We start from the raw sequence: 56,523 nt of genomic DNA on the forward strand, positions 1-56,523 counted from the left end.
GGCCTTGGCTTTGATCAGGTCGTGATGAATGCCCAGGTCTTTTAAATCAGGCGGTTTTAATGAAGTGTTGGTTAACGGAACAGTCGGCATGAGTAATATCCGCAGTAGGGAAAGTCATGCCAGTCTAGAAACAATGTTGTGGCTATTAATAGGTTAAATAACTGATGGTGAGGGCAGTCAGTTAAACAAGTATTCAAGTTTTGTTGTTAACTATGTAATGCCTTATTGCTTTGCCGTTGTGTTGGGGCTTTTCCCGAACATCAAAACGGATGATGTTCGGGAAGAGGCTTATGCTCACGCAGCGGCGATCACGTCAGGTTCAAAACTGTCCGCTCGGGCCATTTGCCACATGCGCGAGTAAAACTCGCCATTGGCCTCGCCGGTCAGCAGTTCGCCGGGTTTGAGGAACACGTGCAACTGTGAGAACAGCTTGATTTCTGTGCGCGAGATGCGTCGTACCAAATGCTTGGCATTCAGTTGTGCGGGGTGCTCAAGGCCCGCCGCCGCAAGCATTTCGGCCAGCGCTTTGAGGGTGTTGGTGTGGAACTGGAACACCCGCTGAGCTTTGTCGGGCACCACCAGGGCGCGCTGGCGCAGCGGGTCTTGAGTGGCAACGCCAGTCGGGCATTTGTTGGTGTGGCAGCTCTGCGACTGGATGCAGCCAATCGCGAACATAAAGCCCCGTGCCGAGTTGGCCCAGTCCGCGCCAATGGCCAGCACGCTGGCAATATCGTAGGCGCTAACGATTTTGCCGCTGGCCCCGAGCTTGATCTTGTCGCGCAAGTTGAGGCCGACCAGGGTGTTGTGCACAAACAGCAGGCCTTCGCGCATCGGTGCGCCGATGTGGTCGGTGAACTCTACGGGGGCGGCGCCGGTACCGCCTTCCTTGCCGTCAATCACGATGAAGTCAGGCAGGATGCCGGTTTCGAGCATGGCCTTGCAGATCCCCATGAACTCCCACGGGTGGCCCAGGCAGAACTTGAAGCCCACCGGTTTGCCGCCCGACAACTCACGCAGTTGCGCGATGAAGTGCATCATTTCGATGGGCGTTGAAAAAGCGCTGTGGCGTGACGGCGAGATGCAGTCTTCGCCCATGGGCACGCCACGGGTTTCGGCAATTTCCGGGGTGACCTTGTGCTTGGGCAAAATGCCGCCGTGGCCCGGTTTGGCGCCTTGACTCATTTTGATTTCGATCATGCGCACTTGCGGGGTTTGCGCCTGGGCGGCAAAGCGCTCCGGGTCGAAGCGGCCATCCGAAGTGCGGCAGCCAAAGTAGCCGCTGCCCAGTTCCCAAGTCAGGTCGCCGCCGTTTTCGCGGTGGTAAGCGCTGATGCTGCCTTCGCCGGTGTCATGGGCAAAGTTGCCGAGTTTGGCGCCTTTGTTCAGGGCGCGAATCGCATTGGCGCTCAACGAGCCAAAGCTCATGGCCGAGATATTAAAAATCGAGGCTGAATACGGCTGGGTGCACTGCGGGCCGCCGATGGTGATGCGAAAGCTGCTGGGGTCGGTCAATGGCGCGGGGCGCATGGAGTGGCCGATAAATTCAAAGCCCGGTTCGTACACATCAATCAGCGTGCCGAACGGTTTGTCAGCCGTTTCATTCTTGGCCCGCGAATACACCAACGAGCGCTGCGCCCGTGAAAAGGGCAGCGCGTCACTGTCGGACTCCAGCAGGTACTGACGGATTTCCGGGCGAATGGCTTCAACCAGATAACGAATATTGCCCAGAATCGGGTAGTTGCGGCGCACCGCGTGGGGCCCCTGGAGCAAATCGAAAATGCCCAGCAGGCTCAGGGCCAACGTCACCGCAGTGAAGGGCCACAGCCATTCGTGATGCATAAAAGGAAGGCTGGCGAGGGTGAAAATGACACAGAAGGCAAAGAAGGCGTAACGGCTTAGTAACGACAGGCTCATACGGTTTTCCTTGGATTTGACGCTCAGGTCGGTCAGGCATTCTGCGCCTGTCGGTAAAGCCCGGACAAGGACTAAGGGCTCTGCGGCCGGGCTGAAGAGCCCTGAGCTTAGTCTGTCCGGGGTGTGCCATGCGCCTGTTGTGCCAGCGAAAAAATCGTAAACAGCCTCTGGATTGCCTCAACGTGCCGCCCATGACAACTGCCCTGCGCGTCCGGGTTGCTGCATGCAAGGGTCAGATCGGCTTGAAGCCTAGCGCCGCACGAAAGCGATTTTTGATGTAGTGGCCATCACGCGGTGGCAGCACGCGTGGCGGGTTTTCAGCTTTGATCTTGATGGTCGCCAGTTTGATGCCGTCGCGCGTGGCGACACGCTCGCGCAGGTTGTGCACGCCTTGCATGTCACGGATTTCATTGGTCCAGCTGAAGCCGCAGGTCTTCGCGACCTGGTCCAGGGCAATACCAAAACCCGCATGACTGACCTGCATGCCGGTTTCGCCAAAGTGGCCGTTATCGAGCACCGCAATGGTCAAGTTGGCGGGTTTCTGAAGGGCGGCGGTGGCCAGGGCGCCGAAGCCCATCAGCAATTCACCATCACCCGTGACGACCACCACCGACTTGTCAGGCTGAGCATTGGCCAGGCCCAGGCCAACGGTGATGGCACTGCCCATCGCCGCCCACAGGTAATAATTCAGATCATGGTCGCCTGCGGCCATGACGTCATAAGCCGCTGAGCCCAGGCCGGTGACGACCAAAAGGTCCTTGCGGTCGGCCAACAGGTTTTTAACGACCTCGCGGCGGCACAGCGTGTGGTTTGCGCTTACTTGACCCATTTCTTTTCTCCAATCAGGCGTTGACCAAGCAGCAGAGCCGTCGCGCTATCACCGTTGAATGCCATGGTTGCGGCACCGTGAAGCAGTGGCGCGACGTCTTGCGGGACGTCCGCGCGCCAGGTCATGACGTTCATCAGCTTCAGCGAAGCTTCGGTGGCCTGGCCCATAGGGTTCTGCCACGCGTTGAATTCAGCCCAGTCGCCGCGCAGGGTGACGACCATCAACAGCGGGAAACCGGCGCACACTTGAAGCGCCAGTGTATTGATGCAGTTTCCGACGCCACTGGACTGCATCAAGAGCGCGCCGCGCTCCCCTCCCAGCCAGGCGCCAGCGAGGTAGCCGATGCCTTCTTCTTCAGTAGTAAGCACGACGGCCTTGATGTCGGGGTCTGCATAAGCCATGCGGATGGCGGCTGAATGCCCCGCATCCGGGACGAAGACCACGTGTTTGACGTTGTGGGCCTTGAGCACGCGAAAGACTTCTTCCTGCCACTCTTGCCCCACGGTGTGTTCTGCTTCTGTTGACATACCCATCTCCCGAGCAGTGCTGTTTTTGTGTTTTCAGCCATTCTGGGAGTGCTGGAACCTAACGGCGACTACCGTTTTTGTCTTTGAGATATGCCCGTTTTGTATCGTTGGTCGCCGTCTGTGTGGTTTGCCGGGCCCACACGGTAGTCTCCACAGGCGCAAGGTCTAACTGATAGGCCGAAATGCTATAGCTTGCCCTCAGCCCCCTGAGAGCCTTGGTTCAGAGCCTGCCCGCACGTCTTGAGGGCCAATGCACCGGCGGCCTGGCGCCTTCCCCCTGGCAGCATTGCGGGTACACTGAGGCGTCTTCGCCGCATGTCGCGCCGAGCCTGAATTTGACTGGCCTGGTAATGGATGTCGTTCAACTCAAGACCCTGATTCATGTTGCCGAGCTGGGTAGCCTTAGCAAGGCCTCTGACCGGCTTCACATCGCACAGCCGGCGCTCAGCCGACAAATTCGGTTGCTGGAAAAAGAACTCGGCACTTATTTGTTTGATCGGCACGGGCGGGGAATGGAAATCACCGATGCTGGCCGCGAAGTGTTGGCGCATGCCACTCGAATCATGGAGGAAATGGAGTCAATACGAAGTTCGGTTGCCGGTGGGAAGTCTTCTTTTCGGGGCACCGTCATCATCGGCACTACGCCGACGGTCGCGGAAATTGCCACGGTCCCGTTGGTTCGAAAAGTCAAAGAACAACATCCAGATCTCGGTATCAGGTTTTCGTCTGCCTACAGCGGTCACCTGCTCGATTGGGTGCAACGTGGGGAGTTGGAACTGGCGATTTCTTATGACCCGCAACCCCTGCATACGCTGCGGATCATGCCGGTGATGATGGAAAACCTGCTATTGGTGGGCCCCGCCAGCGCCAATCTGCGCATGGATACGCCTGTGTCATTCCAGACTCTGGGAGGGCAACCATTGGTGTTGCCCAGCGCCCGGCACAGTCTTCGCGTCATTCTGGACACCTGTGCGCGTGAAGTCGGCATCAAGCTAAAAACGAGCGTTGAAGCTGACTCGTTTGGCGCGATGATCGATCTGGTCCGCCATGGCTTTGGTTTGACCGCTTTGCCATTAGCTTCGATTCACGCACAGATCGAGTCTGGCGTGCTCAGTGCCGCACCTTTGGTTGACCCTGTCCCCATGCGTAAATTGGTCCAGGTCTTCCCCGCAGACAGGCGCGTCAGCCCGGCTGCAAAATGGGTAGGCGATACGTTTATCGAGATTGCCGCCGACCTGGTAAGCCGCAACATATGGGCAGGGCACATGCTCTGAACCACTTGATTGGCTGATCCCGTCATTCAAGAGACGGGATGGGGAGCGCCCTGGTCCTTTTGAGCCTGCAAAAAGATCGAGAACAGCTCTGATTGCGACTTGATGCCCAGCTTGCGGTAGATGTGTTTCTTGTGAACTTTGACGGTTTCTACCGAGATATCCAGCTTGCGGGCGATCTCTTTGCTGGAGCAGCCGCTGAGCATCAAGCGGCCTACGTCCAGTTCGCGGGCGGTCAGGTGCGTGCCCCATTCGTCGTTGAGCTCTGGCGGCTCGGGAGTACTCACTTGCTTGAGTTCGTAGGGCAGACGCTGGCGCAGCAGGCTCAGCACCCAGGGCTGGATCAGCGACAGCAGGGCGATCTGTTCGCGGTCAAAACGCTGACGCGAGCCCAATGACAGGCACAAGGTACGGCCGTCGGGCTGGTGGCTGTTGAACTGGATTTCATCGGCCACCACGTTCAGGCGAAAGTAGCGCTGGTAGTACTCGGTGAGTTCGAAATGCTCCGGCGCCACTTCGGCCAGGCGCAGCAGGCCGGTGCGCGAGTGTTCGCGGCTGGCAATATAGAACGGGTCAAGCAGGTACAGGCCGTTGAGGTAGTCCTGAAACAACTGGTCCGGGCTGCCGTCCTGCCCCGGACACTCGGCGAACACCAGCGGTTTGTGCTCACTGCTGAACAGCAGCACCACCCAACTGTCAAACGGCACATAGTGCTCCAGCAGACGTACGAGTTGAGTCCAAAAGTTGGTCTGGTCCAGAGCGTCTATCATTTGCCCAACTGAACGGTGCCAGGCGATGTCTTCAAGTGACATGGTCATCAATCTACCCCTATCGGGTTACCCCCGCCGCGTGATTCCCTGGCAGGTTGTGGCTAAGCATACTGCGCCAACGAGAACACTTACAAAAGAACGGGAATACCCATGAAGGTCGAATTTGCTCAATTGGCAGGCCGTGACAACGGCACCGCCTACAACCTTGAACGGGCCCTTGCGTCCATTGCAGCGTGCGCGGCTGACACACAGTTGATCGTGTTCCCGGAAACGCACCTGATGGGTTTCCCCTCTGCCGAAACAGTTGCAGCGGTTGCCGAATCGATCGACGGCCCGACTGTGCAGGCCATTATTCAGGCCGCCAAAGCGCGCAATATTGCCGTGGTCATCGGCATGGCCGAAAACGACGACGGCAAATTCTACAACACCACGCTGATGATCACCCCCGAAGGCGTGGCCTTGCGTTATCGCAAGACCCACCTGTGGGCTTCGGACCGTGGCGTATTCAACGCTGGCGACCGCTACAGCACCTGCGTGTGGAACGGCGTGCGCGTCGGCCTGCTGATCTGCTACGACATCGAGTTCCCGGAGAGCGCCCGTGCACTGGCGCAACTGGGCACCGAACTGCTCATCGTCACCAACGGCAACATGGACCCGTACGGTCCGACGCACCGCACCTCAATCATGGCCCGCGCCCAGGAAAACCAGGCGTTCGCGCTGATGGTCAACCGGGTGGAAGAGGGCGATGGCGGGCTGCTGTTTGCGGGCGGCAGCGCCTTGGTGGACCCATTCGGCACGCTGCTGTTTGAAGCAGGGCGTGAAGAAGGCCAATTCCGCGTAGAGCTGGATCTGGCGCAATTGAAAGCGGCTCGCAAGGACTACCGCTACCTGGACGACCAGCGCTTGAAATTACCGGGTGAGGTAATCGAGCGCGCTGACGGGACACGGGAGCTGTTGATCCCTGCGTAATTGGGACGCGGAGCGTCCAAGGCGACATTCCTGCGCTGTGCGCGGGAATGCTCGACCATAAAAAAAATCAGCTTCACCGACTTTCAGTTCTGCCATAAAACCAATAATCGCGCGGAGATTCACCCATGGCTCGTTTGCAACGCACCCTGTCGCTAGGGTCGGTGGTGCTGTTTGGCATCGCCTATATGACACCGATCATCGTGCTCGGCACGTTCGGCATTCTGGCGCAATCCACCGGCGGCATGGTGCCGGCCGCGTACCTGGCCGCCCTGGTGGCGATGTTCTTCACCGCCATGAGTTACGGGCGTATGGCTTCGGCCTTTCCGGTGGCCGGTTCCGCTTACACCTTCGTGCGCAAGGCCATCAGCCCCAAGCTCGGCTTTATCGCCGGTTGGGCGGTGCTGCTCGACTACCTGTTCTTGCCCATGGCCATCTGGCTGATTGGTGCTGCGTACCTGCACTCGGCGTTCCCTGCGGTGCCGCAGTGGATTTGGGTCTTGGCCTTTATTGGCATCACCAGCCTGATCAACATCGTCGGCCTCAAGCTGGCCAACGGTGTCAACGCCTTGTTGATGCTGGTGCAAGCACTGGTGCTGATCGCGTTTGTGGCGTTGTGTGTGCATTACATCGGCGGTGACGCCAGCAAGCCGTTGTGGACCATCGAACCGTTCTTCAATGGCCAGATGCAAATGCCGTTGATCATGAGCGGTGCAGCCATCGCCTGCTATTCGTTCCTGGGCTTTGATGCGGTGAGTACCCTCACTGAAGAAACCCGCGACGCACGTCGCACCATTCCACGGGCAATCATGCTGATCACCTTGATCGGCGGGCTGATCTTTGTTGGCGTGTCGTACTTCGTGCAGATCGCTCACCCGTCGTTCCAGTTCGCGGACGTCGATTCGGCGGCCTACGAGATCGCCCGCAACATTGGTGGTGACCTGTTTGTGTCGGTCTTCATGATTGGTTTGATCGTCGGCCAATTTGCCTCGGGCCTGTCGGCTCAGGCCAGTGGCTCGCGCCTGCTGTTTGCGATGGGCCGTGACGGTGTATTGCCCAAGTCGTTCTTCGGCACCCTGCACGCCAAATACGGCACGCCGGTAAACAGCATTCTGCTGTGTGCTGTGGTTGCTTTGCTGGCGCTGAAACTGGACGTGACCACCTCGACGTCGTTCATCAACTTCGGCGCGTTCCTGGCGTTCACCCTGGTGAACCTGTCGGTGATCTTCCACTACTGGATCGGCGGAAAAAACCGTGGCCTGCGTGAAGTTGTGCTGTTTCTGGTGTTCCCGACCATCGGCCTGCTGGCAGACCTGTGGCTGATGATCAGCCTTGACCACCTGGCCATCTACCTGGGCCTGACCTGGCTGGTGATTGGCTGTATCTACCTGGGCTTCCTGACCCGTGGCTTCACCAAACAACCGCCGGAAATGGACTTCCAGGAAGCGTCCTGATAAGCCTTGGGTCTAACCTTATTGCAATCGGTTCTCGTTTGGGTGTTTTTCTTGTGTTACTGTATAACACATCAAAAACACCCAGACGCCCCGGAGGCTTTATGAGACCTGGTATCCATCCCGACTACCGCACCGTACTGTTTCACGACACCGCCGCTGACGTTTTCTTTCTGATTGGCTCTACGGTCGACACCGATCGCAGCCACACCCACAGCGACGGCAACACCTACCCTTACGTAGCCCTTGACGTGTCCAGCGCTTCCCACCCGGTATACACCGGCCAGCAGCGCAAGACCCAGTCCGAAGGCCGGATCGCCGGGTTCAACAAACGCTTCGCCACCTTTGGCTCAGGCAAAAAAGCCGAAGCGTAATCAGGCCAGCTGATTGACCTCAGGGCCGCTTCAGATAATGAGGCGGCCCTTTTTTATGGCTGCTATTTATGTGGGCCGTCTGTCGCTGGTCGACTTTTCGTACATCGGGTGTTGAGGGATTAAGAGTACAGTGATTATTAACGAATAACGTTAAGCGTTAAATTATGATAAAAAGCTTCAGATGCGCAGACACCAGAATCTTTTTTGAGACCGGCCGAACCCGACGGTGGGTCGCAATAGCTTCGGTGGTTGAGCGAAAACTGACCATGCTGGACGCTGCCCTTGAACTCGCCGATTTGCGCTCGCCACCTGGAAACAGGTTAGAGCCACTGTATGGGGATAGAGAAGGCCAATACAGTATTCGAATCAACGGTCAGTATCGGATCTGTTTTTTTTGGGGCCCCAACGGCGCGGAAAATGTCGAAATTGTGGACTACCACTGAGGTGAATCATGTTTAAAAACGGCATGCGGCCCATACATCCCGGAGAGATTCTCAAGGAGGAGTATCTGGATCCGCTTGGCCTGACAGCCGCTGCACTGGCACGAGCCTTACGGGTTTCTGCACCGACAGTGAATGAAATTGTATTGATGCGTCGTGGCATTAGCGCGGATGTGGCGTTGCGCTTGGCTATCGCCTTGGACACGTCGGCGCAATTTTGGCTGAATCTGCAAACAGCTTACGACCTGCGCACCGCTGAAATTGCAAAAGGAGCGCAGATTGAAAGAGAGGTCGAGAAAGTAGTCCATTGCGCCTGACGAAAACAACACTGCAATCATTCAGGGAGCGGTCCAGTGTGTTGACTACAGCGCTCGACAATGCATTGGTTGTGGTCGACTTGAGACTCGTGTGATCCTTGCCGCCTTTGTGTTCAAGGCGTCTTTTTTCATGTCCAAAACCATCCGTATTGCTGCTGCTTTGTTGATCGAGCCCAATGGCCAGACCCTGCTCGTACGCAAGCGTGGCACACAGGCTTTCATGCAACCCGGCGGCAAGATTGATGCAGGCGAGCAGCCTGCCGAGGCCTTGGCCCGTGAGCTGCACGAGGAGCTTGGCCTGATCATTGAGCCCTCGGACGCCGTGTACCTGGGTAACTTTTCGGCGCCTGCGGTCAACGAGCCGGGATATACCGTGGAGGCCGATTTGTTCCAGGTCACCATCGACGAGCCGGTCAGCCCGGCCGCCGAGATTGAAGAGGTGCGCTGGATTGATCCGGCAACCGATGGCGACCTGATTCTGGCACCCTTGACACGTGACTTGATCCTGCCGTTTTATCGCCAATCGATGGCCTGATATCACACCCAAGGACTGCCCATGATTCCTGCTCATGACCTGCTGATTTTTGCTGCGGCCTGTTTGCTGATGGTGCTGACGCCAGGGCCGAACATGATTTACCTGATTTCACGTTCGATCTGTCAGGGGCGTAAAGCAGGGATCACTTCTCTGGTCGGGGTAGTGGCCGGTTTCTTCGTGCATATGTTTGCTGCGGCAGCGGGGCTGACAGCCGTTTTTCTGGCCGTGCCGATGGCTTATGAAGCGTTGAAATGGGCAGGCGCGCTGTACCTGTTGTGGATGGCCTGGCAAGCCTTGAAACCTGGTGCGCGCTCGCCGTTCGAAGCGCGTGACCTGGCGCCGGACTCAACACCAAAGCTGATGCTGATGGGGTTTATGACCAGTGTGCTGAACCCCAAGGTGGCGATGTTTTACCTCTCGATATTCCCGCAATTCATCACCCCTGAGCATGGCTCTGTGTTTATCCAGAGCCTGGTGCTGGGCTTTACTCAAATCACGGTCAGCTTCAGCGTTAACCTGCTGATCGCTTTGTTCGCTTCCGGTATCGCCGTGTGGTTTGCGCGCAACCCCACGTGGCTGATCGCGCAACGTTTTGTGATGGGTTTTGTATTGGCGGGGCTGGCGATCAGGCTGCTGTTGGAACAACGTAAAACCGTTTGATTGGGACCCACCGTAATGGCTATTGAACTGCTTGATCCCTCCTACGCCAAGGCTTATCGCCAGTTGATGCTGGAGGCGTACTCGCTGCACCCAGAGGCCTTTGTGTCTGGTATTGCTGACCGTGAGAAATTGCCGCTGAGCTGGTGGGAAGGGCAATTGGATGACGAGTTAAGCGCCCTGTTTGGTGCTTTTATTGACGCGCAACTGGTGGGTATTGTCGGGTTGGCATTTGAGCCCTGGGAAGATGCGCAGCACAAGGCCACGTTGTTTGGTCTGTACGTACCCCACGCCTTTCGCGGCCAGGGGGTGGGCGAGCAACTGGTGCAGGCCGTGCTGTCGCTGGCCGAACAAGAACCAGATATCAAAGTGGTTGAACTGACCGTGAGTGCCAACAGCGCGGCGGCGCTGGCGCTGTATCGGCGTTGCGGGTTTGAGCAATCGGGGCTGGAAGACAGCGCGATTCGGGTTGGCGAAGACTATTACGACCGCGTGCATATGCGGCGTCTGACGACGCCGGAGGAATAACGGCAGGAGCGGTGCTTTATTTCACCGCGCTTACGCCATCCAGCGTTGAGAACGACGTGTCTTTTGCGGTCAGCAAGAAGTCGCGCATGTAGGGCGCATCCAGCATGTCGGTGCGCACGGCGGCATACAGCGTGGCGAACAAGCCTTTCTCACCCAGGCGCTTGGCCTGCACATAGCCCCGTGAGCTGTATTCATGCAGCGCCCAATGCGGCATCCCGCACACGCCACGGCCACTGGCCACCAATTGCATCATCATCACCGTCAGTTCAGAAGTCCGTACGTGTGCCGGTTCAATATCCGCAGGCTCCAGGAAGCGGGTGAAGATGTCGAGGCGGTCACGCTCCACCGGGTAGGTGATGAGGATTTCTGTGCTCAGGTCTTCAGGCACGATAAACGGTTTGCTGGCCAGCGGATGTTGGTTGGCCACCGCCAACATGGCTTCGTAGGTAAACAGCGGCACGTAAGTCAGCCCGGCGATTTCTTGCGGGTCTGACGTCACCACCAGGTCCAGATCACCCCTTGCCAACGCTGGCAGAGGCGCGAAAGCAAAGCCCGACGCCAGGTCGAGTTCAACTTCAGGCCAGGCATCGCGGAACTGGTCGATGGTGGGCATCAGCCACTGGAAGCAACTGTGGCATTCAATCGCCATGTGCAAGCGCCCGGCGGTGCCGCCCACCAGCCGCGTGATATCGCGTTCAGCCGCACGCAGCAATGGCAGCATGGCGTCAGCCAGTTGCAGCAGGCGCAACCCGCCGCTGGTGAACCGCACGGGTTTGGTCTTGCGCACAAAGAGCGGCATGCCCATGCGCTCTTCCAATTCTTTGAATTGATGAGACAGCGCAGATTGAGTCAGGTGCAAGCGCTCGGCCGCTTCAACCAGGCTGTCGGACTCGCGTAAAGCGTGCAGGGTTTTAAGGTGACGAATTTCCAGCACGGTGACTCCATGAGTAAACTTGATGATCAACACGAAAGCGTTGAGTTTGTCTCATGTTGCCGTGGGTGTCGATAAGACGCATGACTGACGGGGTGGAGCGGCATGCCGATCGGGTCCCCACTAGCGCTCGTTCACCTTCCCCATGGTTTCTGATAAGTGGTAGGCCGGACTGTCATTTCTTACAGTAGGCAAGCCCCTTTGTGCATTGCTTAATCACTCTCAGCAGAGCCTGTCTCCGATTTATGTGCTGCCACCTCCACGAACAGCAGAGGTAAAGCCTACGGGGGTTAATTAAGCCGCCAATTGGGAATGTTAGTGATGGTTGGGAAAAAGTCGTCCGAAAAGCCCACTACAAAAAAAGACACAGACAAACAGTCAGCTAACAAGGCAAAGAAGGCCACAAGCACGCCGCAAAAGTCTAAAAAAATTAAGACAAACGACACTGTCCAAGCGGCGCCCATTCCGGAACGCAGTGCTGTGGCTCGTGACGCGTTGCAAGCGTTCAACCAACAACTCACCCGGCTAGGTTTTACCTCCGTGTTTGAGGTGGTTCGTCGTGGTCGCACCCAGGTTGTTGCTCACTTGCTGCAACAACCCGCGCTGGGGTTGCAACATCACCAAGCAGTAGATTTTTATGAGCAAGCGCAAACCCGGGCGGCCTCTCTGACGCGGCTCTATGCTCAATTGTGCGCGCGGAGCGAGCCTGCCATGCGAGGCTTGAGCAAGTTGGGAGTGCATTACAACCGTACCTTGATGCAGCGTTCACTCGGTGGTGGCGGCAATTATGAAGATTGGTTCAAGCCGGCCAATGGCACTGAGTTTGCTCACCCTGACTCGGTAGGTTCGTTGTTTTCCCCGGCCAGTTATCTGACCGATCTGTATCGTGCCGCCAAGCCGCTGCACCCTGTTGCGCATGGCCTGCAGTTAGATAATCGGCGCCCTGATCTGGGCTCGCTGACCCTGAACGACGCCAATTTGCATGAAGAAATCTCGACGCTGGCTCTGACCCTGGAAGTGCTCGATGCCGGTGTCGAAGGTGATGCTGACGAATTACTGCGTACGACGGTTTATCCGATGAATCTGCCTTATAACCATACCAGCGAAAGAATTTTTCAGGGGCTGGCAGCCCGTAAAAATAGCCCCGTGGATATTTGGTCGGTATTGGGGGATTTCGAGGGCGCGGCGTTAAACCGGGATCTTGAACTGTTGAGCTGGGCAACGAGAATGCCTGTTGCTTATGCGCGTGATGCGTTGGGAATGTCCCCGGAGTTAGTCAACATACTGACTGAACAGCGCAATACATCTGACGCAAGTGTGGCCAGATACTTTGGTCACTCTAGTCTTACCAAAATGAATTTGGCACCGGTTTTTCAAAAGGCTCTCAAACTGCCTGAAGACACTATTTTAGAGGTATTAGGGGCGGGGCCTTATTATGAGAATGAGACCACGCTGCTCTTGGAAAGTGACCTTGAACAACGATGTGACCCGATAACGATCATGGTGAGTAAGCAGGTCGTTATTGTCCCACCTCAAACCTACGGTGCACGCTATATCAATGGCTGGGACGACGGTGATCGGGACGCAGCCAAACCCTTCTATTGGTACGTCGGCGCAGCGCTCGGTCAGGAAGTACCAGCGCCAATAAACAGCCCCTTAAACAGTGGTTTGTACAACCGTAATGGCCGTGCTTTCGAACGTCTCAATCGCCTGATTCGGCTGCAGCAACATGTGAAGGTATTGTCGTTCGCAGAACTGGACTGGCTGATCAGTCAGGCCAACGAAGATATAACGGCTCACCCACTGACGCAGACGCTGCAGGCACTGGCAGTCTATATGCCACTGCGCAAGCGGTATGGCATGACGGTTAATGGCTTTGCCGCCTGCCTGGGTGTGATCAACACCTTCCATGCCACGGGCACGTTATCGTTTTATCGTTCCCTGTTTGGTCAGGCTGACTTGATCGGGAAAATCAATATTTCCTTCAGTGGTACGTCTAAAACGCCAGACGCCACCTCTATGAAGGTGCGCGCAGCGCTGTGCCAAGGCCTGCAGATTGATGACGGTACGCTTGTTTTGCTGGCGGGTTACTTGCCAGGTATTACCGGGGCGGTATTACCAGTGCTGCAGTTAGAACACATCTCAGCGCTGTATCGGCTGGTTGCGATTCCACGACTATTTGGTCTGAGTGTGCTCGAGGCTTTGTATCTTTGGGACTTAATGGGCAGCCCCAATGCTATTGCTAAAGCGCTGGCTCAACCAAGGCCTGGCGCCGTTGCTCTCGGTGTCTTGATCCGCACGGGTTATTTGGTCGATTGGATGAGTGCGGAGCAATTGGAGCCCGCGTCATTGGTCGCGATGACAAGTAATCGCTATCCGGTGCAGCTCACTCATGAACTGAAATCCTTTATCGATAATATTTACAGCACGCTGACTGGTCGTGAAGTGGTCACTCCTGAGCGACGGTTTACAGAGGACGCGTCAATAAAGGCTCAACTGGCGCGCCATTTCGCAGCAGAGTTTGGCTTGAAGCCCAATGTCACAGCGACCCTGCTGATGTGGGTCGACGCCGTCGCCGGGATGATGAACCCAAATTTGTTGGAATATGACCTATTAAGTTTTTGGGCTGATATCCAGGCATTTTGCCAAGACAGTAAATTCAGTACTGACAAAATAGTTCAGTACGCCTGTTTGGCGAGGCAGTTCGCCCAAGTCTGCTATTGGGCTCAGTTGGGCGAGCAGGACTTGGCGCTGCTGATGCCCAGCGTTGAGCCGGTCAGGCCTTCGGTGCTGACAGGCCAAGACACGATGCCCACGTTAACGCTGAGTTTTCTGCTGCTGTTGTCGCGCTATCGTCGCTGGCAACTGCAATTGATTCGTCCGGTGGCCGAAGCGCGTGAATTCCTGAAGCGCGCGGCCGAGAGGGACCCGGATTTAACGGTCGACGGCGCCGCGCAATTGCTCAGTGACCTGCACGGTTGGCAACTGGCACAAACCAGGGCTCTGATGGGCGAACACATTCCGCGCAGTTTTGCAGCGTTATTGCCCTTGCTGCGTCGTATGCAATTGAGCACAAAACTCAATGTATCGCCCACCAATCTTTCCCTGATTGAGACATTGACTGGCTCAGGCACATCACAGCCAACCCTTGAACACATTGCCGACTTGATCATCGCTGCAGCGCATGGTTAACACGGGAGAAACAGCATGAACGAGACATTGTTAGCTGGCCTGAACGAATCCCGGCGCGATGCTTTGGTGGCGTATTACATCCAGCGTGTGATGCCTGATCGTGGTCTTGGTGAGTTGGCTGAAAAAATAGTCAGCGCAGATGATCTTTATGAGTACCTGCTGCTGGATACGCAAGTGTCCGGTCTTATCAAGACCAGTCGTATTGCCGAAGCGGTGGCCAGTGTTCAGTTGTATTTACACCGTTGCCAGGAACAGTTAGAGCCTGATACTGACGCGCAGGCCATGCAAGAGGCTTCACGCCACAACGGCTATTTCAGCCGTTGGAACGTCTATAACAAACGCTACGCCAACTGGGCCGGATTACAGCGGTTATTACATTATCCCGCCAGCTATATTGACCCTGAATTGCGTTACAACAAAACCCAGTTGTTTGTGGAGTTGGAGTCAGCGATCAATCAGGGCCGTATTACCGAAGAGCGCGTTGAACAGGCCTTTACGCAATACGTGAGCGGCCTGCGCAATGTGCTGGATATTCGTTATGACAGTGGGTATCAGGTAGATCCGTCCGGCGAGCAGGGCGCCGCGTATTTTTGCGGCAGCATACCCGGTACGACCGGGGAGTATTACTGGCGACGTGTTGATGCAACCGACTTCGGCACCGACTCGACAGTGCGCAATGCCGGGGCGTGGAGCGAATGGTTGAAGATTGATGCGCCGATACAACCGATGGAGGGCGCCACACCGTCCATTGTGTACTTTGCCAATCGTTTGCATGTGCTGTGCGTGCATGAATACGCCAGTGGTGCCAAAGTCATCGATGAGCTTGGAACTACGCAACCGGTCATGGAATGGGAACTCCAGATCGCAACCTTGCGGTCCAGTGGCCAGTGGAGCCTTCGCAGTTGGCCTCTAGACAACAAACCGAACAGGGTTTTTGCAGCCGAGATACGGGACTCTGAGCTTAAAACTGAGCCAATGCTGGGTGTATTCTTTCAGATGCCTGACGGATTGAGCGTGTATTATTTCAGTAAAATTTTGCAGAGGATTACATCACCTAGCATTGGCATGAAATTCGATTTTCAATATGAAAATAAAATGTTCGATAAGTATTACGAAATTCTAATGTTTCAGCCGTTTAAGTACATGGCATCTTTGGTTCCTAATAAGCCTACAGTTACTAGCGATTATGTATTTCGCTTTGGTACTCCCGATCTAGATATTTTTTTAATTTTTTCTAATTTTAAATTTTCGGAGACTACTAATAAAACGCTGGAGATGTCTGTTGATGCCTCTATAAAGGGTTTTGCAGACCTGAATCTAAAGTTTTTAATTAAAAGAGAGGGGGTTTTGGTTTTTGAGTTTAAAGACATTCCAGGTCGGATCGGTGAGGTCGAAACTATTACTCGTGATACGGGTATTTTCTATGGGGACTTTGCAATAAATGATCTTTACACTATAGGCTTTCAATTTGTCGGACTTCATAATGTTCCTTTACTGAGATCTACTACCAGCGATCCCGCAATACTCAGCAATTTTGATCAGAATAAACATATGTGGATTGTTACGGCCCACGACAGCGTGGGCCGGCCTCAAATGCTGTGCTGGTCCTCTGGACATAATAAAGAACTCGTACTGACCACCCAGGCCGGGCCATTACTTGAACAAAATATGCTTCAGGGTGTTGATGCGTTGCTATCTTGGGATATACAGCAACTATTGATCGACCCAGATCAATTCAATGGCAGCAATATTAGTCGCAAACTCCCTTTCGAAGGGGGCGTGGGGCTGTATACATGGGAGTTGTTCTTTCATGCCCCGCTGTTGATTGCCAACCGCTTGCTGGCAGAGCAGCGTTTTGATGAGGCCGAGCGTTGGTTTAAGCGCATCTTCGATCCAGCAGGTTATCGCGATGCTGATGGCAACTTGCAGATGAACGGTCCGCAGCCGCGCTACTGGAATGTGCGCCCGTTGCAGGAAGACACCGCCTGGAATCCTTCGTCCCCAGTTGACACCGATGACCCTGATGTCATCGCTGCCGCCGACCCCATGCACTACAAATTGGCGGTGTACCTGCGCACGCTGGAACTGCTGTCTGCACGTGGCGACCAGTTGTATCGCCAGCAAACCCGCGACAGCCTCAGTGAGGCCCGCATGTGGTACGTGCAAGCCCTGCAAATGCTCGGCCCGCGCCCGACGCTGCCGTTAGCTCTGGCGTGGGACGCACCTACACTGAACGAGGCCAGCAGTACCGATAACCTTCGGCTACTGGAGCTGGAGCAGTTGGTCGAACAGCAGCTACCGCATCTGGCCCCTGCATCCGTGCCGCAGATTACAGTGGTCAACGGGCCGTTTCGGGCCCCGGTTGATGCAGCCGTGCTGGCTTACTGGGATCGTTTTGAAGGGCGGCTTTACAACCTGCGCCGTTACCTGTCCATCGACGGGCACCCGCTGTCACTGGGAGTGTTCGAATCGCCCTCCGACCCGCGTGCACTGCAAATGGCACGTCTGGCGGGCGACGGAGCAGGAGGCATTGAGGTGCAAGCTACACCAGGACTGTGGCCGCAACGCTTTCCAGTAATACTGGAGCGGGCTCGTGCTGCTGTGCAACAGGTCATCCAGTTCGGTGCCAACCTGCAGAGTGTGCTGGAACGCCGCGACGTCGATGCGTTAAGCGTTTTGCAACAAACACATCAGGGCGGGCTGCTGTCCATTATGCGTGAAATACATAGTGCCAATCTGGGCTCGCTCGATCACACCCTGGAGGGGATGAAAAAAAGCCAAGCCACCCATTTGGCCCGTCAGCAGCACTACGAGGCTTTGTCTCACGAAAATATCTCCGAGCGAGAGCAGCATGCGATGGATTTACGCAGCGACGCTGCTTTTACTGAGCAAACTGCGGGTGTCTTGCGGGTAGTTGCCGGTGGGTTGAACCTTCTGCCAAATGTGGCGGGCTTTGCATTTGGCTGGGGAGAGGTGGGTGGTCTTGTCAGTGCTTTCAGCGATGCATTGACGATTGATGCAAATATGATGCAAGCCGAAGCCGTCAAGGTGGATGTGTCTGAGCAATACCGCCGCAGACGTCAAGACTGGGATTTGCAGCGTGATCAGGCGCGGCGTGAAGTGGAACAACTCACGGACCAGATCGCGGCCTTGAACCAACAAAAAAGCATGACCCTTAAACAGCAACAGCAGATTGAACTGGAACAGGCCTACAGTGCTGTGGTGCTGGAAGTAATGACCACCCGCTTCACCGGTCAAGCTCTGTTTAATTGGCAGGCTGCGCGGTTGGCCACGCTTTACTACCAGCTTTACGACTCGGTATCTGCACTGTGTACTCAGGCGCAAGCCAGCCTGCGCTGGGAAACGAGTGATTTGCGCAACTATCTGCGCCCAGGTAACTGGAACGATCTGTATCAGGGGTTGCTGGCCGGGGAGAGTCTTCTTCTGAGTTTGCAACAGATGGAGAACGCGTACCTGCAGTGGGATCGTCGGGCATTGGAGGTGCGCAAAACGGTCTCGTTGCTGTCGCTGTCCCCGAGTCTGATTACAGACATTCAAACAGCATTGACGCAAAAGGCCTCTACGCTCGCACGCCGTGATGAAGAACCGTCCAAGGTGACTGTGACGTTGAAAGATGAGGGGCTGATCCTGACCTTTGATCTCAAAGACATGAATATCGCGAACGATTATCCGGACAGGCTGGGGGCGAAGCGTTTGCTCAAGGCGTTGAGTGTCTCGCTACCCGCACTTCTGGGGCCGTATCAAGACGTGCAAGCTTTATTGAGTTACTCGGGCAATGAACCGATAGCGGACGGTTGTACGGCGGTGGCGATTTCCCATGGTCTGAATGACAACGGCCTGTTCCAGTTGGATTTCAACGATGGTAAGTATTTGCCGTTTGAAGGCATACCGGTGAAAGACTCAGCGTTTTCTCTGATGTTTCCGAACGCTGCTGAGCAGGCCAATACCCCCAACCAGCAGGCCATGTTAATGAGCTTGAATGACATTATTTTGCATATCAATTACACCATTCGCTAAACGTGCCCCGAGAGGCCAGGTGAGTATCACCTGGCAATCTTGTCGACATGTATATCGAGTTTTTTCAGGCGATACCAAAAGCTGCGCTCTGAAATCCCGATCAATTGTGCGGCCGCCGCCTGAACGCCTTGGGCCTGTTGCAAGGCGGCCAGGATGTAGGCCTTTTCAACCTCGGCCAGGGCGGCTTCCAGATCAGGCGGGACGCAGACTTCAGGGGTCAGCAAACTGCTGCTCTGCAGCGGCTGGGCACTGAACAGGTAAGGCGGTAAATCGCTGTCTTCGATGGTGCTGCTCTGGGCCACGATGGTGGCGCGCTCCACGCAGTTTTGCAGTTCGCGAATGTTCCCCGGCCAGTTGTATTCGGTCATTGCTTGCAGGGCGCTCGGGCTAAAACCGGTAATTCGTTTACCTGCGGTAGCGCCCAGGTTGTGGGCAAAGTGCCGCGCCAGCGGGCCGATGTCTTCAACGCGTTCGCGCAAGGCGGGCAGCGGGATCGGGAAGACGTTCAGGCGGTAGTACAAGTCTTCGCGAAACTCTTTGTTGGCCACGGCTTCCAGCAGGTTTTTGTTGGTGGCGGCAATCACCCGCACGTCTACTTTACGTTCCCGCGGGTCGCCTACGGGTTCAATCACCCGTTCTTGCAACGCGCGCAAAATCTTGGCCTGCAAAGCCAGCGGCATGTCGCCTACTTCGTCGAGAAACAACGTGCCTTTGTCGGCCTGCATAAAGCGCCCGACGCGATCGGCCACCGCGCCCGTAAAAGCGCCTTTGCGATGGCCAAACATCTCGCTTTCCAGCAGCCCTTCAGGAATGGCCGCACAGTTGACCGCGACAAAGGGTTTGTCTGCCCGGCTGCCATGCCGATGGATGGCGCGGGCGACCATTTCTTTGCCGGTGCCGCTTTCGCCGGTCAGCAAGATGGTGGCGCTGCTGTCGCGCACCGAGTCGATGGCTTGCAGGACTCGACGAAAACTCGGGCTCTCACCCACCAGGCTGTCTATGTGCTGGTGTTCGTCGAGTTCGGCGCGCATGCGCGCGTTGTCGCGCACGATGTCGCGAAACTGCAGGGCTTTGCTGACGGTGATGTCGAGCTCGTCGATGTCGAAGGGTTTAGCGATGTAGTCGTAGGCACCGTTACGCATCGACTGTACGGCGTTTTTCACCGTGCTGTAGGCGGTCATCACGATCACCGGCAGTTGCGGGTAGCGCACTTTGACCTCGGCCAGTAACTGCGGGCCGTCCATGCCGGGCATGCGCCAGTCGCTGATCACCAGGTCAATGTCTTCCTGCTCAAGAATGGCCAGGGCTTGCAGGCCGTTGCCAGCGGTGAACACGTGAACATCGTTCTGGGTCAGCGCCGAGCTGAGCAGGTCACAGAGTTTTGGCTCATCGTCGACTACCAGTACGTTATGGCTCATGACTCATCCCCTCCGTGGGCCGGAATATACAAGTTGAAGGTGGTGCCAGCGTCTTTTTCGCTGAGGCATTCAACACGGCCGTCATGGTTTTCCAGGATCGAAAAGACTTTGGGCAAGCCCAAGCCGGTGCCCGAAGCTTTGGTGGTAACAAATGGGGTGAAAATGCGTTCGATCATGTCAGCTTCAATGCCTTGGCCCGTATCGATAATGCTCAATACGGTATCGCCGTTGTCATCCTGCGCAATGCGCAAGGTCAGGTAGCCACCGTCAGGCATGGCGTCGATGGCATTGATGATCAAATTCAGGCACGCCTGCTTCAACTGCCGGGCGTCGGCATACAGGGTCGCACCGGGGGCCTGATCGTCGATCTGGGCCTTGATGCTGTGGCTTTTCAGCTCGGGCTCGCAAAAGCCCAGGATATCTTCGACCAATGGCCGCGCCAGTTGCTGCGAGCGCACCGGCGCGCTGGGTTTGGCGAAGTCGAGGAACTCGGTGATCAGTTCGTTGATGCGCGTGACTTCACTGACCACGTATTCCAGATGGCGTTTGTCGGTCTCGCCCAGGTCGGCCCGGCGGTGCAGCAACTGGGTGGCGGTTTTAATGATGCCCAGCGGGTTGCGGATTTCGTGTGCCAGGCCCATGGCCACTTCGCCCAGGGCATGCAGGCGGTCGCGCCGACGCAGTTGGCCTTCGAGGTGTTGTAACTCGCCCAGGCGCGCAGTCATGTGGTTGAAGGTGCTGCTCAACTCGGCCAGTTCATCGTGCCCCGACACGGCGACGCGCTGGTTGTAATCCCCCGCCGTCACTGCGCGTACGCCTTCGGACAAGGCCCGTAGCGGGCGTGTCAGGCGTTCTGACACCAGCCAGCCGACGGTCAGTGACAGCAGCGAGCCGAGCAGAAAAATCAGCGTAAACAGGTTGGTCTGATTGACCAGCCCGACGAGGCTGGAATGGCGCAGCAGGCCGCTGTAGATCACCCCTTGCAACTCGCCGTTGTCGTTAAGGATGGGCCAGTACAGACCGCTGTAGCGGCTGGTGAATTGCTCGCTGGGGAGCTTGGTCTCGCGCAGCGTCTTCTCGATGCTGTGGGAGAGCATGGGTTTGTGTTCATCAAAATGCTGGCTGGAGAAAATCTCGGCGAAGCCATTGGCATTGGACAGGTACAGACGCAGGTCGAGGGAATGCACATCGGCCACGCTGGTCAGGAAGCTGCTGTCCATGAAGGTCGCCACCAGCAACTGGAAGTCCTCACCGTCTTGGGAGGTCGGAAACGTCGACACCACCGTGCCGGTCGGCACGCCGCCGACATTGATGGTCTGCAAGACGGCGTTGGGGGCCAGGCTGATCTGGTCGACGATGTTGTCGCTAGCGGTGCTGAACACCACTTTATGGTCGCTGGTGCGAATCAGTGCCACAACATCAATGCCCATCGCGTCAGCAATGTCGGCGGTGAGTTTGTCGTGGCGAATGGCTTTGTTGGAGGACGGCGGGTGGGTGTATTGCTGGAACAGCTTGGCGACGCGGGCGTTGTCCTGAAGGATCTCGCTGATTTCGTCTTTGACGATTTTGGTCGATTCCTGCAGCCAGACCCGCACGTTACTGTCGAAAATCTGCGACAGGGTGGTGGCGGCCAATTCTGCCGCGATCATGGTCGGCACAACGCTGACCAGCCAAAAAGCCAGGACCAATTTGCGCTGCACCGTCCAGCGCGACACTTTGAATGGCTGGGGTTTGCGCGAAGATTCAGGCGTGATGGGCATTATGTCTCGCTTATCGCGGCAGCCAGAGCGGGGTCGTGGCGGTCAGGGCGGATGAACAGTTTGACCAGTTTGAGCACGCCATTGATCAAGCGGTTGCGATGGCGAAAAAACAGCGTGTTGTTCTGAAACGTGCAACCCAGACGAATCTTGCTGGCATAGCCTGCCTGACCACATTCGTATAAGGCAATGTTGTTGCGAATACAGTAGTCGACATTCACCACCCAACTCCTGAAATACAAGTTGTACTCGCGGCTAAGCGTAAGGTCATGACCAAAAAACTTGTCGATCAACCGATGCTCGTCAATCAGCACCAGGTTGAAGGCGACCAGATGTTCGTCGACCCAATACAGCACGCACAGCGCCCGGTCACCCAGTTGCTCGAGAATACCGGTGAAATAGGCGGGCGGTAAGCGTTCAAATTGCAAATCGCTGCGTTCGAGGGTGGCTTCGTACAAGCGCATGACCTCGGGCAAGACGTCGTCGATATTGTTGCGCCATTCCACCCGTGGTTCTGGCGCTCGCAGCTTGCGGCGCATGTCTTTGCGCGTCGATTTACCCAGAGAGCCGAGGTAGCTGTCGACCGAACCATAGGGCACCGGGAGCATGGCGCTGGGCAGGCTGGGCATGGATTGAAAGCCCGCGGCCTTGCAGCTGTGCGCCCAGTCATTGTCGTGGCTGGGTACGTCTTTAACAGCAATCAGACCGATGCCCAGTTGGGCGGCGTCGCTGTGGGCCAGCTTAAGGAGTCGGGCGAGCAGGGCGGGGCGTTCTGAGGCGGCAATGTGGCTGGCCGTGCCCGCGCTGCATTGTTCTGTCACCGGCGAGCCGATGGCGTACAGGTGTAAGTGCATCAACCCGGGCATCACGCGATTCAATTGCTCGGTAAAGCGTTTACCGATGCCTTGAACCGTGGTGTCGAGCCGATAGCTGGTGGTGAATGCGGTGGCCGCTGCAATCAAGGTCGAGCCTTCGAACAGCGTCAGGTAACGCCATTCGAAGCCCTCGATGCCGGCTTTTTCGACCGCCATGATGTAGTCCCAATCCTCCAGAGCACCTGGGAAACAGTCATTCCAGGCCTCGCGCTCGATGGCCTGGAGTGATGAAAAGGCGTGGGCAGTAATCATGAGACGTCCTTGGGTCAGGCTTGTTGCAAATACTCAATCGGTTGCGTTGTCACGTTGCTGTTCTTTTTTACGAAGGCGGCACTCAACTCGATCACGCGGCGGTATTGCAGGTCGACGGTGATCATGTGGTAGCAGTTGTCGAGCAGCACTTTGGTCACCTGGCCGCCCAAGTGGCGCTCCACGTAATCGGCGTTCCAGCGGCTGGTGATGTCGTCTTCGATGGAGTGCAGCACCAGTGCAGGCGTGGTGATCGACGGCATGCGTTTTTTCACCACAGCGTTCATCCGGTGCAGTTCGCGCACGGTCACGCCTTCCATCGTCAACAACCCGGCATTGCTGCTTTCGCCGGCTTTCATCTGGCGCTCGACAATCGCCCGCAAGCGCTCGTTCTTGATGCCGTAAGGCGGCTTTTCTTCAAAGCTGCACAGGTGCACACCGCCCGGAATGGCCATCAACAGCGGGGTCAAAAACGCCAGCTTGTTGATGCTCCAGCCGTCGTAACGCAAGGTGGTGGAATACATCAGCAAACCGGCGACCTGGCCGGGGTGCTCGGAGGCCACGTACATCGACATTACGGCGCCCATCGACAAGCCGCCGACGAACACCTGCTGGTGACGTTGGCGAATGCCGGCGAAGGTTTTGCGCACGCCTTCGTACCAGTCTTGCCAGCCGGTGGCTTGCAGGTCGCTGTTGTCACCGCAGTGCCCGGCCAGGGTCGGTACGTACACGGTGCACGTACCGTCTTTGGCCAGGCCCTGGGCCACCCGACGGAGTTCCGTCGGGGTGCCGGTGAGGCCGTGGATCAACAGGATCCCGACCTCACCTGTGCCGAGAACGAAACCGGCGTCGCCTTCGCCCAGATCGATCTCTGACGCGTTCACCGTTGCATCGCCCGGTGCAGCAGGCGGTCGAGCAGGGCCAGGCCCAGGTCGATTTCTTCGTAGCTGATTTCCAGCGACGGGGCCAGGGTGATGACGTTTTTGTAGTAGCCGCCCACGTCCAGAATCAGACCCAGACGCTTGCCGTCGATTTCGATGTCGCCCTTCATGCCTTCTTCAACCATGTAGTCCAGGGTTGCCTTGTCTGGCGTGAAGCCGTCCGGGCCGCAGATTTCGCAGCGCAGGGCCAGGCCCAGACCGTCGACGTCGCCGATGATCGGGTAGCGTTTTTGCAGCTCTTGCAGGCCTTCCAGGAAGTATTTGCCTTTGGCCATGACCATCGCGCCGTAGTCGACTTCGCTGGTCATTTTGAACATTTCCAGGCCCACGGCGGTGCCCAGCGGGTTGGAGGCGAAGGTGGAGTGAGTCGAACCTGGCGGGAATACCTTCGGGTTGATCAGCTCTTCACGGGCCCAGATGCCGCCCAGCGGGTTGAGGCCGTTGGTCAGCGCTTTGCCGAAGACGATCACGTCAGGTTTGACGTCGAAGTGTTCGATCGACCACAGCTTGCCGGTACGCCAGAAGCCCATCTGGATTTCGTCGACCACCATCAAGATGCCGTGCTGATCGAGCACTTGCTTGAGTTCGCTATAGAAGTTCATCGGCGGAATCACGTAGCCGCCGGTGCCCTGGATCGGCTCGACGTAGAACGCTGCGTATTCGCTTTGACCGACTTTCGGGTCCCACACGCCGTTGTATTCAGTTTCGAACAGACGGGCGAATTGCTGCACGCAGTGGCTGCCGTATTCTTCTTTGGTCATGCCTTTAGGGCCTCGGAAGTGGTACGGGAACGGGATAAAGTTGGCACGCTCACCGAAGTGACCGTAGCGGCGACGGTAGCGGTAGCTCGAGGTGATCGAGGACGCGCCCAGGGTACGGCCGTGGTAGCCGCCTTCGAAGGCGAACATCAGGCTTTTGCCGTTGCTGGCGTTACGCACCACTTTGAGGGAGTCTTCGATGGACTGCGAACCGCCGACGTTGAAGTGCACGCGACCGTCGAGGCCGAACTTGTTTTTGGCGTCGACTGCGATGCGTTCCGACAGCTCGATCTTGCCTTTGTGCAGGTATTGGCTGGCGATCTGCGGCAGGGTGTCGATCTGTTGTTTCAGCGCGTTGTTCAGGCGTGGGTTGGCGTAACCGAAGTTAACCGCCGAGTACCACATTTGCAGGTCGAGGTAGGCCTGGTCTTCGGTGTCCCAAACGTAGGAGCCTTCGCAACGGCTGAAAATACGCGGTGGTTCGATATAGTGGACGGTATCGCCGTACGAGCAGTACTTGGCTTCTTTTTCCAGAAGAATCTGGTCTTCAGCGGTAGCGATTCGAATATCAGACATGATTGAAGAGTTCCTGCTGGTCACGAGAATAATGAGGGGCGTTAGCGGCGTTGCTTGGCAATTTGGCCAGCAAGCCCGGGAGTTCAGCGAAAGAGTCGAAGCGTGCGTACGGGATGCCGTTGCGCTCGCAGTGGTCGGCCAGGCTGTCTTTGGCAAACACGAAGTCGGCGGACGAGGCCACGCACATGTCGGAACGGCCATCGCCAATCACCAGCACGCGTTTGCCGCTGGGCGTGGACTTGCATTTGCAGTTGCCCGAGGCGGCGCGGCAGGCGTCGCTGGAGTAAGGGAAGTCAATGCGCCAGCTGTTCTGATCAACCTGACGCAAGCGGTTGGCGAGGATCGGCAGCAGGGTCACGTAATTGCGTGCCAGGATGCGCGCGATGCCTTGCTCGATGCCGTCGCTGACCACTTCCAGGGTCGCGCCGAGGCCGATGACGTGATCGACGAAGTCCGGGAAGTCCGGGTCAATCTCTACAGTATCGAAGTAAGCCAGCAATTCGGCTGGCGAGGCTTTGACCAGCGACAGCTGGCGGCTCAAGCATTCACGCGAACCGATCTCACCTTGCACCCATTGTTCTTCGATCGTCTCCCAGCTAGGGTCAGCGAAGCGTTGAAGAATGTTGTCGATGACGTCGGTACGGGTAATGGTCCCGTCGAAATCACACACGATATGCCATTGCATCATCTGCATTGTCCTGTTGAGGAGAGGCGCTGTTTGCGCATAAACAGGCAATTGCATCGACTGTGCCAACTTGCCAAAGCCCAGCGGGCGCGGGCCTTGGCGGCGGGTGCGAGCCAATTGGCGTTGTGGAGCTACAATTTTTGTAGCTCGCTACAAACAACATCAGTGCTTGCGTCGATCGGCCAAAAAAGCGATTGATGCGCGCATGAATTTCTATGGAACCCGTTTTATGAAAACGCCTTTGTCTGCTTTTGTGCTGTTCACTCTGCTAAGCGCCGGTGCGCACGCGGCCGATGGCCCGAGTGGTGAAGCAGGCGTAGGGGTGGGCTATCAGCCCTACGACCCGAGTGGCAGCCGCTACCAGACAGTGCCGTTGCCGTATTTCGATGTGGACTGGGGCGATTTCAGCCTGGACACCGACGACGGCCTGACCTGGAACGCGCTCAACGCCAATGGCTGGACGGCGGGGCCATTTATCAACTATTTGCCGGGGCGTAATGCCAACGGCTCGCTGCGCGGCTTGCGCGATGTGTCAGACATGGCGCAACTGGGCGGCTTTGTGCAATACAGCCCGGCTGACTTTTGGCGTCTATATGTGCAAGTGGGCCAAGCGGTAGGCGCCGCTGGCGGGCAGGGCGGCGTATTGGGCCAGGTGGGTGGCGAGTTGGGTTATCCGTTGGGCTTCGGGATTATTGGCAGCAGCCAATTGTCAGCGCATTTTGCCGATGGCCGGCAAATGTCGACCTTCTTTGGGGTCAACGCCAGTGAGGCCCAGGCGTCGGGCATTGCGCGATACAACGCCAGCGGCGGTTTTCAGAACGTCACCCTGACTCAGAACTTTGAATTCCCGCTGGCGCAGCATTGGTCGCTGGTGGCCAGCGCGAGCTGGATACGCCTGGTCGGCTCGGCGGCCGACAGCAGCATCGTCAAAGAAATAGGCGATGTGAACCAGGGCACGGTACAAACAGCGGTGAGCTACAAGTTCTAAACACCTGTAGTCGCTGACGAGGCACGAGGCTGCGATGCGGGCCGCAGGACCGCCGTCTGGAGGTCGATTCGCAACCTGTCGCAGCCCATCGCAGCCTTCGTGCCTCGGCAGCGACTACAGTCAGTGTTCTGGCTCACCATCGGCAAGTAAGGCAATGCCGACGATAATCACCGCCACGCCCGCCCAGTGCAGCAGGCTGATGTGCTCTCCCAGCCCCAGCCACGACCCCAGCAAAACCCCCACAAACACCAGCGAACTCAGCGGGAAGGCCAGCGACAGGCTGCTGCGCCGCAGAATCAGCATCCACACAAAAAAGGCCCCGATGTAGCAGGCTATCGCCACCCAAACACCCGGGTTGGTCATGACCGCTTGCAACCATTGCAGGGTGAAATCCATCTGCCCGAGTTGGTCGCCGCCGACTTTGGTTGCGATTTGCCCGCCGCTTTCGAGGATGATCAGCAGCGCCCACAGCACCACGGTGCCCAAGCGGCCATGCAGCCAGCCGTCGGCTGTTGTGTTCATCGGTTCAGTCTTTTCCACGCATTAGCTCCTTAAGCTCCGGCGATGCAGACCAGCATCACGCCAAGGGTGATCACCAGGGTTCCCATCCAGCGCCGACGGCTGACGTGTTCACCCAAAAACACTTTGCCGGCGAACACCACGCCGCAATACGCCAGCGCAGCGGCGGGGAACAACAGGCTTAACGGTGCGCGTGACAGCGCTTCGAGCCAGACAAAAAATTCGATCACATAGGCGCCAATCCCGGCCCACAGCAGGGGCGCGTTAAACACCTGGCCCCAGAACGCATTGAGGCGAAAACCGCCTTCGAGCTCAGGCAAACGGTCGAGGCCGACCTTGAAACACAATTGGCCGATGACATCGAGGACGATCGAAAACGCCACCAGCAAAATCACAATCAGCGTCACGGGAACAACTCCTCAAACAGCGCAATCAGCGCGTCGTTAGTGGTTGAGTTGCGCAAGAGGTCAGTGTCACTCCAGCGCTCCGGCGGCGGTTGATCGGACTTGGCCTCCCAGCGTTTGAGCACGTTGCTGTGCGGGGCTTTGGCAAACTCGCCGCACACATCAATGCCCAGCACACGCTTGCTCGCAGCGAGGGCGCGGATGGCATGCAATAAGTGGCTCAAGCGCATGCCGCCCTGATCCCAATTGGTGGCCGCGTCTTCACTGGCCAGCACGTCTTTGTCGATGGTGATCCATATGGCGTCTGTCGGCAGGCCCTGAATCAGTTGCTCGATAAAGGTCGGCCAGTCCTGATCGGCCAGGTTGCGCCAGTGCAGGAGGTTTTCCCGTTGTTCATGGCCTGCGGCATCACCGATCCGCCCCCAGACTTTGGTGGGCGCGTGTTGCCAGGGGAAGAGCTGCAAGTCGCCCCGTTGTACAGCACCGAGGTTACCGCCCTTGAACTGCGGGTTCTCCAGATCATCGCTGCACGGGCCGAGGGTGACGATACGTTTGATATTCGGCAGTTTCAGTGCGCGATTGACCCACGACCCGCAATGGCGGCGGGGCGCAAAGCGGACCCAGTCGGGGTGGTTATCGAAGTGGATCAGCGTCACCGGCTCGCTCAGATCAGCCAGCAGGGCCGGGGTGAGATGGTGATAGTCACCGGAGCCGACAAAGAAGAGTTCCGGCGTGTTCGCACGGGGTTTCGGGCGTTGTTGCAGCTGTTTGACGAAGCGCTGGTAATTGCGCTCGGTTGACCAGAGACGCAATTTTGGGCCCAAGGCCAGTAAATCGAGGCGCGTTGCGCGGCCATCGGCTAATCGCTGCGCAATAGGCGCTTGAGCGGTCAGGCTGTGATCGAGATCGAGAATGTTCAATGTGTGATTTACCCCATTCAATCGCCGCCGGACCACGCCGGGCGGGCTTTTCAGGGTAAATGCAAGGTACGTGCCCGCTTTACAAATCTGCCGTCTGTAGGAGCGAGCTTGTCTCGCGATCTTTTGATCTTGATCTAAGAGCCCCCCCCCTCACCCTAGCCCTCTCCCGAAGGAGAGGGAACCGATTGGGGAATGCTGAAGATATTCGCTGGCCTGTTTGCTGCGCGACAGCGCGGCGTCGAAGACGGGGTGGCCCTTCCTACAGGTAATGTGTGTCAGTGCAACCGTACCCAAACGCTCACCAGCACAGTGGCAGCCATCAGCCAGGCCACTGCTGCCAATGCCAGCGAAGCTTCAAGGCGCAATCGGTCGACCAGCACGTACAACGCGACCAGGTAAACGAAGTACGGGATGATCGACCACATGCCGAACACAATGGTGGTCTTCAGGTCGTCTACCGAGCGCCCTTTGCCGACGATGTAATGGGCGATCAAGGCGAAGGTCGGGAACAGCGGCACCAGCCCTGCAATGTAGTAGTTTTTGGTTTTGGCCAGGATCGCCAGGATGATGACGACCGCTGCCCCCAACGCCGCTTTTAGAATCAGATCCATCAGTGTGCGAGCCCGTACTTTTTAACTTTGTCGAATAACGTGGTTTTGGCCATGCCCAGTTCCTGGCTGGCTTGCGTCAAGTTGCCACCGCTGCGTTGCAAGGCATCACTGAGCAAGGTCCGTTCGAAGGCTTCGACGGCCTCGGAAAAGCCCAACCCTTGCGAGGCATTGCTGCCGGGCTTTTTAAACGCGGGCAAGCCCAGGGCAAAGCGCTCGGCCACGTTGCGCAGTTCGCGCACGTTACCCGGCCAGTCATGGCTCATGAGGTTGGACAAAGTTTGATTGTCCAGCTCTGGCGCGGTGCGGTCGAAACGCAGGGACGATTGCTGGAGGAAATATTCGAACAGTTGCAGGATGTCTTCGCGGCGCTCACGCAAGGGCGGCAGTTCGAGGGTGACCACGTTCAAGCGGTAATACAGGTCGCTGCGAAACTGGCCAGCTTTGCCCAGTTGATCAAGGTCGGACTTGGTCGCGGCGATGACCCGGCAATCGACGTCGATGCTCTGGTTCGAGCCCAGACGTTCCAGGGTCCGCTCCTGCAACACCCGCAGCAATTTGATTTGCAGGTTGAGCGGCATGCTTTCAACTTCGTCGAGAAACAGTGTGCCGCCATTAGCGTGTTCGATTTTGCCAATCCGGCGTTTACCGGCGCCGGTAAAGGCATTGGCTTCGTGACCGAAGATTTCGCTTTCAAACAGGTTTTCCGGGAGCCCGCCGCAGTTGAGCGCGACAAATTGCTGGGGCTGGCGGCGGCTGAAGTCATGCAGGCAACGGGCGACCAGTTCTTTGCCGGTGCCGGTTTCACCCTCAATCAACACGTTGGCCGACGTATCGGCGACGTTGGCGATCAATTCGCGCAATTGCTGCATGGCCGGGGAGCGGCCAATGATGCGCCCCTCAAGCGAGTCGCGCTCGGCCAACTGCCGACGCAGCGACCACACTTCACGAGCCAGGCTGCGTTGCTCTAGCGCTCTGCGTGCAACGTCAACCAGCCGTTCCGGGGAGAACGGCTTCTCCATAAAGTCATACGCGCCGTCACGCATCGCGCCCACGGCAATAGAGATATCGCCGTGCCCGGTAATCAACACCACCGGCAGGCTGCGGTCGCGGGTCTTGAGCCGTTTGAGCAGCTCCAGGCCATCGATGCCCGGTAATCGAATGTCACTGATGACGATGCCGGGGAAGTTATCACCCACCCGTTCCAGCGCCTGTTCGGCGCTGCTGACGCCTTCGCTGTGAATGTCTTCCAGCGCGAGCGCCTGTTGGCATCCCAAGAGTACGTGAGGGTCGTCTTCAACAATCAGGACGGTCAGCTCGTGGTTCATATCGGCTCGGCCTTAGCGGGTTGCACCAGCGGTAAAAGGAGGACAAACGCAACACCACCGGCCTGCGGAAACTCAACACTGAGGTTGCCGCCCGCCGCTGCGGCGAGGCTGGCAGACAGCGTCAAGCCAAGGCCTAAGCCTTGTTCGCCGGGTTTGGTGGTGAAAAACGGTTCAAACAGATGCTTACGGTTTTCCAGGTCAATACCCGGGCCGTTGTCGCGCACGCGCAGGCGGTATTTGCCGTCGAGGTGCTCGCCCTCAAGCCACAGCTGCGGGGCTGTTGGCTGTTCTTGCAGGGCGTCGAGGGCGTTGCCGATCAAGTTGAGCAGGATCTGCTCAAGCCGGGTTTGATCGATCTTGAGGTCGGCATCGCTGAAGTGTCGTTGCAGTTCAATACCGGAGCCTTCAAGACGGCTGGCGAGCAGTTGCAGCACGGCTTCGACCGCTTTGTTCAGGTTGGCCTGGCCATGATCGTCGCCGCGTCGGGCAAACGATCGCAGGTTGGCAGTGATGCGGCCCATGCGGTCAACCAGGTTATTAATGGTGCTGAGGTTGTTGGTCGCAACGGTCAGGTCGCCACGCTCCAAAAAGCGCACGGTATTGCCGGACAGGGTGCGCAGGGCCGCCAGAGGCTGATTCAGTTCGTGGGCAATGCTGGTGGACATTTGCCCGATGGCCGCCAGTTTTCCGGCCTGCACCAGTTCGTCCTGGGCACGGCGCAGGGTTTCTTCGGCCTGGCGCCGCTCGCGAATCTGGCCTTTGAGGCGTTCGTTGCTGGCGCGCAAGTGGGCGGTGCGCTCAGTGATTTTGCGCTCCAGTTGGCTATTGGCCTCTTGCAGGGCCTCGCGGGCCGCCAACCGCGTGGCGATGACTTTGCGCCGTTCATTCCAGGCAATCAGCAGAAAGGCCAGCAGCGCAAACGCACCTGCCAGCAGCATGCCCTGGTTGGCAGCTTCGCGGCGCAGGTCCTGCAAGGGTGTCAGCAGGGTGATGTCCCACGGCGTGTCGTTAAGCCTGCGGGTTTGTGCCAGATAGCTGACTTCTTTGTCGTCGGTCACCACTTCGCTGTTGGCGGTAAAGGTGACTTTTTCAATGCCGTCGCCCAGTTGCTCGCGCTCAAGAGGTTCGAGTTCGATCAGCGGCCACCAGTAGTACTGCAGGCTGCGGGCTAATTTTTCTTTGATGTCTGCAGTCAGCGGGCGTACCGACTTGAGCCGCCGGCTTGGATCGCTGGACAGGATAATGATGCCGTTTTCATCGCTCACGTAGGCTTCGAGGCGCGCGCGTTGCCAGCGTTCTTCAAGCGCTTCGAGGCGCACTTTGATCACCGCGACGCCAATGATCTTGCCTTGTTCTTCCAGGCCATGGGCCAGGTAATAACCCGGCTCGCCCGTGGTGCTGCCAATGCCATAGAAACGCCCGGGCTGGCCGCGTACCGCGTCCTGAAAATAGGCGCGGAAAGACAAGTCCTCGCCCAGGTAACTGTCGACATCCCGCCAGTTACTGGTGGCAACGACCCGGCCGGTGGTGTCGAGCACGTAAATGGCCCGGCTGCGGCTGCGGCGGTTCAAGCCTTCGAGGTATTGATTGACGGCGACCCGGTTTTGCACGCTCGGGTCAGCCAGTAATGAGGACACACTGGACTCCAGCTCTAGCAGGCTGGGCAGGTAAGTGTATTTGCTGAGTTCGCTTTCGACCGTGCGCGCGTGCAGTTCAAGCTGACGCTCGCCGCTTTCGCTCAGGGTGGTAATGCCAAAATGTTCACTGATGCGGTAACCCGCATAACCTAACCCGATCATCATCAGGATAATCAGCGGCGGCAGCAGCAAGTGACGAAGCAGACGTGGTTTCACGGCAAGTGAGGGCGGGGCACCGCGATAAAGGTTGGGGTCGCATTTCATCACAGATGCCTTGGGTCAACCACTGCGCAATGGCAGCTGATTAACTGATATCACCTGTAGGAGCGAGCTTGTCTCGCGATCTTTTAGAAGATCAAAAGATCGCGAGACAAGCTCGCTCCTACGAGGTGTGGTGCTATTTAGTGCTGCAGGATTTTGGCGAGGAAGTGCTGGGCACGCTCGGAACGGGCGCTTACATCACCGAAGAACTCTTCTTTCTCACAGTCTTCGACGATCTTGCCCTGGTCCATAAAGATCACCCGGTTGGCCACCTTGCGTGCAAAACCCATTTCGTGGGTCACGCACATCATGGTCATGCCTTCGTGGGCCAGTTGCACCATCACGTCGAGTACTTCGTTCACCATTTCCGGGTCGAGTGCCGAGGTCGGTTCGTCGAACAGCATGACGATCGGGTCCATGGCCAAGGCGCGGGCAATCGCTACACGCTGCTGCTGACCACCAGACAACTGGCCAGGGTGCTTGTGGGCATGGGCCGACAAACCTACGCGCTCCAGCAGTTCGAGGCCTTTCTTGGTGGCTTCTTCCTTGCTGCGACCCAGTACCTTGACCTGCGCAATGGTCAGGTTTTCGGTGATGGTCATGTGCGGGAACAGTTCGAAATGCTGGAACACCATGCCAACGCGCGAACGCAGTTTTGGCAGGTTGGTCTTCGGGTCGGCAATCGATGTGCCGTCAACCACGATGTCGCCTTTCTGGAACGGCTCAAGGGCGTTGACGCACTTGATCAAGGTCGATTTGCCCGAGCCCGACGGGCCGCAGACTACAACCACTTCGCCTTTTTTGACTTCGGTACTGCAATCGGTCAGTACCTGGAAGTCCCCGTACCACTTGTTGATGTTCTTGATCGAGATCATACGGCAAACCTTTTTTGCAGACGCTTGACCAGCAGCGAGGCGGAAAAGCTGATGATGAAATACACCAGACCGGCGAAAATCAGGAATTCGTTGGAGCGGCCGATGATATCGCCACTGGAACGCGAAGCATTGAGGAAATCAACCAGGCCCACGGTGTAAACCAGTGAGGTGTCCTGGAACAAAATGATGCTTTGCTGCAACAGCAACGGGGTCATCTTGCGAAACGCCTGAGGCAGGATGATCAGGCGCATGGCCTGGCCGTAGCTCATGCCCAACGCTTTGGCTGCGCCCATCTGGCCTTTGGGAATCGACTGCACACCGGCCCGTACGATCTCGCAAAAGTAAGCGGCTTCGAACATGACGAAAGCCACCATGCACGACTCGAAAGCACCGATTGGCGTGTCTTTGCCGGTGATCCAGCGCAGCACGAACGGCACGGCCAGGTAGAACCAGGTAATCACCAGCAGCAGCGGGATTGAGCGGAAGTAGTTCACATAAGCGCCGGCCAGATTGGCCATCCACTTGCTGGACGACAAACGCATCAATGCCAGCACGGTGCCGAGTGCAACACCACCGATAACCCCGAGCACCATCAGCTTCAAGGTCATGATCATGCCGTTCCACAGGCCCGGCAGGGCTGGAACAATACCGCTGAAATCGAAGAAGTCCATTATTTACCCCCCAAAGACATCAGACCGGGCACGGCGACTTTCTTCTCGATCAGACGCATCAGCAACATGAGGCTCATGTTTAGGGTGAAGTAGATCAGCGTGGCCAGGGTGAAGGCTTCAAACAGGTTGGCGGAGAACTCGGCCGTCTGTTTGGTTTGCGCCAGCAGCTCCATCAAACCGATCAGGGACGCCACCGAGGAGTTCTTGAACACGTTGAGGAACTCAGAGGTGAGCGGCGGAATGATGATGCGGTAAGCCTGGGGCAGTAGCACGTTCCAGTAGATTTGCGACAGGCTGAAACCCATGGCACGGGCAGCCGATTCCTGGCCACGCGGCAAGGCTTCAATACCGGTACGCACTTGTTCGCACACCCGTGCGGCGGTAAACAGACCCAGACACACCACTACGCTCAGGTAGGCCGAGGTCGTTGGGCTGAGGTCTTGCTTGTACCAGTCCTGCAGGTTTTGCGGCAGCAGATCGGGTACCAGGAAGTACCACATGAACAGCTGTACCAGCAGGGGTACATTTCGGAAAATCTCCACGTAAACCGTGGCGATACCCGCGATAAAACGGTTCGGCAAGGTGCGCATCACACCCAGCAGCGAACCCAATATCAGCGCGACAATCCAGGCGACAACAGCGATCGCGATGGTCCAGCCCAGTCCGGTAATAAACCAGTCGAGATACGTCTCGCTGCCTACGCCGGTGGACTTGAAGAATACGCTCCAGTCCCAGTTGTAATTCATTCAGGGTCTCCCCTCAGATGGGTCTATAGACAAGCACTTGCTTCAGGGAATCCGTTCTCTCCGACAGTGCAGTCGGGCACACGCGTCCCGCTCGACAACCAGCGGTTCGAGTGCTTACTAATCAATAAGAAGCTAATACAGCAGGAGAACAAAGCCTGCGAGTACGCTTATGCGCACTCACACGCTTAGGTGTTCAGGTATCAGGCTGCCGGTTTTTCTGGCGCTGGCTTGTCATTTGGATTGGCAATCAACTCTTTGAGCTCATCGCTCATCGGGAACTGGAGGTTCAGACCTTTTGGCGGGATAGGGGACTGGAACCACTTGTTGTAGGAATCGTTAACTTTGCCCGACTTGTAGTAAGCAACAATGGCGTCATCTACAGCCTTTTTGAAGTCCGGATCGCCTTTGCGCACCATGCAGCCGTAGATTTCGTACGACTGTGGTGTACCTGTTACGGCCCAGTCACCTGGCTTCTTGGCTTTGGCCATTTCACCGGCCAGCAGGGCGTCGTCCATCATGAAGGCAACCGCACGGCCCGACTCAAGCATGTTGAAGGCTTCACCGTGGTCTTTTGCCGAGATCACGTTCATGCCCATCTGCTTGTCAGCGTTCATGGCCTTGAGGATACGCTCGGAGGTAGTACCGGCGGTGGTGACGACGTTTTTGCCTTTCAGGTCAGCGAAATCTTTGTACTGCGAGTCCTTTTTGGACAGCAGACGGGTACCGATTTCGAAGATGCCGACCGAGAAATCCACTTGTTGAGCGCGTTCGGCGTTGTTGGTGGTGGAGCCACATTCAACGTCAACGGTACCGTTTTGTACCAGCGGGATACGGGTCTGGGAGGTGACCAGGTTGTACTTGACCTTAAGGTCAGGCATGTCCAGGTCTTTTTTCAGCGCTTCAACGATTGCCAGTTGCACATCGTGGGAATAGCCAACCGGCTTGCCTGATGCGTCAGAGATGTAAGAAAACGGAATGGAGGAGTCACGATGCCCAAGGGTGATGGTGCCGGATTCTTTGATTTTCTTCAGTGTGCCGGTCAGTTCAGCGGCGAATACTGGAGTGCTAATCAGAGCTACAGCAATGGCTGCACTCAAAAGTTGCGGAACGATGCGCATCGATTTTTCCTCGACATTGTTTTTTTTATTTGAGCCCGTTCACGAGCCCTTTAGGTACTTCGAAACGCTAAACAGATTAAACGCTGTTTTCGCATTCGGCCCTGAGTGTAGAGCATGAGTCATGCCAGAGACGGAATTAAACTTCAACCTATTGATTTATATAGGTTTTAAAGTTTTTCTAGGTGAGGGTTGGAGGGCGTTGCGCCCGGAAAGCCGAATAGCAGGGCGATAAGCGTTCGGAAAACCGAATGAGGAAATACCGCTTATCGGTGGGGGAGAAGCAACACCGCGATCTTTCTATGTTTAAAAGATCGCGGGGTTTACACCTGCAATGGCGCACTTATACGTGAAGGGGTTAAGCCGCTTCAACCTTGCGCTGCTTGAGGTTCAGGCTGGCCATGTAGTGCGCCAGGCGCTCTTGCTCGGCGGCAGTGGTGAACAGGCCCAATTTGGTCCGGCGCCACAGGATGTCCTGCGCATCCAGTGCCCATTCCTGGCGGCACAGGTAGTCTACCTCGCGGCTATAGAGGCCGCTGCCGATGTGCTCACCCATCTCGCTCAAGCTTTGCACGCCGTCCAGCAACTGCCAGGAGCGGCTGCCATAGGTAATTGCCCAGCGTTTGGCAATAGCCGCGTCCAACCAGTTGTGTTTGCTGATCAAGGCCGCGCTCAGGGCTTGAGGCGTGGTCATGTCTTCGCCGCCCGGCAAGGTCGCTGTGGCCGTCCAGCTCGGTTTGATCTGGGTGAAGAACGGTGTCAGTTGCGCCATGGCCGACTCGGCCAGTTTGCGGTAGGTGGTCAACTTGCCACCGAACACGGACAGCAGCGGGGCTTCGCCCGAAGCGCCTGACAGAGACAAGGTGTAATCGCGGGTTACCGCTGACGGGTTGTCCGACTCGTCATTGCACAGTGGGCGTACGCCCGAGTAGGTGCGCAGAATGTCGTCACGGCTCAGTTGCTGCTTGAAGTGCGAGTTGACCACGTTCAACAGGTAATCGGTTTCTGCCTCGGTGATGCTGACCTTGGCCGGGTCGCCCGTGTATTCGCGGTCTGTGGTGCCAATGATGGTGAACTGGTCCAGGTACGGAATGGTGAACACGATCCGCTGGTCTTCGTTCTGCAAAATAAACGCGTTAGGCGCGTCATACAGTTTGGGCACGATCAGGTGGCTGCCTTGAATCAGGCGGATACCGTACGGCGAGTCCAGTTTCAGATCCTCTTTAATAAACTTGGCAACCCAGGGGCCGGCAGCGTTTACCAAGGCTTTGGCGCGAATCGAAAACAGGCTGCCGTCAGCTCGCTCAAAGTTCAATTCCCACAGGCCTTTACTACGTTGCGCGCCGACGCAGCGAGTCTGGGTGTGGATGTGAGCGCCGTTTTCACGCGCAGATATGGCGTTGAGTACGACAAGGCGAGCGTCATCGACCCAGCAATCGGAGTATTCGAAGCCTTTAGTGATTTCAGGCTTGAGCGGGCTGTCGGCGCCGAACTTAAGGCTGACAGAACCCGCGAGTTTTTCGCGTTTGCCCAAGTTGTCGTATAGAAACAGACCCGCACGAATCATCCACGCCGGACGCAGGTGCGGGCGATGCGGTAATACAAAGCGCATGGGTTTGACGATGTGCGGGGCTTTGGCCAGCAACACTTCACGCTCGGCCAGGGCTTCGCGCACCAAGCGGAACTCGTAATGTTCAAGGTAGCGCAGGCCGCCGTGAATCAGCTTGCTGCTGGCAGACGAGGTATGGCTGGCCAAGTCGTCTTTTTCGCACAGGAATACCGACAGGCCGCGCCCTGCAGCGTCAGCCGCAATGCCGACACCATTGATCCCGCCGCCAATCACGGCAACGTCGTATACCTCTGAGAGGGGGGTGGCAGGCAAGGTGGTCAAGGGCATGTCGGGGCCTCGCGTTGTTCACGCATATTTGAATTCGAACATTAATGTTCATTTTCGAAAATGTTAGCGGATAAAGACGCGCACAGCCAGCTTACTTCGATTGAAAAAACTCATCGAAGAGCGTTGAAAGGAAGATTTTCGAACATTTAGAGTGTCGCAGGGCGCTGCAGGAGCTGCTGAGGCACGAAAGCTGCGATCTTTTGAAGTGGTATTAAAAGATCGCAGCCTTTGGCAGCTCCTACAGCGGGGGGCTGGGGGTGGGTTTAAACCACTTCGAGGCGGATTTTGTTCTGTGCCAGCAATTGGGTCAGTTCAGGCACCGGGTGCTGGTCGGTCACCAGGCAGTCAATCAAGCTGATCGGGCCCAGTCGTACCATGGCGTTACGGCCGAATTTGCTGGAGTCCGCCGCCAGAATCACTTGTCGGGCGTTGGAGATAATTGCCTGAGAAACTCGCACTTCCTGGTAGTCGAAATCCAGCAAGCTGCCATCCGAATCAATACCGCTGATGCCGATCAGGGCGAAATCGAATTTGAACTGATTAATAAAGTCGACGCTGGCCTGGCCCACGATGCCGCCGTCGCGGCGTACGTTGCCGCCGGCTATCAGCACTTCAAAGTCGTCTTTGGCGCTGAGGATTGAGGCAACGTGCAGGTTGTTGGTGATGATTTTCAGGTGGTTATGGTTGAGCAGCGCCCGGGCAATCGACTCGGTGGTGGTGCCGATGTTGATGAAAATCGAGGCGTGGTCAGGAATCTGGGCGGCGATAGCTTCACCGATACGGCGTTTTTCATCGCGCATCTGATCGGCGCGCATGGCGTAGGCCGTGTTTTCAACGCTGGAATCATAGGCCGCGCCACCGTGATAACGACGCAGCAAATCGGCCTCGGCCAACTGGTTAATGTCGCGGCGGATGGTCTGCGGTGTAACAACGAACAACTGGGCCATTTCCTCGATGCTGACATAGCCGCGCTCGCGAACGAGTTCGAGGATCTGCTGTTGGCGTGGAGGCAGATTCATGGAGTTTCCTTTGGGCGGCGAAGCAAAAGTCGCTCATGATGCCGCAGGAAGGGCCCGACCTGCTACACACAGGTGCCATGAATACAGATATGACAACGGGCGCGAAGGGCGCCCGTTGGGTGTTTTACCGGCAATTGAGTCGTGCTGGCTTACGTGCTGGCTTAGTTGCTTTCTTCGTGGGGTTCCCAGTCGCGTGTACGCTCTACGGCCTTTTTCCAGCCGGCATAGAGCTTCTCTTTGCTCGCTTCTTCAAGCTGAGGTTCGAATTCGCGCTCGATCACCGCTTTGCTGCGCAATTCATCCAGGCTGCCCCAGAAACCGCAAGCCAGACCAGCCAGGTAGGCGGCGCCCAAGGCTGTGGTTTCGCGCATTTGCGGGCGTTCAACCATGGTGCCGAGGATGTCTGCCTGGAACTGCATCAGGAAGTTGTTGGCCACCGCGCCACCGTCAACGCGCAAGGCTTTCAGGCGTTCGCCCGAGTCCTGCTGCATGGCGTCCAGTACGTCGCGGGTCTGGTAGGCAATCGACTCAAGGGCTGCACGAATAATGTGGTCTACCCGTACGCCACGGGTCAGGCCGAACAGTGCGCCACGGGCATACGGGTCCCAGTAAGGCGCGCCCAGACCAGTGAACGCAGGCACCAGATACACGCCGTTGCTGTCTTTTACCTTGTTGGCAAAGTATTCGGTGTCGTGTGCATCGTTGATGATTTTCAGCTCGTCGCGTAGCCATTGCACTGTCGAGCCGCCGTTGAAGACCGCACCTTCCAGCGCATAAGCCACTTCACCGCGCGGGCCGCAAGCGATGGTGGTCAGCATGCCGTGGGTCGACTGAACAGCGTTGGTGCCGGTGTTCATCAACAGGAAGCAACCGGTGCCATAGGTATTTTTGGCCTGACCCGGCTCGACGCACATCTGGCCAAACAACGCGGCTTGCTGGTCACCGGCAATCCCGCCGATGGCGATGCCGCTTTTGGTGCGGCCATAGATTTCGGAAGAGGATTTAACCTCCGGCAGCATTTCGCGCGGGATATCCAGCACATCCAGCATCTTGGCATCCCACTCCAGGGTGTGGATGTTGAAGAGCATGGTGCGCGAGGCGTTGGTGTAGTCGGTGACGTGGGTCTTGCCGCCGGTAAATTTCCAGATCAGCCAGCTGTCGACGGTACCGAACAGCAATTCGCCTTTGCGCGCGCGCTCACGGCTGCCTTCGACGTTGTCGAGGATCCACTTGAGTTTGGTGCCGGAGAAGTACGGATCGGTGACCAGACCGGTGGTTTCGCGGATGTACTGTTCATGACCACCGCGCTTGAGCTGTTCGCAGATTTCGGTGCTGCGACGGCATTGCCAGACGATGGCGTTGTAGATCGGGCGACCGCTGATTTTGTCCCACACCACCGTGGTTTCACGTTGGTTGGTGATACCGATTGCCGCTACCTGGTCGTGGTGCAGACCGGCCTGGGCCAGCGCTTCGACCATGACCGCGCTCTGGGTGGCGAAGATTTCCATCGGGTCATGTTCAACCCAGCCGGCTTGCGGGTAATGCTGTTGAAACTCGCGTTGCGCGGTGCAGACCACGTTGGCGTCACGATCAAAAATGATCGCTCGCGAACTGGTAGTGCCTTGGTCCAGCGCAATGATGTAGTTCTTATTCTGAATGTCGGTCATGGGGTTGCCTTGCAGAATGAAGTAATGGTTTCCGGGCGCGAGCAGGTTACGGGCAGTAGTCTCATGCGCCCCGTTTCATAAGTCGATATCAGGACGCCTGGGTTTTAACCTCGGCGACCGCTGGAGCGTGCGCAGGTGCGGAATTTGGCTGGGGCAAGTGACGGGCAATCAGCCCGCGATAAATGGCCGCGCCGAGGCAGGCACCGACGATGGGTGCAAAAATTGGAATCAGGAAATAAGGAATATCGCGGCCACCAGTGAAGGAAATTTCGCCCCAACCAGCAAAGAAAGTCATCAGTTTAGGTCCGAAGTCACGCGCCGGGTTCATCGCAAAGCCGGTCAGCGGGCCCATCGAGCTGCCGATCACGGCAATCAACAGACCAATCAGCAGTGGCGCCAGCGGACCGCGTGGCAGGCCATTCTTGTCGTCGGTGAGGGCCATGATCACGCCCATGAGGATGGCGGTGATCACCATTTCAACGAGGAAGGCTTGCAGCGTGGAGAGCGCCGGGTGCGGGTAAGTCGAGAAGACCGAGGCTAACTCGAGGCTGGCCTGGCTGCCGCGAACCATGTTGTGCGCTTGTTCATAATCGAAGAACAAATTGCTGTAGAGCGTATAAACCAACGCCGCCGCACAAAAGGCTCCGGCGACTTGAGCAAGGATGTAGAACGGCAGTTTACGTTTATCAAAATCGGTAAACAGGCACAGCGCAATGCTGACCGCCGGATTCAGATGTGCACCGGAAACCCCGGCTGTCAGGTAAATCGCCATGCTGACGCCAATGCCCCAGATGATGCTGATTTCCCATAAGCCAAAGCTGGCGCCCGCGACCTTGAGAGCCGCAACGCATCCTGTACCGAAAAATATGAGCAGTGCAGTGCCGAGAAATTCGGCGAGGCACTGACCTGAAAGCTTGGGGTGCTGCGTTGCAGTCGTCATTTGAAACCTCTTTTTTGTTGTTTTTTGACGTCGTTAGTCAGGGGTGGCAGTGCAGCGGTACAGAAAAAACAGATGCCGTTTTTTATGAAATTCATGGGTCGGTAACAGAACATAGGTAATAGGCGGTATGTTCAGATTCGAAAAATATAGACAACAAACACTGCTGTCAAAGGTCGAAAGTGAACGATGCGCCACATTCTGACTTTCACATGAGCTTTTGGTGCTGGTTTTATGTAAGAAAAAAATACAAATTGGCAGGAAAGAGTGTAACGTTTCAGCGCTAAATAGTGCCGGGAAGCCCGTTCCAGCGCGTTTTTTGTCGGCTAATGGCTTAAAATCCGGCCCTGGATTCTTTAGTCAATTCATCACAGGGGCTGTCATGACGCCTGCATTGGACCTGCTGAAAAAAGTTCGCGCCGAACATCGAGTACACAGCTATGAGCATGACCCCAAGGCCGCGTCCTACGGGCTGGAGGCAGCAGAAAAGCTCAACCTTGAACCGGCTCAAGTGTTCAAGACGCTGTTGGCCAGCAGTGAAAAGAGTGAATTGTTGGTCGCGGTTGTACCGGTCGTCGGAAGTCTTGACCTAAAAGCGCTGGCGCAGGCGGCCGGGGTCAAAAAAGTCGAAATGGCTGACCCTGCGGCAGCTCAACGTGCCACGGGCTACCTGTTGGGCGGGATCAGCCCGCTGGGGCAAAAGAAGCGTTTACGGACATTTATTGATGAAAGCGCCAAGGCGTTCGAGACGATTTATGTCAGCGCCGGACGGCGTGGGCTGGAAGTGGAGCTGGCTCCGGCCGTGCTGGCTGAGCACACGCAGGCCAAGTTTGCAGAGATCGGGCGTGTATAAAACCGTATGAGCTAGCTTGTCTCGCGATCTTTTAATTATCAAAAGATCGCGGGACAAACCATTCGTATCACTGAGCGGTGCTGAAACGCCTTACGCCGGATTCCGAGTGAGGGATCTGAGCCGCTGTGCTGCCGCTGCCCTGAAACATCACCAAGTGCTCTGCCGCCACCCGGATCCCGACTTCCGTGCCGGGTGCGTGGTCGGCATGGCTTGGGAAAATCGACTCTAGCTGGCTGCCCGTGGGTAGTTGCAAGCGGTACAGGGTCGATGCACCAAGGAAGGTCTTGCCGATGATTTTGGCTTTAAGCGCGCTATCAGGGGCGTAGACGATGTCATCCGGGCGCAGCAGGACATCAACAGCCCCGCCAGTTGGCCAGCTATAAGCCCGGTTGCCGCGCAATACGCCCAACTCGGTCTGTACCGACTCAGGGCTGAGCAATTGCCCACGAATGAAATAGCCCTGGCCGATAAAGCTCGCTACATATGGCGTCAGCGGCTCGTGGTAGAGGTTGTAGGGCGTATCCCACTGCTCCAGACGACCCTCTTTAAACACCCCCACATGATCACTGACGGCGAAGGCTTCTTCCTGATCGTGGGTCACCAGAATGGCACTGGTGCCACGCGCTTTAAGAATGTCGCGCACTTCATGGCTCAGCTTGCGGCGCAATTCACCGTCAAGGTTCGAGAAGGGTTCGTCCAGCAACAGCAGTTGAGGCTCAGGAGCCAAAGCTCGGGCGAGCGCAACGCGTTGCTGTTGGCCACCCGAAAGCTCGTGCGGGAAGCGCTTGCCCAGGTCTTTTAGATTGACCAGTTCCAGCAGTTCCTCGATCACGCGGTCTTTGTTCGGGTGCTTGCGAATGCCAAACGCAATGTTGTCGTCCACGCTCAGGTGTGGGAACAGGGCGTAGTCCTGAAACACCATGCCGATGCGACGTTTCTCCGGGGCCAGGGTAAAACCGGCACTGGAGATAACTTCACCTGCGAGCTGGATTTCACCCTGGTGCACCGGCTCAAAACCGGCAATTGCCCGCAGCGTTGTGGTTTTGCCGCAACCGGATGAGCCGAGCAGGCAGCCAATATCACCGGCATTGAGGTGCAGGTTGAGGTTCTGCACGACGCTCTGGCCTTGATAGCCACAGGCCAGATCCCGCAGGTTGAGCAATAGCGGCTGACTCATGCGGGTTGGTACGCAGGTTTGACCAGAAACTCCAGCAACGCTTTTTGCGCGTGCAGACGGTTTTCCGCTTGGTCCCAGGCTACAGAGCGCGGGTCGTCCAGCAGGTCGAGGCTGATTTCTTCACCACGGTGAGCGGGCAAGCAGTGCATGAACAGGACGTCTTCGGCGGCCAGGTCAAGCAGGGCGCGGTCAACCTGGTATGGCGCAAACAGCTTCAGGCGTTTGGCGGTTTCTTCTTCCTGGCCCATGGAGGTCCAGACGTCTGTGCTGACCAGGTGTGCATCGCGCACCGCTTCACGCGGGTCACGCACGATGCTCACGCGATCGCCGGCCAGCGCCACGAACTCAGGGTTCGGCTCGTAGCCTTCAGGGCAGGCAACGCGCAGGTGGAAGTCGAACTGGATGGCCGCTTCTATATAGCTGTTGCACATGTTGTTGCCGTCACCGATCCAGGCCACGGTTTTGCCTTTGATCGAGCCACGGTGTTCGAGGAAGGTTTGCATGTCGGCCAGCAACTGGCACGGGTGCAGGTCATCGGACAGGCCGTTGATTACCGGGACGCGCGAATTGGCGGCGAATTCGGTCAGGGTGTTGTGGCCAAAAGTACGGATCATCACGGCGTCGAGCATGCGCGACATTACAATTGCGCAGTCGCCAATCGGCTCACCGCGGCCCAATTGAGTGTCGCGAGGGGACAGGAAAATAGCCTGGCCGCCCAACTGGATCATGCCGGCTTCAAATGACAGACGGGTGCGGGTCGATGACTTTTCGAAAATCATGCCCAGGACGCGGTTTTTCAAAGGTTCGAAGAGAACGCCGCGATCACGCAGGTCTTTTAGCTCGATACCGCGACGGATGACGCTGACTAGCTCTTCGGGCGTGCAATCCATCAGGGAGAGAAAGTGCCTTGCGCTCATCATTAACTACCTTCTTTGCAACGACCGCAGAACTCAAAGCCGGGTTTTTCGGAAAAACGGCGAGACCTGCGGCGAAAGCCGCACGGGGCGACGAAATAGGGGAAGGCGCGATCTTATAAGGAAATGTCGCGTCTTGCCAATATGGGTCACGTTTTGAGGTTTATGCGAGTCTTGCGCTGCATGAGCACGCGGCTGAAACCACGGTTAAGTGATTCGCCTCACCTCAGCTGCCCAGTTGTACACTGCCCTCAGGTTGTTTTGCAATTCTCAGTGAGCGTGGGGCATTACTGCCCACGTGTGCAAAGCAGGAATGTGAGATGAAGTTGCGACGATTGTCTGTCTGGGAGACCGAGCGTCATGCTCGGCTTTCCGTTACAATGCGCCACCGTGCCGACAACTGAGTCGGAAAGTTCAGCCGAGGTGCTCCATGGATATCATCGAAACTATCAAAGATCAGATTGCCAACAATACCGTTCTGCTTTACATGAAAGGCGCTCCGAATGCCCCGCAGTGTGGCTTTTCGGCTAAAGCGGCCCAGGCCGTCATGGGTTGCGGTGAGAAGTTCGCGTACGTGGACATCCTGCAGAACCCTGAAATCCGTGCCAACCTGCCGAAATACGCGAACTGGCCGACCTTCCCGCAACTGTGGGTAGGCGGTGAGCTGGTTGGCGGTAGCGACATCATGGCTGAAATGTTTGCAGACGGCTCTTTGCAGACGTTGATCAAAGAAGCGACTGCAAAAGCGGCCGCGGCCAAAACTGAAGCTTAATGGCTGACGTTGCTGCTACTTGAGTGATCAAGTAGCAGCCCATAAAAAAGCCCCGCCTCTGTATAAACAGGGCGGGGCTTTTTTGTGGGCGTTAGTTACTCACCCATCTGCGATTGCAGGTAATTCTCAATACCGATTTTATCGATCAGGCCCAACTGAGTTTCCAGCCAGTCGATATGTTCTTCTTCGGATTCCAGAATATCTTCCAGAAGTTCACGGCTACCAAAGTCGCCAACAACTTCGCAGTGGGCGATGGCTGCTTTGAGGTCAGCGTGGCCGGTACGCTCAATGCGCAGGTCGCACTCAAGCATTTCTTTGGTGTGTTCACCAATGTGCAGCTTGCCCAGGTCTTGAACGTTCGGCAGGCCTTCCAGGAACAGGATGCGCTTGATCAGCTTGTCAGCGTGCTTCATCTCGTCGATGGATTCGTTGTATTCGTGTTTGCCTAACTTTTCCAGGCCCCAATCTTGATACATACGTGCATGCAAGAAGTATTGGTTGATCGCAACCAGCTCGTTACCGAGGATTTTATTGAGGTGCTGGATGACTGAAATATCGCCTTTCATCGCGAGGGCCTGCCTTAGTTAACCGTATATAAGGCAGAGTTTGATCTGCGTATTAACGACTGTCAAACCTAAGTGTTTGAATAATAAATGAAAATTAATCGGAATAAGAATGTTTGTGTTCCGCGTTTTGGCCCTAAGTACTTGAATTTTTGGCATAAAAAAACCGGACGTTAAGTCCGGTTCATTAGAAACTTGATAATTACGCTGCAGAAAATTCTGCTGGAAAACCCAAGGCCGCCTGGCTGGCTTGAAGCGAGGTCAGGGTTTCGCGAACCACTTGCTTGGCCAGGCAAGCACATTTGCCGCATTGGCTGGCGACGCCGGTGGCTTCGCGCACTTCTCGGTAGCTGCAGCAACCTTCGTAGATTGCATCGCGGATTTTTCCGTCAGTAACGCCAGTGCAGAGGCAAACGTACATAAATAAGAACCATCGCTGGTTGGGATTCAATGAAACGGATCTTAATGTTAACGAGAATGATTGTCAAAGTAGATTAGGGCGCGGTGGGGGTTTGTTCAGGTTGTGCAGACGAACGGTGTATGATGCCGCTCTTTTTACGCGGTGATCGGGTAGCAAGCTTGTTGTTTCTCAAGGGCTTTGCAGCCGGATCCCGTTTTTCACGTCGCACCCAGGAGATATCCAATGAGCGTACTCGTAGGCAAACAAGCCCCTGACTTCACCGTCGCAGCCGTACTCGGCAATGGCGAAATCGTTGATAGCTTCACGCTGTCCTCTGCTATCAAAGGCAAATACGGCCTGGTGTTCTTCTACCCACTGGACTTCACCTTCGTTTGCCCATCGGAACTGATCGCTCTGGATCACCGTATTCCTGAGTTCCAGGCGCGTAACGTTGAAGTGGTTGCAGTCTCTATCGACTCCCATTTCACTCACAACGCATGGCGCAACACCCCGGTGAACAATGGCGGTATCGGCCAGGTGAAATACACCATGGCTGCCGACATCAACCACGCGATCTGCAAAGCCTACGACGTTGAAACTGAAGGCGGCGTAGCACTGCGCGGCGCATTCCTGATCGATGACAAGGGCGTTGTTCGCTCCCAGATCGTTAACGACCTGCCACTGGGCCGCAACATGGACGAACTGCTGCGTCTGGTTGATGCACTGCAATTCCACGAAGAGCACGGCGAAGTGTGCCCGGCTAACTGGAAGAAAGGCGACAAAGGCATGACCGCTTCGACTGAAGGCGTTGCGGCTTATCTGACTGAGAATGCTGGCAAGCTGTAAGCTTTTTGGCGGCATAAAAAAACCGGACCCTGGGTCCGGTTTTTTTATGCGCGGTGGTTAGCCTGAACGACGTGATCAGTCGTTGAAGTCTTTCCAGCCGCCCATTTGCTTCCAGCTGTTGACGATGCCACAGAACAGCTCAGCGGTTTTTTCGGTGTCGTAACGCGCCGAGTGCGCCTCACGTCCGTCAAAGTCGATGTCGGCTGCCTGGCAGGCCTTGGCCAGGACGGTCTGGCCATACGCCAGGCCCGCCAGGGTTGCGGTGTCGAAGCTCGAGAACGGGTGAAACGGGTTACGTTTCATGTCCAGACGCGCCACGGCCGCATTCAGAAAGCCCAGGTCGAAGCTGCTGTTGTGCCCCACCAGAATGGCGCGTTTGCAACCATTGGCCTTCAGCGCTTTGCGCACACCCCGGAAGATATCGGTCAGTGCTGTTTCTTCACTGACCGCCATACGCAGCGGATGGTCCAGCTTGATGCCGGTGAACTCCAGGGCTGCGGCTTCGATGTTGGCGCCTTCAAAAGGCTCCACACGGTGGAAATAGGTGTGTTCCGGGAACACAAAGCCTCTTTCGTCCATGCCGATGGTGACCGCCGCGATTTCCAGCAGCGCGTCAGTAGCGCTATTGAAACCGCCTGTTTCAACATCGATTACGACTGGCAGATAGCCGCGAAAACGCTCGGCCATGGGATGGCGCGAACCGCCGCCATGACCGCCCTCGTGCTCGTCATCAAAATGGTCGTCGCTCACGCGTTTTCCTCCAGCAGGCGCCAGCGCAGTTTTTCACCGGCGCGCAGCGGGATTACGTTCAGCTCACCGAAAGGCAGGCTGCTTGGGGCGGTCCACTCTTCGCGAACCAGGGTGATGTGTTCGGTGCTCGGTGCCAGGCCGTAGAAGCGCGGACCATTCAAGCTGGCAAAGGCCTCAAGCTTGTCCAGCGCATTGCGCTGTTCAAACGCTTCGGCATACAGCTCGATAGCAGCATAGGCGGTATAGCAACCGGCACAACCGCAGGCGGCTTCTTTGGCATGCTGGGCATGCGGTGCCGAGTCAGTGCCCAGAAAAAACTTCGCACTGGCGCTGGTGGCCGCATCCAGCAGGGCTTCCTGATGAGTGTTGCGCTTGAGGATCGGCAGGCAATAGAAGTGCGGGCGAATACCGCCAACCAGCATGTGGTTGCGGTTGTACAGCAGGTGATGCGCGGTAATGGTTGCGCCTACGTTGGCCGAAGCCTCGTTGACGAACTGGACCGCGTGCGACGTGGTGATGTGTTCAAACACCACTTTCAACGTCGGGAATCGCTCCACAACACGACGCAAATGCTCTTCGATGAAGACCTTTTCGCGATCGAACACGTCGATATCGGCGCGGGTCACTTCACCATGGATCAGCAAAGGCATACCCACTTCGGCCATGGTTTCCAGGACCGGGAAGATCGCATCGATGCTGGTCACGCCCGAGTCGGAGTTGGTTGTTGCGCCAGCCGGATACAGCTTGGCAGCGTGTACATAGCCGCTGGCTTTGGCTGTACGAATGTCTTCTGGCTGTGTTCGGTCGGTGAGGTAGAGCACCATCAGCGGTTCGAAACGGCTGCCAGCCGGGCGAGCAGCGAGAATGCGCTGTCGATAGGCATCGGCTTCAGCTGCGTTACGCACCGGAGGTACGAGGTTAGGCATGATGATGGCGCGGCCAAAGGTGCGCGCAACATCCGCCACAGTGTGAGGCAACACAGCACCATCGCGAAGATGAATGTGCCAGTCGTCGGGACGCAGCAGGGTCAGGCGGTCAGACATTGGGGGGATTCCAGGCGGGTCAAACTGATGCGAATGCTACCGGAAAACACTCTCTCAGGCACTCGCTATCAAGTTTTAGCTGCGTTAACCGATACATTCGAGGTATGTCGTAAAAACGGTGAACGGTGTTTTGCCAGTAACCATCTGCGGAGCCCTCAGTGCGCCAGCGTTATTTCATCCTGCTCAGCTTGTTTGCCAGCGTTCCTGCCATGGCCCTGACTTTCCAGACCCGTCTGGAGAATGTGGAGTGGAAAGTGGAAGGTGATAAATTTGAGTGCCGCCTGATCCAGCCGATCACTGATTTTGGCGCCGGGGTCTTTGTGCGCCGCGCCGGAGAGCAGGCAGTCTTCCGTCTCAATGCCTCCAACTCGGTATTGGGCGAAGGTTCGGCGACGTTGTTGGCGGCAGCGGCGCCGTGGCAGCCGGGGCGCGGTGATATCGATCTTGGCACCGTGCGTATCGGGCGCGGCAACGTGCTGTTTAATAGCTCGCAGGCGCAGGCCGGTCGATTGTTTCGAGGATTGCTGGAAGGACGCAGCCCGCTGATAAGGCATTACTCGGCGACGGGCGGTTTGTCGGAAGTTCGCCTTCTGCCCGTGAAATTTCGCCAGGCTTATGGCGAATATGAAGCCTGCACCACCAAGCTCCTGGCCAAGAATTTCGATCAAGTCCGGCAGAGCCAGATCGGTTTTCCGGGGAGCGGCAATGAACTGGATGCCAAGGGCCGCGCGGATCTGCAGATCATGCTGGAGTACATGAAGGCCGACCCTACGGTTAACCACGTCATGCTGGACGGTTATTCGGATAATTCCGGTAATCGGTTGACCAATCGCGAGCTGTCCCGGCGTCGTGCTTTGGCGGTCATGAACTACCTGCAGGAGAACGGCCTGCAGGAATCACAGATCACGATGCGTTTTCATGGCGAGCAATACCCATTGGTGCCCAATACCAGTGTGGCTAATCGGGCGAAGAATCGCCGTGTCAGTGTGCGCCTGGAGCGCATGCCAGAGCCTCCCAAGCCGCCCCCAGCGGTGGGTATTACCAATCCTGCGACGTTGTCGTGAGGTTTTTTGGCGTCGTGTTGCTGAAAGTTACTGTCGCTTTGTCGTATTAAGCTGTCGCCCCTCTGTAAATTAAGCCCCGTGGGCGGTAGACTGTTCGGCTTTTCGAACAACCCGTGGAGTGATGGCATGGCGGACGTAAACAAGGTCGTTCTGGCTTATTCGGGCGGCCTGGACACTTCGGTGATCCTGAAGTGGCTGCAGGATACTTATAACTGTGAAGTCGTAACCTTTACCGCTGACCTGGGTCAGGGCGAAGAGGTTGAGCCTGCACGTGCCAAGGCGCAAGCCATGGGCGTCAAGGAAATCTACATCGACGACCTGCGCGAAGAGTTTGTCCGCGATTTCGTATTCCCAATGTTCCGCGCCAACACTGTTTACGAAGGTGAGTACCTGCTGGGTACCTCCATTGCGCGTCCGCTGATCGCCAAGCGTCTGATCGAAATCGCCAACGAAACCGGTGCTGATGCTATTTCTCACGGCGCAACCGGCAAAGGTAACGATCAGGTTCGTTTCGAGCTGGGTGCTTACGCACTGAAGCCGGGCGTTAAAGTGATTGCTCCTTGGCGTGAGTGGGATCTGCTGTCGCGTGAAAAACTGATGGATTACGCAGAAAAGCACGCGATCCCTATCGAGCGTCACGGCAAGAAAAAATCCCCGTACTCGATGGATGCCAACTTGCTGCACATCTCTTACGAGGGCGGTGTACTGGAAGACACCTGGACCGAGCACGAAGAAGACATGTGGCGTTGGACCAAGTCGCCAGAAAACGCGCCGGATACCCCGACCTATCTGGAACTGACCTACCGCAATGGCGATATCGTTGCGCTGGACGGTGTTGAAATGACACCTGCGACCGTTCTGGCCACGCTGAACCGCATCGGTGGCGAAAACGGTATCGGTCGTCTCGACATCGTTGAGAACCGTTATGTCGGCATGAAGTCCCGCGGTTGCTACGAAACCCCGGGCGGCACCATCATGTTGCGTGCGCACCGCGCCATTGAGTCGATCACTCTGGACCGCGAAGTCGCTCACCTGAAAGACGAGTTGATGCCCAAGTACGCCAGCCTGATCTACACCGGCTACTGGTGGAGCCCTGAGCGTTTGATGTTGCAACAAATGATCGACGCTTCTCAGGTGAACGTTAACGGCGTGGTACGTCTGAAATTGTACAAAGGCAATGTGATTGTTACCGGTCGCAAGTCTGACGATTCGCTGTTTGATGCCAATATCGCAACGTTCGAAGAAGATGGCGGCGCTTACAATCAGGCCGACGCTGCGGGCTTCATCAAGTTGAATGCCTTGCGTATGCGTATTGCTGCTAACCGGGGTCGCAAGTTGTTCTAATTGCACCCGGTACCAAAAAAACCCGGCCATTGGTCGGGTTTTTTTATGCTTGCGAATCATCATTAAAGGCGGGCTATTCAACTTGTCAGCTTAATGTATTGAGCTGTCGGGTTTGCGTGTTGTAAGTAATGACCATGGCATCACCTAAATGCGAAGAGATGTTTGTATCTAGCTCGAGTCGCTGCTGGTGACTCCACTGAGTCGTCAATGAGCTACTGGTTAGCAGGAGTAAAATATCGTTCTTATGCAGGCGCTCTTTTTTTGGATGTGCCATTTCGTAGTAAGTTTGCAGGATGTCTCCCAAGGTATGGTCGTTGTTCAATCTTAAAGAAGGGTGGCTGAAATCGATCAGATACAGACTGCTTGGGCCTTCTTCATCCTGCGTTAATTGTTGTTCCTCATGGATTGAATTAAGTGTTTTATGTGTGGCCTTTTCTAATTTTGAGTCGTAGTCCCTGTGCCCTTGTGGCAGAAAGATAAAGTTTTTAGGGCTGTAGGAAATGAATTTTATCCCCGGTTTGGAGAGAAGTGGCGCTGTCTGGCATGCAGGTGAGCCGGGGGCTTCAGCGGGTTTTGTGCGCTTGGTACGGCCCTCAGGCTCGGCCGGTTCTGGTGTTGCGCGCGCGTTCTCCTTGGGATAGTCCCTGGGGGTGTAGAGGGTTTTGTTATTGAAATTAAGAGTCAAAAAAAACAATGTGATCAGAATTGAAGGGAAAACAATTAAGAACCAAACATATATTTTTTGATTTTCCCTGTCGATATACGGTAATGAAACCGCTGCGGAAGCTTCGGTTAACATTGAAAAAATAGCAATGACAGTGAGCGGGTTGTTTACCCGTATTTTGCTTTTTATCATGATGTGGCCTGCGGAAAAATTCTGGTTGGAGTAGATGATATTAGAAGTGGTTAAGTATTAATGTCGTTTTGTAACGGGTTTTAACAGTTTTCGCAGTAATAGCTTGTAGGTGCGAATTTGAATCAGGGGTTTGCGACAACGGTTTTCTTAAATTTAGTCGTGGCTTTATGAAACTGCAAATCAAAAGTCTTTTGTATTTATTATTTCTATAGGACCTCCCCTGGTTGAGGAATTGGTTTTCTTTTTTGTAGGATAACTCCGGGTTAATAGGTGATTTGCGCCAGTAGAACTGGGATGTCGGTAGTTTTTATGTGAGATGTAGTATGGAGGAAATAAGTAACATTTAAGTTTTTCGTTGGATTACTTTTAAGTCAGGATCGAGGTGCCGGTTTGAAAGGGCTGAGGGGTATGTTTTTCGATCGTATTTTAAGGGCTTTCCGAATGCCTTGTAGTCCTCTTCTTTAAGTTTGAAATGGTAATATTTTTTTCTAAAAAAAGAGTAGATTTTAACTGGATTGGTTTTTCAAGGAGTAAGGGGGGAGGTACTGTTTATCTATATGAGTTCAAGGTAGAAAATGCGCCGGTGCTTAAGGGGGATGTTTTTGTTTGACTGGGTTGAGCCGGTCTTTCTATTGGAGTACGGTTAAATAGGGCGGATGAATAATTAAATAGAGGATTAAATATGGTGTTTTTGGGTTCGGGCGGTTTTAAATCGTGTCAGCTGTTTTTGGTCTTTACCTGCGAAGCTGCTGCGTTTGAAGGGAAATCGGCTCGGTTGCTGTTTGAATGAGTTGGCAATAAAGGAGGGTGAGCGCCAGGGTTTGGTAGTGTTAGGGTCAGGCCAATTTTTGGTATTCAGGATGTAAGCCAACGTATTTTTTAAGCGTGATCAAGGATGTTGCCGATAGTCATTAGAATTAAACGCTTAATTTAAAGATCGGCCTGTGTGATTTTCTCCTGTGTCGCTTAAATGAGGAGGAGGGTGGGAGTGCGATTTTTATGAGTGATTTATTCGTAGGGCAAATCTTTATTGTGCGTAGGAAATGTCTTTGGTTGTTGGTGCTTGGGGGGGGGCACTATGCCCAGGGTGTTGTGACTAGGCTATTGTGCTGACTCTAAAATTCGAACAGCGAAAAAATTGGAATTACCCATGAATAAAGTGCTGATCGTGGATGATCATCCTGTAATTCGTCTTGCTGTGCGTATGCTCATGGAACGACATGGCTACGAAGTTATCGCAGAGACGGATAATGGAGTGGATGCTTTGCAAATGGCGCGTGAGTACGCGCCGGATATTGTAATTCTGGATATTGGTATTCCCAAACTCGACGGGCTTGAAGTTATTGCGCGACTTTCAACACCCGCGATTCCTATAAAGGTGCTAGTGCTGACTTCGCAAGCTCCCGGTCATTTTTCAATGCGTTGCATGCAGGCCGGAGCGGCAGGTTATGTATGCAAGCAGCAGGATTTAACCGAGCTTTTAAGTGCCATCAAAGCTGTGCTTTCCGGTTACAGTTATTTTCCTAACCAAGCGTTGCATTCAGTGCGCTCAAGCCTGGGGAATGCCAGTGAGGCCGATATGGTTAACCGCCTCTCTGGTCGAGAAATGATGGTATTGCAGCAGTTGGCGCGAGGTAAGAGTAATAAGGAAATAGCGGATGGCATGTTTCTGAGCAACAAAACAGTCAGTACCTACAAAACGCGTCTACTGCTCAAGCTCAATGCTCGCTCACTGGTTGATCTTATTGAGCTGGCACAGCGAAATGGCTTGGTGTGAGTGGCAGGGGTGAGGAGCGGTTTGCTCCACAACCCCCTTAACACCAAAAGCCTCCGGGCAGGAGGTTTTTGGTGTTAAGCGCTAACGATTACAAGTCGTAGGGGTAGTCTTCGAGCTCTTTCTGGAGTCTTTTTTCAGCCAGCAAGGCGTCTATCGTCCGGCGTTTAGCCAAGTTGGTTTTAGCGACTTCGACTGGGCGCTCTGTCAATTCAGCGTCGTCCGGGTCGGTCGTTGGAAAATCCTCTACTTCCAGTTGTTCTTTGCCAGTGCTCATTCAGTTCACTCCAGGCTAAGACATTCAATGGCGCCCCTTATAGCGATAAACGCTTTACGGGTAAAAAAGTTTTTCTCAATCGATCCGCCCATAAAACCTCTATCGCTCAATCGTCGGAGGTTTTTTCCTTGAAGTCGCACAAGTCTTCAATGCGGCAACTTCCGCAGCGTGGCTTGCGTGCCTGGCAAACGTAGCGACCATGCAAGATGAGCCAGTGATGGGCATCGAGCAGGTACGGCTTAGGCACGAATTTGATCAATTGCTGTTCAACCTCGACCACATTTTTGCCTGGCGCTATTCCGGTTCGGTTACTGACTCTGAAGATATGGGTATCTACGGCCATGGTCAGTTGCCTGAAAGCGGTGTTGAGCACCACATTGGCTGTTTTTCGTCCTACGCCTGGCAGTGCTTCAAGCGCCTCCCGCGTTTGGGGTATCTCACTGGCATGTCGCTCGATGAGCAAGCGGCACGTTTCAATCACGTTTTTGGCCTTGCTGTTGTACAGGCCAATGGTCTTGATGTATTGCGACAACCCCTCCACCCCCAAAGCGTAGATGGCTTCTGGGGTATTGGCGACCGGGAACAATTTTGCCATGGCCTTGTTCACGCTGACGTCAGTGGCCTGCGCAGACAGAATGACTGCTATCAGCAGTTCGAAAGGCGATGTGTAGGCCAGTTCAGTTTTTGGCTCTGGATTGTCTTCGTGAAACCGACGAAAGATTTCAAGGCGCTTTGCGGCATTCATGGGTAAAAACTTTTCCTGGAGAGCAGTCCGTTAATCGAAGAGAAACGTATCCCGTGACGGCAAGCTATCAGCTTTTGGTTGGGGCTAAAGCGTCGAGTGTCTGTTCTGCCCGTAGCACGGCGTCATTCAAAAGTGCGAGCTCAGCCCTGGTGTGTGCCTGCGTCTGCGCCTTTTTAAGCGCCGCCCGCTGCATGGCCAACTGAATTTTTGCCCGCTTGAGTTCTGCAATCCCGCTGCTGGGTGCAGGCACCGCTATCACCGGGGCGGCCTCCAGTTGCGCCAGGGCTTTTTCGGCAGACTCAAATTGTGCTTGCAGGGCAACCAGTTGTGCCTGCTGTGGGGCCGTCGGCGGGTGACCAAAGGCTTTGAGCGATTTATGCAGTTGGGCCCGAGCCATGGCCAGGGTGACCTTGGCTTTTTTAAGCGCTGCATCGCTGAGCAAGGAGGGCTCTGTCTGCGATGGCTCAAGCGCCAGGGCGTCAGCAGGCGCCACAGGTGCTCGTTGAGCCCGCGCCTGGCGTTCTGCCTGACGTTGCTGTTCATCGCGTCGCAGACGTTCGTCACGTCGCTCGTAACGGCTACGGGCGTGGTTGCGCTTGTCAGTGCGTGCATTGAGCTGCTCTTGCGCCTGTGCAAGCCCGCCGACGATGGGGATCACATTGGCGGGTAGCGGTCGCATTTCGATGCAGTCGACAGGGCAGGGCGCAACGCACAGGTCACAGCCGGTGCATTCATCGACAATCACCGTGTGCATGAGCTTGGCGGCGCCCAATATGGCGTCCACCGGGCAGGCTTGAATGCATTTGGTGCAACCAATGCATTCCGCTTCACGAATGAAGGCCACCTGGGCTAGTGCCACGCCTCGCTCCGTGTCGAGTGCTATAACGGGAATGCTCAGCAGGTTGGCCAGCGCAGCGATGGTTTCAGTCCCGCCGGGGGGGCATTTGTTGATGGCTTCGCCCTGGGTGATACCTTCTGCGTAGGGTTTGCAGCCAGGATGCCCGCATTTTCCGCATTGGGTTTGCGGTAATAAGGCGTCAATACGTTGAATCAGGCTCATGGTGTGATCAGTCCAGCGACAGCGAGCCGCACCCGGGCGACAGTCATCCTGCGCAGTGAGTAATGAGTGCGAGGCGGTTAAACGAACGGCGCTGATTATCCGACATGGCGGGAGGGGAGGCTACAACGAACATCCGCCAGCGACGTGCAGGCCGCTGGCGGATGAGGAGGGCGTGTTACTTGATGCGTTGACCAGGCTTGGCGCCGCTGTCCGGGCTCAGCAGGTAAATTTCTTCACCGCCAGGGCCCGCCGCCATGACCATGCCTTCAGAAACCCCAAAGCGCATTTTGCGGGGTTTGAGGTTGGCAATCATCATGGTCAGGCGACCTTCCAGCTCAGCCGGGTTCGGGTAGGCGCTTTTGATGCCCGAGAACACGTTGCGCTGTTCGTCGCCGATATCCAGGGTCAGACGCAGCAGCTTGTCAGCCCCTTCGACAGCCTCGGCCTTGAGGATCAAGGCGACGCGCAGGTCGACAGCGGCAAACGCGTCAAAC

Annotated in this window: 55 protein-coding genes (2 of these 55 running past the window's edge); 18 read left to right on the plus strand and 37 right to left on the minus strand. The window is 56.1% G+C overall.

Going from position 1 to position 56,523, the window contains the following annotated elements; translation table 11 throughout:
- The 4 genes from ACJJU9_RS04980 to ACJJU9_RS04995 form a co-directional block, all read right to left on the minus strand.
- Window positions 1-90, minus strand: partial view of a dermonecrotic toxin domain-containing protein gene (locus tag ACJJU9_RS04980; RefSeq protein ID WP_407730189.1) — the start only. Its footprint begins 4,947 nt before the window's first position; only the first 90 of its 5,037 coding nucleotides appear in the window; it begins with the start codon at window positions 88-90; the stop codon falls past the left edge of the window.
- Window positions 91-294: 204 nt separating this feature from the next.
- Entirely contained in the window at window positions 295-1,914 is a 1,620-nt protein-coding gene (locus ACJJU9_RS04985; protein WP_048367010.1) for an FMN-binding glutamate synthase family protein, read from the minus strand.
- A gap of 232 nt (window positions 1,915-2,146) precedes the next feature.
- Window positions 2,147-2,743, minus strand: coding sequence for a thiamine pyrophosphate-dependent enzyme (locus ACJJU9_RS04990; protein WP_153327246.1), 597 nt, complete (start codon window positions 2,741-2,743; stop codon window positions 2,147-2,149).
- On the minus strand, window positions 2,731-3,270 hold the full coding sequence (locus tag ACJJU9_RS04995) for a thiamine pyrophosphate-binding protein (protein ID WP_153327245.1): 540 nt from the start codon (window positions 3,268-3,270) through the stop codon (window positions 2,731-2,733). Before ACJJU9_RS04995 ends, ACJJU9_RS04990 begins: the two co-directional genes overlap by 13 nt.
- A gap of 350 nt (window positions 3,271-3,620) precedes the next feature.
- Here ACJJU9_RS04995 and ACJJU9_RS05000 point away from each other — a divergent pair, with 350 nt between their 5' ends.
- On the plus strand, window positions 3,621-4,544 hold the full coding sequence (locus tag ACJJU9_RS05000; protein WP_331368185.1) for a LysR substrate-binding domain-containing protein: 924 nt from the start codon (window positions 3,621-3,623) through the stop codon (window positions 4,542-4,544).
- 26 nt (window positions 4,545-4,570) lie between these two features.
- Here ACJJU9_RS05000 and ACJJU9_RS05005 read toward each other — a convergent pair whose 3' ends face one another.
- Window positions 4,571-5,359 carry a LuxR C-terminal-related transcriptional regulator gene (locus tag ACJJU9_RS05005; RefSeq protein WP_048385972.1) on the minus strand — a complete coding sequence of 263 codons (789 nt, stop codon included), beginning with the start codon at window positions 5,357-5,359 and terminating at the stop codon, window positions 4,571-4,573.
- A gap of 102 nt (window positions 5,360-5,461) precedes the next feature.
- Between ACJJU9_RS05005 and ACJJU9_RS05010 the strand changes: the two genes are divergently transcribed.
- From ACJJU9_RS05010 to ACJJU9_RS05045, 8 genes are all read left to right on the plus strand, one after another.
- Window positions 5,462-6,280, plus strand: a complete 819-nt coding sequence (locus tag ACJJU9_RS05010) for a carbon-nitrogen hydrolase family protein (RefSeq protein WP_048367006.1) — start codon at window positions 5,462-5,464, stop codon at window positions 6,278-6,280.
- Between the two features lie 125 nt (window positions 6,281-6,405).
- Window positions 6,406-7,731, plus strand: a complete 1,326-nt coding sequence (locus ACJJU9_RS05015; protein WP_407730190.1) for an APC family permease — start codon at window positions 6,406-6,408, stop codon at window positions 7,729-7,731.
- Between the two features lie 101 nt (window positions 7,732-7,832).
- Window positions 7,833-8,102 (plus strand): type B 50S ribosomal protein L31, encoded by a 270-nt coding sequence (locus ACJJU9_RS05020; RefSeq protein WP_048367004.1) that lies wholly within the window; start codon window positions 7,833-7,835, stop codon window positions 8,100-8,102.
- Between the two features lie 164 nt (window positions 8,103-8,266).
- Window positions 8,267-8,545: a type II toxin-antitoxin system RelE/ParE family toxin gene (locus tag ACJJU9_RS05025; RefSeq protein ID WP_407730191.1), complete on the plus strand. Its 279-nt coding sequence runs from the start codon at window positions 8,267-8,269 to the stop codon at window positions 8,543-8,545.
- An 8-nt stretch (window positions 8,546-8,553) separates the two neighbouring features.
- Window positions 8,554-8,859 carry a HigA family addiction module antitoxin gene (locus ACJJU9_RS05030; RefSeq protein WP_048367001.1) on the plus strand — a complete coding sequence of 102 codons (306 nt, stop codon included), beginning with the start codon at window positions 8,554-8,556 and terminating at the stop codon, window positions 8,857-8,859.
- 130 nt (window positions 8,860-8,989) lie between these two features.
- Window positions 8,990-9,394 carry an NUDIX hydrolase gene (locus ACJJU9_RS05035; protein ID WP_407730192.1) on the plus strand — a complete coding sequence of 135 codons (405 nt, stop codon included), beginning with the start codon at window positions 8,990-8,992 and terminating at the stop codon, window positions 9,392-9,394.
- A 21-nt stretch (window positions 9,395-9,415) separates the two neighbouring features.
- Window positions 9,416-10,054 (plus strand): LysE family translocator, encoded by a 639-nt coding sequence (locus ACJJU9_RS05040; RefSeq protein WP_048367000.1) that lies wholly within the window; start codon window positions 9,416-9,418, stop codon window positions 10,052-10,054.
- A 15-nt stretch (window positions 10,055-10,069) separates the two neighbouring features.
- Entirely contained in the window at window positions 10,070-10,579 is a 510-nt protein-coding gene (locus tag ACJJU9_RS05045; protein WP_048385976.1) for a GNAT family N-acetyltransferase, read from the plus strand.
- A gap of 16 nt (window positions 10,580-10,595) precedes the next feature.
- On the opposite strand, the gene metR is transcribed toward ACJJU9_RS05045, so the two are convergent.
- Window positions 10,596-11,513 carry a transcriptional regulator MetR gene (metR, locus tag ACJJU9_RS05050; protein ID WP_048385979.1) on the minus strand — a complete coding sequence of 306 codons (918 nt, stop codon included), beginning with the start codon at window positions 11,511-11,513 and terminating at the stop codon, window positions 10,596-10,598.
- 318 nt (window positions 11,514-11,831) lie between these two features.
- Here metR and ACJJU9_RS05055 point away from each other — a divergent pair, with 318 nt between their 5' ends.
- A complete protein-coding gene (locus tag ACJJU9_RS05055) occupies window positions 11,832-14,702 on the plus strand; it encodes a Tc toxin subunit A (protein WP_407730193.1) in 2,871 nt (956 codons plus the stop codon).
- A gap of 15 nt (window positions 14,703-14,717) precedes the next feature.
- Complete coding sequence (locus tag ACJJU9_RS05060) at window positions 14,718-18,740, plus strand: neuraminidase-like domain-containing protein (protein ID WP_407730194.1); 4,023 nt, start codon at window positions 14,718-14,720, stop codon at window positions 18,738-18,740.
- 26 nt (window positions 18,741-18,766) lie between these two features.
- On the opposite strand, the gene ACJJU9_RS05065 is transcribed toward ACJJU9_RS05060, so the two are convergent.
- The 6 genes from ACJJU9_RS05065 to ACJJU9_RS05090 are packed head-to-tail and all read right to left on the minus strand — an operon-like array spanning window position 18,767 to window position 26,002.
- Window positions 18,767-20,158 (minus strand): sigma-54-dependent transcriptional regulator, encoded by a 1,392-nt coding sequence (locus tag ACJJU9_RS05065; protein WP_407730195.1) that lies wholly within the window; start codon window positions 20,156-20,158, stop codon window positions 18,767-18,769.
- On the minus strand, window positions 20,155-21,918 hold the full coding sequence (locus ACJJU9_RS05070; protein WP_353233116.1) for an ATP-binding protein: 1,764 nt from the start codon (window positions 21,916-21,918) through the stop codon (window positions 20,155-20,157). Before ACJJU9_RS05070 ends, ACJJU9_RS05065 begins: the two co-directional genes overlap by 4 nt.
- On the minus strand, window positions 21,918-23,042 hold the full coding sequence (locus ACJJU9_RS05075) for a GNAT family N-acetyltransferase (protein ID WP_048366991.1): 1,125 nt from the start codon (window positions 23,040-23,042) through the stop codon (window positions 21,918-21,920). The genes ACJJU9_RS05070 and ACJJU9_RS05075 overlap by 1 nt, the downstream gene beginning before the upstream one ends.
- A gap of 14 nt (window positions 23,043-23,056) precedes the next feature.
- Window positions 23,057-23,923: a carboxylesterase gene (locus ACJJU9_RS05080; protein WP_048366990.1), complete on the minus strand. Its 867-nt coding sequence runs from the start codon at window positions 23,921-23,923 to the stop codon at window positions 23,057-23,059.
- The gene (locus ACJJU9_RS05085; protein WP_407730196.1) at window positions 23,920-25,314 is read right to left on the minus strand and encodes an aspartate aminotransferase family protein; all 1,395 of its coding nucleotides are present in this window, start codon (window positions 25,312-25,314) and stop codon (window positions 23,920-23,922) included. The genes ACJJU9_RS05080 and ACJJU9_RS05085 overlap by 4 nt, the downstream gene beginning before the upstream one ends.
- Window positions 25,307-26,002 (minus strand): MtnX-like HAD-IB family phosphatase, encoded by a 696-nt coding sequence (locus tag ACJJU9_RS05090; RefSeq protein ID WP_407730197.1) that lies wholly within the window; start codon window positions 26,000-26,002, stop codon window positions 25,307-25,309. The genes ACJJU9_RS05085 and ACJJU9_RS05090 overlap by 8 nt, the downstream gene beginning before the upstream one ends.
- 226 nt (window positions 26,003-26,228) lie before the next feature.
- Between ACJJU9_RS05090 and ACJJU9_RS05095 the strand changes: the two genes are divergently transcribed.
- Complete coding sequence (locus ACJJU9_RS05095) at window positions 26,229-26,987, plus strand: MipA/OmpV family protein (RefSeq protein WP_048366987.1); 759 nt, start codon at window positions 26,229-26,231, stop codon at window positions 26,985-26,987.
- A 120-nt stretch (window positions 26,988-27,107) separates the two neighbouring features.
- On the opposite strand, the gene ACJJU9_RS05100 is transcribed toward ACJJU9_RS05095, so the two are convergent.
- The 14 genes from ACJJU9_RS05100 to ACJJU9_RS05165 all read right to left on the minus strand — a co-directional run bounded on the left by ACJJU9_RS05100 (window position 27,108) and on the right by ACJJU9_RS05165 (window position 41,594).
- The gene (locus ACJJU9_RS05100) at window positions 27,108-27,509 is read right to left on the minus strand and encodes an EamA family transporter (protein ID WP_153333821.1); all 402 of its coding nucleotides are present in this window, start codon (window positions 27,507-27,509) and stop codon (window positions 27,108-27,110) included.
- 29 nt (window positions 27,510-27,538) lie between these two features.
- Window positions 27,539-27,913, minus strand: coding sequence for an EamA family transporter (locus ACJJU9_RS05105; protein WP_048366986.1), 375 nt, complete (start codon window positions 27,911-27,913; stop codon window positions 27,539-27,541).
- Window positions 27,910-28,830, minus strand: a complete 921-nt coding sequence (locus ACJJU9_RS05110; protein WP_407730198.1) for an arginase — start codon at window positions 28,828-28,830, stop codon at window positions 27,910-27,912. Before ACJJU9_RS05110 ends, ACJJU9_RS05105 begins: the two co-directional genes overlap by 4 nt.
- Window positions 28,831-29,105: 275 nt before the next feature.
- Window positions 29,106-29,432 (minus strand): GlpM family protein, encoded by a 327-nt coding sequence (locus ACJJU9_RS05115; RefSeq protein WP_407730952.1) that lies wholly within the window; start codon window positions 29,430-29,432, stop codon window positions 29,106-29,108.
- A gap of 8 nt (window positions 29,433-29,440) precedes the next feature.
- Window positions 29,441-30,766, minus strand: coding sequence for a sigma-54-dependent transcriptional regulator (locus ACJJU9_RS05120; RefSeq protein WP_407730199.1), 1,326 nt, complete (start codon window positions 30,764-30,766; stop codon window positions 29,441-29,443).
- Entirely contained in the window at window positions 30,763-32,667 is a 1,905-nt protein-coding gene (locus ACJJU9_RS05125) for an ATP-binding protein (protein ID WP_407730200.1), read from the minus strand. Before ACJJU9_RS05125 ends, ACJJU9_RS05120 begins: the two co-directional genes overlap by 4 nt.
- 137 nt (window positions 32,668-32,804) lie before the next feature.
- Window positions 32,805-33,539, minus strand: a complete 735-nt coding sequence (locus ACJJU9_RS05130) for an amino acid ABC transporter ATP-binding protein (RefSeq protein WP_048386002.1) — start codon at window positions 33,537-33,539, stop codon at window positions 32,805-32,807.
- On the minus strand, window positions 33,536-34,210 hold the full coding sequence (locus ACJJU9_RS05135; RefSeq protein ID WP_048386004.1) for an amino acid ABC transporter permease: 675 nt from the start codon (window positions 34,208-34,210) through the stop codon (window positions 33,536-33,538). The genes ACJJU9_RS05130 and ACJJU9_RS05135 overlap by 4 nt, the downstream gene beginning before the upstream one ends.
- A complete protein-coding gene (locus tag ACJJU9_RS05140) occupies window positions 34,210-34,956 on the minus strand; it encodes an amino acid ABC transporter permease (protein ID WP_048386006.1) in 747 nt (248 codons plus the stop codon). Before ACJJU9_RS05140 ends, ACJJU9_RS05135 begins: the two co-directional genes overlap by 1 nt.
- Before the next feature lie 200 nt (window positions 34,957-35,156).
- Window positions 35,157-36,074 carry a glutamate/aspartate ABC transporter substrate-binding protein gene (locus ACJJU9_RS05145; protein WP_407730201.1) on the minus strand — a complete coding sequence of 306 codons (918 nt, stop codon included), beginning with the start codon at window positions 36,072-36,074 and terminating at the stop codon, window positions 35,157-35,159.
- 355 nt (window positions 36,075-36,429) lie between these two features.
- Entirely contained in the window at window positions 36,430-37,968 is a 1,539-nt protein-coding gene (glpD, locus tag ACJJU9_RS05150) for a glycerol-3-phosphate dehydrogenase (RefSeq protein ID WP_407730202.1), read from the minus strand.
- 263 nt (window positions 37,969-38,231) lie between these two features.
- Window positions 38,232-38,987 (minus strand): DeoR/GlpR family transcriptional regulator, encoded by a 756-nt coding sequence (locus ACJJU9_RS05155; protein WP_048369413.1) that lies wholly within the window; start codon window positions 38,985-38,987, stop codon window positions 38,232-38,234.
- 161 nt (window positions 38,988-39,148) lie between these two features.
- Window positions 39,149-40,654, minus strand: a complete 1,506-nt coding sequence (gene glpK, locus ACJJU9_RS05160) for a glycerol kinase GlpK (protein ID WP_048386009.1) — start codon at window positions 40,652-40,654, stop codon at window positions 39,149-39,151.
- 88 nt (window positions 40,655-40,742) lie between these two features.
- Window positions 40,743-41,594, minus strand: a complete 852-nt coding sequence (locus ACJJU9_RS05165; RefSeq protein WP_153373313.1) for an MIP/aquaporin family protein — start codon at window positions 41,592-41,594, stop codon at window positions 40,743-40,745.
- A gap of 379 nt (window positions 41,595-41,973) precedes the next feature.
- On the opposite strand from ACJJU9_RS05165, the gene ybaK reads away from it, so the two are divergent.
- Complete coding sequence (ybaK, locus tag ACJJU9_RS05170) at window positions 41,974-42,444, plus strand: Cys-tRNA(Pro) deacylase (RefSeq protein ID WP_048369416.1); 471 nt, start codon at window positions 41,974-41,976, stop codon at window positions 42,442-42,444.
- 67 nt (window positions 42,445-42,511) lie between these two features.
- Here ybaK and ACJJU9_RS05175 read toward each other — a convergent pair whose 3' ends face one another.
- Window positions 42,512-43,621 (minus strand): ABC transporter ATP-binding protein, encoded by a 1,110-nt coding sequence (locus ACJJU9_RS05175; RefSeq protein ID WP_407730203.1) that lies wholly within the window; start codon window positions 43,619-43,621, stop codon window positions 42,512-42,514.
- Window positions 43,618-44,538, minus strand: coding sequence for an ornithine carbamoyltransferase (gene argF / locus ACJJU9_RS05180; protein ID WP_048386040.1), 921 nt, complete (start codon window positions 44,536-44,538; stop codon window positions 43,618-43,620). The genes ACJJU9_RS05175 and argF overlap by 4 nt, the downstream gene beginning before the upstream one ends.
- Window positions 44,539-44,965: 427 nt before the next feature.
- Between argF and grxD the strand changes: the two genes are divergently transcribed.
- Entirely contained in the window at window positions 44,966-45,307 is a 342-nt protein-coding gene (grxD, locus tag ACJJU9_RS05185) for a Grx4 family monothiol glutaredoxin (RefSeq protein ID WP_123751896.1), read from the plus strand.
- Between the two features lie 95 nt (window positions 45,308-45,402).
- Here grxD and bfr read toward each other — a convergent pair whose 3' ends face one another.
- Both bfr and ACJJU9_RS05195 read right to left on the minus strand, forming a co-directional pair.
- Window positions 45,403-45,873 carry a bacterioferritin gene (bfr, locus tag ACJJU9_RS05190; RefSeq protein ID WP_048369419.1) on the minus strand — a complete coding sequence of 157 codons (471 nt, stop codon included), beginning with the start codon at window positions 45,871-45,873 and terminating at the stop codon, window positions 45,403-45,405.
- A 199-nt stretch (window positions 45,874-46,072) separates the two neighbouring features.
- Window positions 46,073-46,291: a bacterioferritin-associated ferredoxin gene (locus tag ACJJU9_RS05195; RefSeq protein WP_048369420.1), complete on the minus strand. Its 219-nt coding sequence runs from the start codon at window positions 46,289-46,291 to the stop codon at window positions 46,073-46,075.
- Between the two features lie 222 nt (window positions 46,292-46,513).
- On the opposite strand from ACJJU9_RS05195, the gene ACJJU9_RS05200 reads away from it, so the two are divergent.
- Complete coding sequence (locus ACJJU9_RS05200) at window positions 46,514-47,116, plus strand: peroxiredoxin (RefSeq protein ID WP_048369421.1); 603 nt, start codon at window positions 46,514-46,516, stop codon at window positions 47,114-47,116.
- A 75-nt stretch (window positions 47,117-47,191) separates the two neighbouring features.
- Here ACJJU9_RS05200 and rnt read toward each other — a convergent pair whose 3' ends face one another.
- Window positions 47,192-47,866: a ribonuclease T gene (gene rnt, locus ACJJU9_RS05205; RefSeq protein WP_048369422.1), complete on the minus strand. Its 675-nt coding sequence runs from the start codon at window positions 47,864-47,866 to the stop codon at window positions 47,192-47,194.
- Window positions 47,863-48,909, minus strand: coding sequence for a dihydroorotase (gene pyrC, locus ACJJU9_RS05210; protein WP_048386019.1), 1,047 nt, complete (start codon window positions 48,907-48,909; stop codon window positions 47,863-47,865). The genes rnt and pyrC overlap by 4 nt, the downstream gene beginning before the upstream one ends.
- A 158-nt stretch (window positions 48,910-49,067) precedes the next feature.
- Here pyrC and ACJJU9_RS05215 point away from each other — a divergent pair, with 158 nt between their 5' ends.
- Window positions 49,068-49,973: an OmpA family protein gene (locus ACJJU9_RS05215; RefSeq protein WP_048386020.1), complete on the plus strand. Its 906-nt coding sequence runs from the start codon at window positions 49,068-49,070 to the stop codon at window positions 49,971-49,973.
- Between the two features lie 126 nt (window positions 49,974-50,099).
- Window positions 50,100-51,317: an argininosuccinate synthase gene (locus ACJJU9_RS05220; RefSeq protein WP_048369425.1), complete on the plus strand. Its 1,218-nt coding sequence runs from the start codon at window positions 50,100-50,102 to the stop codon at window positions 51,315-51,317.
- 85 nt (window positions 51,318-51,402) lie between these two features.
- Here ACJJU9_RS05220 and ACJJU9_RS05225 read toward each other — a convergent pair whose 3' ends face one another.
- Window positions 51,403-52,173 (minus strand): hypothetical protein, encoded by a 771-nt coding sequence (locus ACJJU9_RS05225; RefSeq protein WP_407730204.1) that lies wholly within the window; start codon window positions 52,171-52,173, stop codon window positions 51,403-51,405.
- A 1,150-nt stretch (window positions 52,174-53,323) separates the two neighbouring features.
- Between ACJJU9_RS05225 and ACJJU9_RS05230 the strand changes: the two genes are divergently transcribed.
- Window positions 53,324-53,950: a response regulator transcription factor gene (locus ACJJU9_RS05230; protein WP_123751901.1), complete on the plus strand. Its 627-nt coding sequence runs from the start codon at window positions 53,324-53,326 to the stop codon at window positions 53,948-53,950.
- A gap of 88 nt (window positions 53,951-54,038) precedes the next feature.
- On the opposite strand, the gene ACJJU9_RS05235 is transcribed toward ACJJU9_RS05230, so the two are convergent.
- From ACJJU9_RS05235 to metG, 4 genes are all read right to left on the minus strand, one after another.
- Entirely contained in the window at window positions 54,039-54,224 is a 186-nt protein-coding gene (locus ACJJU9_RS05235) for a PA3496 family putative envelope integrity protein (protein ID WP_048369427.1), read from the minus strand.
- A gap of 106 nt (window positions 54,225-54,330) precedes the next feature.
- Window positions 54,331-54,969: an endonuclease III gene (gene nth / locus ACJJU9_RS05240; protein ID WP_153327201.1), complete on the minus strand. Its 639-nt coding sequence runs from the start codon at window positions 54,967-54,969 to the stop codon at window positions 54,331-54,333.
- A gap of 67 nt (window positions 54,970-55,036) precedes the next feature.
- Window positions 55,037-56,128: an electron transport complex subunit RsxB gene (gene rsxB, locus ACJJU9_RS05245; protein WP_407730953.1), complete on the minus strand. Its 1,092-nt coding sequence runs from the start codon at window positions 56,126-56,128 to the stop codon at window positions 55,037-55,039.
- A 76-nt stretch (window positions 56,129-56,204) separates the two neighbouring features.
- Window positions 56,205-56,523, minus strand: the end of a protein-coding gene (metG, locus tag ACJJU9_RS05250) for a methionine--tRNA ligase (RefSeq protein ID WP_048386486.1). Its footprint extends 1,733 nt past the window's final position; 319 of the gene's 2,052 nt are visible here — the last part of the coding sequence; its start codon lies off the right edge, out of view; its stop codon occupies window positions 56,205-56,207.

The organism is Pseudomonas helleri, from assembly GCF_045830615.1.
GTDB classification, from domain to species: Bacteria; Pseudomonadota; Gammaproteobacteria; order Pseudomonadales; family Pseudomonadaceae; genus Aquipseudomonas; species Aquipseudomonas helleri.

Excerpts from the sequence above, each read along its gene's own strand:
- ACJJU9_RS04985 (WP_048367010.1), bottom strand. The coding sequence starts at position 1,914 with ATGAGCCTGTCGTTACTAAGCCGTTACGCCTTCTTTGCCTTCTGTGTC.
- ACJJU9_RS05005 (WP_048385972.1), bottom strand. The coding sequence starts at position 5,359 with ATGACCATGTCACTTGAAGACATCGCCTGGCACCGTTCAGTTGGGCAA.
- ACJJU9_RS05045 (WP_048385976.1), top strand. The coding sequence starts at position 10,070 with ATGGCTATTGAACTGCTTGATCCCTCCTACGCCAAGGCTTATCGCCAG.
- ybaK (WP_048369416.1), top strand. The coding sequence starts at position 41,974 with ATGACGCCTGCATTGGACCTGCTGAAAAAAGTTCGCGCCGAACATCGA.
- ACJJU9_RS05060 (WP_407730194.1), top strand. The coding sequence starts at position 14,718 with ATGAACGAGACATTGTTAGCTGGCCTGAACGAATCCCGGCGCGATGCT.
- ACJJU9_RS05195 (WP_048369420.1), bottom strand. The coding sequence starts at position 46,291 with ATGTACGTTTGCCTCTGCACTGGCGTTACTGACGGAAAAATCCGCGAT.
- ACJJU9_RS05025 (WP_407730191.1), top strand. The coding sequence starts at position 8,267 with ATGATAAAAAGCTTCAGATGCGCAGACACCAGAATCTTTTTTGAGACC.
- ACJJU9_RS05020 (WP_048367004.1), top strand. The coding sequence starts at position 7,833 with ATGAGACCTGGTATCCATCCCGACTACCGCACCGTACTGTTTCACGAC.
- ACJJU9_RS05000 (WP_331368185.1), top strand. The coding sequence starts at position 3,621 with ATGGATGTCGTTCAACTCAAGACCCTGATTCATGTTGCCGAGCTGGGT.
- ACJJU9_RS05095 (WP_048366987.1), top strand. The coding sequence starts at position 26,229 with ATGAAAACGCCTTTGTCTGCTTTTGTGCTGTTCACTCTGCTAAGCGCC.
- ACJJU9_RS05085 (WP_407730196.1), bottom strand. The coding sequence starts at position 25,314 with ATGTCTGATATTCGAATCGCTACCGCTGAAGACCAGATTCTTCTGGAA.
- ACJJU9_RS05145 (WP_407730201.1), bottom strand. The coding sequence starts at position 36,074 with ATGCGCATCGTTCCGCAACTTTTGAGTGCAGCCATTGCTGTAGCTCTG.
- ACJJU9_RS05035 (WP_407730192.1), top strand. The coding sequence starts at position 8,990 with ATGTCCAAAACCATCCGTATTGCTGCTGCTTTGTTGATCGAGCCCAAT.
- ACJJU9_RS05155 (WP_048369413.1), bottom strand. The coding sequence starts at position 38,987 with ATGAATCTGCCTCCACGCCAACAGCAGATCCTCGAACTCGTTCGCGAG.
- argF (WP_048386040.1), bottom strand. The coding sequence starts at position 44,538 with ATGAGCGCAAGGCACTTTCTCTCCCTGATGGATTGCACGCCCGAAGAG.
- ACJJU9_RS05125 (WP_407730200.1), bottom strand. The coding sequence starts at position 32,667 with ATGAAATGCGACCCCAACCTTTATCGCGGTGCCCCGCCCTCACTTGCC.
- ACJJU9_RS05070 (WP_353233116.1), bottom strand. The coding sequence starts at position 21,918 with ATGCCCATCACGCCTGAATCTTCGCGCAAACCCCAGCCATTCAAAGTG.
- ACJJU9_RS04990 (WP_153327246.1), bottom strand. The coding sequence starts at position 2,743 with ATGGGTCAAGTAAGCGCAAACCACACGCTGTGCCGCCGCGAGGTCGTT.
- ACJJU9_RS05220 (WP_048369425.1), top strand. The coding sequence starts at position 50,100 with ATGGCGGACGTAAACAAGGTCGTTCTGGCTTATTCGGGCGGCCTGGAC.
- ACJJU9_RS05120 (WP_407730199.1), bottom strand. The coding sequence starts at position 30,766 with ATGAACCACGAGCTGACCGTCCTGATTGTTGAAGACGACCCTCACGTA.
- ACJJU9_RS05135 (WP_048386004.1), bottom strand. The coding sequence starts at position 34,210 with ATGGACTTCTTCGATTTCAGCGGTATTGTTCCAGCCCTGCCGGGCCTG.
- ACJJU9_RS04995 (WP_153327245.1), bottom strand. The coding sequence starts at position 3,270 with ATGTCAACAGAAGCAGAACACACCGTGGGGCAAGAGTGGCAGGAAGAA.
- pyrC (WP_048386019.1), bottom strand. The coding sequence starts at position 48,909 with ATGTCTGACCGCCTGACCCTGCTGCGTCCCGACGACTGGCACATTCAT.
- ACJJU9_RS05165 (WP_153373313.1), bottom strand. The coding sequence starts at position 41,594 with ATGACGACTGCAACGCAGCACCCCAAGCTTTCAGGTCAGTGCCTCGCC.
- ACJJU9_RS05140 (WP_048386006.1), bottom strand. The coding sequence starts at position 34,956 with ATGAATTACAACTGGGACTGGAGCGTATTCTTCAAGTCCACCGGCGTA.
- bfr (WP_048369419.1), bottom strand. The coding sequence starts at position 45,873 with ATGAAAGGCGATATTTCAGTCATCCAGCACCTCAATAAAATCCTCGGT.
- ACJJU9_RS05015 (WP_407730190.1), top strand. The coding sequence starts at position 6,406 with ATGGCTCGTTTGCAACGCACCCTGTCGCTAGGGTCGGTGGTGCTGTTT.
- glpK (WP_048386009.1), bottom strand. The coding sequence starts at position 40,654 with ATGACCGACATTCAGAATAAGAACTACATCATTGCGCTGGACCAAGGC.
- ACJJU9_RS05030 (WP_048367001.1), top strand. The coding sequence starts at position 8,554 with ATGTTTAAAAACGGCATGCGGCCCATACATCCCGGAGAGATTCTCAAG.
- grxD (WP_123751896.1), top strand. The coding sequence starts at position 44,966 with ATGGATATCATCGAAACTATCAAAGATCAGATTGCCAACAATACCGTT.
- glpD (WP_407730202.1), bottom strand. The coding sequence starts at position 37,968 with ATGCCCTTGACCACCTTGCCTGCCACCCCCCTCTCAGAGGTATACGAC.
- ACJJU9_RS05175 (WP_407730203.1), bottom strand. The coding sequence starts at position 43,621 with ATGAGTCAGCCGCTATTGCTCAACCTGCGGGATCTGGCCTGTGGCTAT.
- ACJJU9_RS05065 (WP_407730195.1), bottom strand. The coding sequence starts at position 20,158 with ATGAGCCATAACGTACTGGTAGTCGACGATGAGCCAAAACTCTGTGAC.
- ACJJU9_RS05235 (WP_048369427.1), bottom strand. The coding sequence starts at position 54,224 with ATGAGCACTGGCAAAGAACAACTGGAAGTAGAGGATTTTCCAACGACC.
- ACJJU9_RS05055 (WP_407730193.1), top strand. The coding sequence starts at position 11,832 with ATGGTTGGGAAAAAGTCGTCCGAAAAGCCCACTACAAAAAAAGACACA.
- ACJJU9_RS05130 (WP_048386002.1), bottom strand. The coding sequence starts at position 33,539 with ATGATCTCGATCAAGAACATCAACAAGTGGTACGGGGACTTCCAGGTA.
- nth (WP_153327201.1), bottom strand. The coding sequence starts at position 54,969 with ATGAATGCCGCAAAGCGCCTTGAAATCTTTCGTCGGTTTCACGAAGAC.
- ACJJU9_RS05075 (WP_048366991.1), bottom strand. The coding sequence starts at position 23,042 with ATGATTACTGCCCACGCCTTTTCATCACTCCAGGCCATCGAGCGCGAG.
- ACJJU9_RS05200 (WP_048369421.1), top strand. The coding sequence starts at position 46,514 with ATGAGCGTACTCGTAGGCAAACAAGCCCCTGACTTCACCGTCGCAGCC.
- ACJJU9_RS05010 (WP_048367006.1), top strand. The coding sequence starts at position 5,462 with ATGAAGGTCGAATTTGCTCAATTGGCAGGCCGTGACAACGGCACCGCC.
- ACJJU9_RS05100 (WP_153333821.1), bottom strand. The coding sequence starts at position 27,509 with ATGAACACAACAGCCGACGGCTGGCTGCATGGCCGCTTGGGCACCGTG.
- ACJJU9_RS05040 (WP_048367000.1), top strand. The coding sequence starts at position 9,416 with ATGATTCCTGCTCATGACCTGCTGATTTTTGCTGCGGCCTGTTTGCTG.
- ACJJU9_RS05090 (WP_407730197.1), bottom strand. The coding sequence starts at position 26,002 with ATGATGCAATGGCATATCGTGTGTGATTTCGACGGGACCATTACCCGT.
- ACJJU9_RS05225 (WP_407730204.1), bottom strand. The coding sequence starts at position 52,173 with ATGATAAAAAGCAAAATACGGGTAAACAACCCGCTCACTGTCATTGCT.
- ACJJU9_RS05230 (WP_123751901.1), top strand. The coding sequence starts at position 53,324 with ATGAATAAAGTGCTGATCGTGGATGATCATCCTGTAATTCGTCTTGCT.